Source organism: Tetragenococcus solitarius NBRC 100494 (assembly GCF_001544195.1).
GTDB lineage: Bacteria > Bacillota > Bacilli > Lactobacillales > Enterococcaceae > Tetragenococcus > Tetragenococcus solitarius.
In genome coordinates this window covers 1-57,671 of the sequence record NZ_BCPY01000004.1, presented here as the reverse complement: position 1 = coordinate 57,671, position 57,671 = coordinate 1, and the positions used below count along the sequence as shown (strand labels likewise).

General features: G+C 36.4%; 59 protein-coding genes, 1 pseudogene and 1 other annotated feature (1 of these 61 running past the window's edge). Of the genes and pseudogenes, 40 read left to right on the top strand and 20 right to left on the bottom strand.

Going from position 1 to position 57,671, the window contains the following annotated elements; translation table 11 throughout:
• From TS1_RS02410 to proC, 13 genes are all read left to right on the top strand, one after another.
• Positions 1-291, top strand: partial view of a YjjG family noncanonical pyrimidine nucleotidase gene (locus tag TS1_RS02410; protein ID WP_068707456.1) — the final stretch only. It extends 396 nt beyond the left edge of the window; only the last 291 of its 687 coding nucleotides appear in the window; the start codon falls outside the window, past its left edge; its stop codon occupies positions 289-291.
• 52 nt (positions 292-343) lie between these two features.
• Positions 344-970: a uridine kinase gene (gene udk / locus TS1_RS02405; RefSeq protein ID WP_068707454.1), complete on the top strand. Its 627-nt coding sequence runs from the start codon at positions 344-346 to the stop codon at positions 968-970.
• A gap of 583 nt (positions 971-1,553) precedes the next feature.
• Positions 1,554-2,270 (top strand): TraX family protein, encoded by a 717-nt coding sequence (locus TS1_RS02400; protein ID WP_068707452.1) that lies wholly within the window; start codon positions 1,554-1,556, stop codon positions 2,268-2,270.
• Between the two features lie 16 nt (positions 2,271-2,286).
• Positions 2,287-3,492 carry an SH3 domain-containing protein gene (locus TS1_RS02395; RefSeq protein ID WP_068707450.1) on the top strand — a complete coding sequence of 402 codons (1,206 nt, stop codon included), beginning with the start codon at positions 2,287-2,289 and terminating at the stop codon, positions 3,490-3,492.
• Positions 3,493-3,699: 207 nt separating this feature from the next.
• Positions 3,700-4,149 carry a YaiI/YqxD family protein gene (locus tag TS1_RS02390; RefSeq protein ID WP_068707448.1) on the top strand — a complete coding sequence of 150 codons (450 nt, stop codon included), beginning with the start codon at positions 3,700-3,702 and terminating at the stop codon, positions 4,147-4,149.
• 97 nt (positions 4,150-4,246) lie between these two features.
• A complete protein-coding gene (locus TS1_RS02385) occupies positions 4,247-5,311 on the top strand; it encodes a D-alanine--D-alanine ligase (RefSeq protein ID WP_068707446.1) in 1,065 nt (354 codons plus the stop codon).
• A gap of 89 nt (positions 5,312-5,400) precedes the next feature.
• Complete coding sequence (locus tag TS1_RS02380) at positions 5,401-6,744, top strand: UDP-N-acetylmuramoyl-tripeptide--D-alanyl-D-alanine ligase (RefSeq protein WP_068707443.1); 1,344 nt, start codon at positions 5,401-5,403, stop codon at positions 6,742-6,744.
• A 336-nt stretch (positions 6,745-7,080) separates the two neighbouring features.
• Positions 7,081-8,595, top strand: coding sequence for a degradosome RNA helicase CshA (cshA, locus tag TS1_RS02370; RefSeq protein WP_068707439.1), 1,515 nt, complete (start codon positions 7,081-7,083; stop codon positions 8,593-8,595).
• A 120-nt stretch (positions 8,596-8,715) separates the two neighbouring features.
• The gene (acpS, locus tag TS1_RS02365) at positions 8,716-9,069 is read left to right on the top strand and encodes a holo-ACP synthase (RefSeq protein WP_068707437.1); all 354 of its coding nucleotides are present in this window, start codon (positions 8,716-8,718) and stop codon (positions 9,067-9,069) included.
• 21 nt (positions 9,070-9,090) lie between these two features.
• Entirely contained in the window at positions 9,091-10,206 is a 1,116-nt protein-coding gene (gene alr, locus TS1_RS02360; RefSeq protein ID WP_068707435.1) for an alanine racemase, read from the top strand.
• Between the two features lie 5 nt (positions 10,207-10,211).
• The gene (locus tag TS1_RS02355) at positions 10,212-10,583 is read left to right on the top strand and encodes a type II toxin-antitoxin system PemK/MazF family toxin (protein ID WP_068707549.1); all 372 of its coding nucleotides are present in this window, start codon (positions 10,212-10,214) and stop codon (positions 10,581-10,583) included.
• Positions 10,584-10,600: 17 nt separating this feature from the next.
• Positions 10,601-10,891 (top strand): hypothetical protein, encoded by a 291-nt coding sequence (locus TS1_RS02350; protein WP_068707433.1) that lies wholly within the window; start codon positions 10,601-10,603, stop codon positions 10,889-10,891.
• Positions 10,892-10,896: 5 nt separating this feature from the next.
• Positions 10,897-11,709, top strand: a complete 813-nt coding sequence (gene proC, locus TS1_RS02345) for a pyrroline-5-carboxylate reductase (protein ID WP_083498229.1) — start codon at positions 10,897-10,899, stop codon at positions 11,707-11,709.
• 79 nt (positions 11,710-11,788) lie between these two features.
• Here the strand turns inward: proC and TS1_RS02340 are convergent, their stop codons facing one another.
• Genes TS1_RS02340 through TS1_RS02325 form a run of 4 tightly spaced genes read right to left on the bottom strand, consistent with a single transcriptional unit; the run spans position 11,789 to position 15,201 of the window.
• Positions 11,789-12,460, bottom strand: coding sequence for an ABC transporter permease (locus tag TS1_RS02340; RefSeq protein WP_068707431.1), 672 nt, complete (start codon positions 12,458-12,460; stop codon positions 11,789-11,791).
• A 6-nt stretch (positions 12,461-12,466) separates the two neighbouring features.
• Positions 12,467-13,387, bottom strand: a complete 921-nt coding sequence (locus tag TS1_RS02335; RefSeq protein WP_068707429.1) for an osmoprotectant ABC transporter substrate-binding protein — start codon at positions 13,385-13,387, stop codon at positions 12,467-12,469.
• Complete coding sequence (locus TS1_RS02330) at positions 13,384-14,025, bottom strand: ABC transporter permease (RefSeq protein ID WP_068707427.1); 642 nt, start codon at positions 14,023-14,025, stop codon at positions 13,384-13,386. Before TS1_RS02330 ends, TS1_RS02335 begins: the two co-directional genes overlap by 4 nt.
• A gap of 3 nt (positions 14,026-14,028) precedes the next feature.
• Positions 14,029-15,201 carry a betaine/proline/choline family ABC transporter ATP-binding protein gene (locus tag TS1_RS02325; protein WP_068707426.1) on the bottom strand — a complete coding sequence of 391 codons (1,173 nt, stop codon included), beginning with the start codon at positions 15,199-15,201 and terminating at the stop codon, positions 14,029-14,031.
• A 546-nt stretch (positions 15,202-15,747) separates the two neighbouring features.
• On the opposite strand from TS1_RS02325, the gene queA reads away from it, so the two are divergent.
• Complete coding sequence (queA, locus tag TS1_RS02320) at positions 15,748-16,779, top strand: tRNA preQ1(34) S-adenosylmethionine ribosyltransferase-isomerase QueA (protein ID WP_068707424.1); 1,032 nt, start codon at positions 15,748-15,750, stop codon at positions 16,777-16,779.
• Between the two features lie 305 nt (positions 16,780-17,084).
• Here the strand turns inward: queA and TS1_RS02315 are convergent, their stop codons facing one another.
• Positions 17,085-17,792: a DUF975 family protein gene (locus tag TS1_RS02315; RefSeq protein ID WP_068707422.1), complete on the bottom strand. Its 708-nt coding sequence runs from the start codon at positions 17,790-17,792 to the stop codon at positions 17,085-17,087.
• 217 nt (positions 17,793-18,009) lie between these two features.
• On the opposite strand from TS1_RS02315, the gene tgt reads away from it, so the two are divergent.
• Both tgt and yajC read left to right on the top strand, forming a co-directional pair.
• Positions 18,010-19,155 carry a tRNA guanosine(34) transglycosylase Tgt gene (tgt, locus tag TS1_RS02310; RefSeq protein ID WP_068707420.1) on the top strand — a complete coding sequence of 382 codons (1,146 nt, stop codon included), beginning with the start codon at positions 18,010-18,012 and terminating at the stop codon, positions 19,153-19,155.
• Positions 19,156-19,236: 81 nt separating this feature from the next.
• Positions 19,237-19,614: a preprotein translocase subunit YajC gene (gene yajC / locus TS1_RS02305; RefSeq protein WP_068707418.1), complete on the top strand. Its 378-nt coding sequence runs from the start codon at positions 19,237-19,239 to the stop codon at positions 19,612-19,614.
• A 193-nt stretch (positions 19,615-19,807) separates the two neighbouring features.
• Here the strand turns inward: yajC and fni are convergent, their stop codons facing one another.
• The 4 genes from fni to mvk are packed head-to-tail and all read right to left on the bottom strand — an operon-like array spanning position 19,808 to position 23,868.
• A complete protein-coding gene (fni, locus tag TS1_RS02300) occupies positions 19,808-20,866 on the bottom strand; it encodes a type 2 isopentenyl-diphosphate Delta-isomerase (protein WP_068707416.1) in 1,059 nt (352 codons plus the stop codon).
• Positions 20,863-21,954, bottom strand: coding sequence for a phosphomevalonate kinase (locus TS1_RS02295; protein WP_068707412.1), 1,092 nt, complete (start codon positions 21,952-21,954; stop codon positions 20,863-20,865). Before TS1_RS02295 ends, fni begins: the two co-directional genes overlap by 4 nt.
• Positions 21,951-22,943, bottom strand: coding sequence for a diphosphomevalonate decarboxylase (gene mvaD / locus TS1_RS02290; protein ID WP_068707410.1), 993 nt, complete (start codon positions 22,941-22,943; stop codon positions 21,951-21,953). Before mvaD ends, TS1_RS02295 begins: the two co-directional genes overlap by 4 nt.
• Positions 22,936-23,868: a mevalonate kinase gene (gene mvk, locus TS1_RS02285; RefSeq protein WP_068707408.1), complete on the bottom strand. Its 933-nt coding sequence runs from the start codon at positions 23,866-23,868 to the stop codon at positions 22,936-22,938. Before mvk ends, mvaD begins: the two co-directional genes overlap by 8 nt.
• A gap of 224 nt (positions 23,869-24,092) precedes the next feature.
• Between mvk and TS1_RS02280 the strand changes: the two genes are divergently transcribed.
• Together TS1_RS02280 and nox are read left to right on the top strand one after the other, a co-directional pair.
• On the top strand, positions 24,093-24,740 hold the full coding sequence (locus TS1_RS02280) for a deoxynucleoside kinase (RefSeq protein ID WP_068707406.1): 648 nt from the start codon (positions 24,093-24,095) through the stop codon (positions 24,738-24,740).
• Positions 24,741-24,943: 203 nt separating this feature from the next.
• Entirely contained in the window at positions 24,944-26,275 is a 1,332-nt protein-coding gene (gene nox, locus TS1_RS02275) for a H2O-forming NADH oxidase (RefSeq protein WP_068707404.1), read from the top strand.
• Positions 26,276-26,359: 84 nt separating this feature from the next.
• On the opposite strand, the gene TS1_RS02270 is transcribed toward nox, so the two are convergent.
• Together TS1_RS02270 and TS1_RS02265 are read right to left on the bottom strand one after the other, a co-directional pair.
• Positions 26,360-27,577 carry an amidohydrolase gene (locus TS1_RS02270; protein WP_068707402.1) on the bottom strand — a complete coding sequence of 406 codons (1,218 nt, stop codon included), beginning with the start codon at positions 27,575-27,577 and terminating at the stop codon, positions 26,360-26,362.
• Positions 27,574-28,824: an amidohydrolase gene (locus tag TS1_RS02265; RefSeq protein WP_068707400.1), complete on the bottom strand. Its 1,251-nt coding sequence runs from the start codon at positions 28,822-28,824 to the stop codon at positions 27,574-27,576. The genes TS1_RS02270 and TS1_RS02265 overlap by 4 nt, the downstream gene beginning before the upstream one ends.
• An 87-nt stretch (positions 28,825-28,911) precedes the next feature.
• Here TS1_RS02265 and TS1_RS02260 point away from each other — a divergent pair, with 87 nt between their 5' ends.
• Entirely contained in the window at positions 28,912-30,585 is a 1,674-nt protein-coding gene (locus TS1_RS02260) for a PucR family transcriptional regulator (protein ID WP_068707398.1), read from the top strand.
• Positions 30,586-30,636: 51 nt separating this feature from the next.
• On the opposite strand, the pseudogene TS1_RS12770 reads toward TS1_RS02260, so the two are convergent.
• Together TS1_RS12770 and TS1_RS12765 are read right to left on the bottom strand one after the other, a co-directional pair.
• A pseudogene (locus TS1_RS12770) lies at positions 30,637-31,143 on the bottom strand (ABC transporter substrate-binding protein); the annotation flags it as partial.
• 44 nt (positions 31,144-31,187) lie between these two features.
• Complete coding sequence (locus TS1_RS12765; protein ID WP_281177352.1) at positions 31,188-32,300, bottom strand: peptide ABC transporter substrate-binding protein; 1,113 nt, start codon at positions 32,298-32,300, stop codon at positions 31,188-31,190.
• Between the two features lie 253 nt (positions 32,301-32,553).
• Positions 32,554-32,693: a sequence feature (ribosomal protein L20 leader region), on the top strand.
• A gap of 42 nt (positions 32,694-32,735) precedes the next feature.
• Here TS1_RS12765 and infC point away from each other — a divergent pair.
• The 3 genes from infC (at position 32,736) to rplT (ending at position 33,940) form a co-directional block, all read left to right on the top strand.
• On the top strand, positions 32,736-33,257 hold the full coding sequence (gene infC / locus TS1_RS02250; protein WP_068707396.1) for a translation initiation factor IF-3: 522 nt from the start codon (positions 32,736-32,738) through the stop codon (positions 33,255-33,257).
• A gap of 62 nt (positions 33,258-33,319) precedes the next feature.
• Positions 33,320-33,520, top strand: a complete 201-nt coding sequence (gene rpmI, locus TS1_RS02245) for a 50S ribosomal protein L35 (RefSeq protein ID WP_068707394.1) — start codon at positions 33,320-33,322, stop codon at positions 33,518-33,520.
• Between the two features lie 60 nt (positions 33,521-33,580).
• Complete coding sequence (gene rplT, locus TS1_RS02240) at positions 33,581-33,940, top strand: 50S ribosomal protein L20 (protein WP_068707392.1); 360 nt, start codon at positions 33,581-33,583, stop codon at positions 33,938-33,940.
• A 346-nt stretch (positions 33,941-34,286) separates the two neighbouring features.
• Here the strand turns inward: rplT and TS1_RS02235 are convergent, their stop codons facing one another.
• From TS1_RS02235 to TS1_RS02230, 3 genes are all read right to left on the bottom strand, one after another.
• A complete protein-coding gene (locus tag TS1_RS02235; protein ID WP_068707390.1) occupies positions 34,287-35,342 on the bottom strand; it encodes an FUSC family protein in 1,056 nt (351 codons plus the stop codon).
• Between the two features lie 111 nt (positions 35,343-35,453).
• Positions 35,454-35,621 (bottom strand): hypothetical protein, encoded by a 168-nt coding sequence (locus TS1_RS12575; protein WP_169792354.1) that lies wholly within the window; start codon positions 35,619-35,621, stop codon positions 35,454-35,456.
• A 141-nt stretch (positions 35,622-35,762) separates the two neighbouring features.
• Positions 35,763-36,194, bottom strand: a complete 432-nt coding sequence (locus TS1_RS02230) for an acyl-CoA thioesterase (protein ID WP_068707388.1) — start codon at positions 36,192-36,194, stop codon at positions 35,763-35,765.
• A 401-nt stretch (positions 36,195-36,595) separates the two neighbouring features.
• Here TS1_RS02230 and hisS point away from each other — a divergent pair, with 401 nt between their 5' ends.
• The 13 genes from hisS to TS1_RS02165 all read left to right on the top strand — a co-directional run bounded on the left by hisS (position 36,596) and on the right by TS1_RS02165 (position 49,049).
• Positions 36,596-37,879 (top strand): histidine--tRNA ligase, encoded by a 1,284-nt coding sequence (gene hisS, locus TS1_RS02225; RefSeq protein WP_068707386.1) that lies wholly within the window; start codon positions 36,596-36,598, stop codon positions 37,877-37,879.
• 12 nt (positions 37,880-37,891) lie between these two features.
• A complete protein-coding gene (gene aspS / locus TS1_RS02220) occupies positions 37,892-39,661 on the top strand; it encodes an aspartate--tRNA ligase (protein ID WP_068707384.1) in 1,770 nt (589 codons plus the stop codon).
• A 100-nt stretch (positions 39,662-39,761) separates the two neighbouring features.
• Positions 39,762-40,637, top strand: a complete 876-nt coding sequence (locus tag TS1_RS02215) for a YitT family protein (RefSeq protein ID WP_068707382.1) — start codon at positions 39,762-39,764, stop codon at positions 40,635-40,637.
• A gap of 141 nt (positions 40,638-40,778) precedes the next feature.
• Positions 40,779-42,668, top strand: coding sequence for an acyltransferase family protein (locus TS1_RS02210; RefSeq protein ID WP_068707380.1), 1,890 nt, complete (start codon positions 40,779-40,781; stop codon positions 42,666-42,668).
• A 172-nt stretch (positions 42,669-42,840) separates the two neighbouring features.
• A complete protein-coding gene (gene comGA, locus TS1_RS02205) occupies positions 42,841-43,773 on the top strand; it encodes a competence type IV pilus ATPase ComGA (RefSeq protein ID WP_068707378.1) in 933 nt (310 codons plus the stop codon).
• Positions 43,760-44,782, top strand: coding sequence for a competence type IV pilus assembly protein ComGB (gene comGB / locus TS1_RS02200; RefSeq protein ID WP_068707376.1), 1,023 nt, complete (start codon positions 43,760-43,762; stop codon positions 44,780-44,782). The genes comGA and comGB overlap by 14 nt, the downstream gene beginning before the upstream one ends.
• The gene (gene comGC / locus TS1_RS02195; RefSeq protein WP_068707374.1) at positions 44,779-45,108 is read left to right on the top strand and encodes a competence type IV pilus major pilin ComGC; all 330 of its coding nucleotides are present in this window, start codon (positions 44,779-44,781) and stop codon (positions 45,106-45,108) included. The genes comGB and comGC overlap by 4 nt, the downstream gene beginning before the upstream one ends.
• A gap of 12 nt (positions 45,109-45,120) precedes the next feature.
• Positions 45,121-45,555, top strand: coding sequence for a competence type IV pilus minor pilin ComGD (gene comGD / locus TS1_RS02190; protein WP_068707372.1), 435 nt, complete (start codon positions 45,121-45,123; stop codon positions 45,553-45,555).
• Positions 45,527-45,850, top strand: coding sequence for a hypothetical protein (locus TS1_RS12500; RefSeq protein ID WP_068707370.1), 324 nt, complete (start codon positions 45,527-45,529; stop codon positions 45,848-45,850). Before comGD ends, TS1_RS12500 begins: the two co-directional genes overlap by 29 nt.
• On the top strand, positions 45,840-46,277 hold the full coding sequence (gene comGF / locus TS1_RS02180; protein ID WP_157061628.1) for a competence type IV pilus minor pilin ComGF: 438 nt from the start codon (positions 45,840-45,842) through the stop codon (positions 46,275-46,277). The genes TS1_RS12500 and comGF overlap by 11 nt, the downstream gene beginning before the upstream one ends.
• The gene (gene comGG, locus TS1_RS02175; protein ID WP_068707368.1) at positions 46,249-46,614 is read left to right on the top strand and encodes a competence type IV pilus minor pilin ComGG; all 366 of its coding nucleotides are present in this window, start codon (positions 46,249-46,251) and stop codon (positions 46,612-46,614) included. The genes comGF and comGG overlap by 29 nt, the downstream gene beginning before the upstream one ends.
• A gap of 174 nt (positions 46,615-46,788) precedes the next feature.
• Positions 46,789-47,802, top strand: coding sequence for a class I SAM-dependent methyltransferase (locus TS1_RS02170; RefSeq protein WP_068707366.1), 1,014 nt, complete (start codon positions 46,789-46,791; stop codon positions 47,800-47,802).
• Positions 47,803-47,858: 56 nt separating this feature from the next.
• The gene (locus TS1_RS02165; protein ID WP_068707364.1) at positions 47,859-49,049 is read left to right on the top strand and encodes an acetate/propionate family kinase; all 1,191 of its coding nucleotides are present in this window, start codon (positions 47,859-47,861) and stop codon (positions 49,047-49,049) included.
• Positions 49,050-49,214: 165 nt separating this feature from the next.
• Here TS1_RS02165 and TS1_RS02160 read toward each other — a convergent pair whose 3' ends face one another.
• On the bottom strand, positions 49,215-50,039 hold the full coding sequence (locus tag TS1_RS02160; RefSeq protein WP_068707362.1) for an NAD(P)H-hydrate dehydratase: 825 nt from the start codon (positions 50,037-50,039) through the stop codon (positions 49,215-49,217).
• Positions 50,040-50,201: 162 nt separating this feature from the next.
• Here TS1_RS02160 and pepV point away from each other — a divergent pair, with 162 nt between their 5' ends.
• Positions 50,202-51,617: a dipeptidase PepV gene (gene pepV, locus TS1_RS02155; RefSeq protein ID WP_068707360.1), complete on the top strand. Its 1,416-nt coding sequence runs from the start codon at positions 50,202-50,204 to the stop codon at positions 51,615-51,617.
• Positions 51,618-51,834: 217 nt separating this feature from the next.
• On the opposite strand, the gene TS1_RS02150 is transcribed toward pepV, so the two are convergent.
• Both TS1_RS02150 and TS1_RS02145 read right to left on the bottom strand, forming a co-directional pair.
• Entirely contained in the window at positions 51,835-52,176 is a 342-nt protein-coding gene (locus tag TS1_RS02150) for a PepSY domain-containing protein (protein ID WP_068707358.1), read from the bottom strand.
• A gap of 117 nt (positions 52,177-52,293) precedes the next feature.
• Positions 52,294-53,151, bottom strand: coding sequence for an aminoglycoside 6-adenylyltransferase (locus tag TS1_RS02145; protein WP_068707356.1), 858 nt, complete (start codon positions 53,149-53,151; stop codon positions 52,294-52,296).
• 145 nt (positions 53,152-53,296) lie between these two features.
• Between TS1_RS02145 and pepA the strand changes: the two genes are divergently transcribed.
• From pepA to ytpR, 4 genes are all read left to right on the top strand, one after another.
• Positions 53,297-54,373, top strand: coding sequence for a glutamyl aminopeptidase (gene pepA, locus TS1_RS02140; RefSeq protein ID WP_068707354.1), 1,077 nt, complete (start codon positions 53,297-53,299; stop codon positions 54,371-54,373).
• A gap of 103 nt (positions 54,374-54,476) precedes the next feature.
• Positions 54,477-54,791 carry a thioredoxin family protein gene (locus TS1_RS02135; protein ID WP_068707352.1) on the top strand — a complete coding sequence of 105 codons (315 nt, stop codon included), beginning with the start codon at positions 54,477-54,479 and terminating at the stop codon, positions 54,789-54,791.
• A 21-nt stretch (positions 54,792-54,812) separates the two neighbouring features.
• On the top strand, positions 54,813-55,268 hold the full coding sequence (locus tag TS1_RS02130) for a universal stress protein (protein WP_068707350.1): 456 nt from the start codon (positions 54,813-54,815) through the stop codon (positions 55,266-55,268).
• A gap of 60 nt (positions 55,269-55,328) precedes the next feature.
• The gene (gene ytpR / locus TS1_RS02125; protein WP_068707348.1) at positions 55,329-55,937 is read left to right on the top strand and encodes a YtpR family tRNA-binding protein; all 609 of its coding nucleotides are present in this window, start codon (positions 55,329-55,331) and stop codon (positions 55,935-55,937) included.
• 52 nt (positions 55,938-55,989) lie between these two features.
• On the opposite strand, the gene TS1_RS02120 is transcribed toward ytpR, so the two are convergent.
• On the bottom strand, positions 55,990-57,267 hold the full coding sequence (locus TS1_RS02120; protein WP_068707347.1) for a S1C family serine protease: 1,278 nt from the start codon (positions 57,265-57,267) through the stop codon (positions 55,990-55,992).
• Positions 57,268-57,671: the final 404 nt, after the last annotated feature.

Below are 57,671 nucleotides of genomic sequence, written 5' to 3'. Positions count from 1 at the left end.
ACTGATGCCGGTCTGTTCCCTTATTTTAAGGATATTTTCATTTCTGAACAGGCAGGTTTTCAAAAACCTATGGTTGAGTTTTTCGATTATGTCTTTGCCAAAGTGCCTCATCTACAAAAAGAAAAGACGGTAATCATTGGGGATTCTTTGACATCAGATATTCAAGGTGGAAAAAACGCAGGAATCGACACTATATGGTTTAACCCCGCTGCATCTACAATAGATGTTAGAATAAAGCCAACCTTTCAAATTTCACGTTTAGAAGATATTTATGATATTTTAGCTAGTTAAAGTAGGTGATTTGTACTATTTTTTTAGGATAAAAATGAAAGAAGGAAAAAGGATGGAAAAGCATAAACCGATTATTATTGGTGTGACAGGCGGGTCGGGCAGCGGGAAAACAAGTGTCAGTCATGCAATCTTAGACCGTTTCTTTAACCATTCCATCATGATGCTTGAACATGATTCTTATTATAAGGATCAAAGTCACCTGCCCTTTGAAGAAAGGCTAAAGACCAACTATGATCATCCCTTTGCTTTTGACACTGATTTATTAATCGAACATTTAAATAAGTTATTGCGTTATGAAACTGTCCAAAAGCCTGTTTATGATTACGTGGCTCATACACGTAGTAATAAAATAGAAGTGCAGGAGCCTAAAGAAGTTATTATTTTAGAAGGAATCTTAATTTTAGCCGATGAACGATTGCGTAATATGATGGATATAAAAGTTTATGTAGATACCGACGATGATATACGAATTATCCGACGTATTAAACGAGATATAGAGGAAAGAGGACGTACACTTGACTCGGTAATTAACCAGTATTTAACTGTAGTTAAACCAATGTATCATCAATTTGTGGAACCGACGAAGCGTTATGCAGATGTGGTCGTTCCTGAAGGTGGTCAAAATCATGTAGCCATTGATTTAATAAATACTAAAATTAGCACAATTTTAGGAAGTTAATTCTAGTGATTCCCGTTTTTTTATGATAAACTATATTTATGCGATGAGCCGAGAAGCCGACATTGTCGGCAACTCAAACAGCGGTATAAGAGTATTTACTCACCTGCCGGATTTGCAGGATGCCGGGCAAATGTTTTGTGAACAAACATTTCCTACTAAAATTAGTACTGGTAAAAGACGGTTGTTTAGGTTAGCCTAAACAACCGTCTTTTTTATAAAGTAAATAGGTCAGTAGAAATGGTGAACACGAACATATAAACAAAAAAACTTTTTCGCTACTTAAAAAAATCTTATTACAGACCTACTATTTATAAGGAAATGATAAGAGGAATTCTATGCTAATAAGCCAATAAATAACATTTGTAATAAAATTTAACTAAAAAGACTGTTACAAACTTAATAATTTGATAAAAATATTTAATATTAAAAAGGAAATATCGTATGTTACGTTATCTTTAAAATTAATGTTATATTAGCTCTTCTTTTAAAGGTTTATGAAAAAATTTTTTATCTGTGTAAAAGTAGCTTGAAAACAAGGGGTATTATTCGAGTCAAGAATAGGAGATAAGAAAGGAAGGTCTATTTGGAATTTACAACTAAGCCGTTGTTTATACCTTCGTTAAACTCGAACACATTAAAAATTATAGCGATAACAGCTATGATTGTTGACCATACTACTTTTTGGCTGGTTTCTAGCCATTCTATATCTTACGTTATCTTGCGAATGTTTGGTAGAGTTGCAGCGCCTATTATGTGTTACTTGATTTCAGAAGGGTATTTCCATATTTCTAATAAGAAAAGGTATTTAAAAAGGTTATTTATTTTTGCTTTAATTTCCCACTATCCTTATATTCTTTATTTTAATTTGACCTCTTTTCAAGCAACGAGCATTGTTTGGGGACTATGTATGGGAATGCTTGCTTTATCTATTAGTCAATCAAAAGTGATGCCTCTAGGCTTGAAGTTTTTATTTATATTTATTTGTTGCTTACTGTCTTGGACAGCTGATTGGAATTATATTAGTGTATTATGGATTTTATTTTTCGGTATATTTAGAAAAAACTTTAAGCTACAAATATTAAGTTTTATGTTAGTTGGGTTTATTTTTTATATTTTACCAGGTTTTTCGTTTGCGGATAATCTATCTATTTTTCGTCTTGGCATCTTATTAGCTATTCCGCTATTAACTAGTTATGACGGGACATTAGGGAAAAGATCATTTTTAATGAAGTGGTCATTTTATATTATTTATCCGGGGCATCTTCTAGTTTTATATGTTTTAAGGTATTTTATTTTTTGAAGGGGGGAGATAACATATGAAAAAAAGCAGAAAGTTAATTTTGACAATACTATTGTTACTGTTAGTGGTTACAGCTGTGAGCTTTGTTATGTTTACACAGCTAAAATCTTCCCCTATCCATCAAACGGCGAGTTCAACCGCCGTTCATGAAACTTCAAAGCCAAAAAGTCATTCAACTAATAGTCCTTCTACGGAGAAAACAACTCATGATTCAAAGCAGGAAACTGAACCAGCTGAGGAGAATCCTTACGAAGGCACTTTTGATTTACCTATTGAAAATGCAACAGGATATGCTCCCATCGATTTACCGGTAAGAAGCCAGGCTGATCCGGAGGCAAAGACACAAAAGACGCTTACGCCGGGTACGGCATTTAAAATTTTACAAGAAAAAGATGATTGGTGGGAAGTCGAATACGAAGAAGGCAAGGGTTGGCTTGAACATCGTTATGCTTTTATTAATTTACCTGATGTCTTATCTTCTGCCGTTTATAATAATACCAATACTTATTCGTCACGTTATCGTTCTTCTGGTATTGAGATTCCTGAAGTGACAAAAAAAGCACTGTACGATGGTAAAATCAATAATGAAAGATTAGGAAAAGAGGAATTTATCATCCCTGTTTTGTATACCACGGCAAAAAAGATTTATGAGGCTCAAACACAAGCTCTCGAAAATAATGAGACGTTGCTTATTTATGAGACATTTCGACCTTATGATGTCCAAGAAAAAATATATCGTCAATTGAAAAAATTGGCCGATGAAAACGAAAAAGTTAAAGAAGGCGCTGATACTGCGCCATGGGAAATGTTTTGGTTCATTAATGATGAGGTGTCGAATCATCAAATGGGGTTTGCAATCGATGTTAGCTTAGCGCAAGTTGATGCGAAAAAAACCGCTTTTTACGGGAATTATTCAGTAGATATTGTACAAGATTATACTGAATACCAGATGCCAACGCCTATTCATGAACTGAGTTCAGCGTCAGCGGTTTATACCTCTCCTGTGACCGCGGTTGACTCAGATGCTTGGAAAAAAGCGCAATTAAGGCCTGAAATGAATAAACCAGCACTTGATTTACAAGCGTATTTTGTACAAGCTGGAATGACACCGTTGGCTTCTGAATGGTGGCATTTTAATGATTTAGAAGCTAGAAAAGAGATTGAGGACCATAAAAGTAACGGGGAATTTAAGATGATTGAGGTAAAAAGTAGCGCACCTTAGAAAAACGGACGTTATCCGTACTTGGTGGATGTAATGAATTGTTATAAGCGATAAAAAAGCAGCTGTCAAAAGTGTCATTGGTAGCTGCTTTTTACTTATTTTACTGAATACAAAAGAGAAAGTAAAAAACACAACAATTAAAAAATTTCGGGTATAATAGTTTTAAGAGGGTTATTTTTATAATGAGATTAAAGGGAAGCGATAAGAGTGCGTTTAATTATTGATGGCGACGGTTCTCCGGTAAAAGAAGAGGTTATTTCCCTTGGTGAAAAGTACCAACTGTCTGTCTTAATTGTTACGAGTATTGACCATTATACACATAAACAAGAGCCAGCTTTTGTGCATTTTATTTATGTAGACAAAGGGATGGACCGAGCCGACTATGAGATTGTAAAGTTGCTTAAGTCAGGAGATATTTTGATTACACAAGACTATGGACTAGCTTCGTTAGCTCTCCCCAAGGGAGCTCGGGTATTTCACCATTCGGGTCAAGAATACAAAAAAGAGACGATTGATATTTTATTAAATAAACGCTATATGAGCGCTCAAATGCGTAAAGCGGGAAAAAAGACAAAGGGGCCTAAGTCTTTTACTAAAAAAGACCGTGAAAATTTTTTTGCAACGCTGGATAAGGTTCTAGAAGAAAGTGATGGGTAAAAGAGTGTAACAAAAAAATATGTTCGCTAGTGATTTTTTGTGCTAAAATGTATGAGAAATAAACGAAAAGTGATACTCAAGTACAGGAGGAAAAGCTTTGAAAATTATTTTATTATATGGAGGACAAAGTGCAGAACACGATGTGTCGATTCTTTCGGCTTTTTCTGTACTAAATGCAGTTTATTATAATTACTACCAAGTTCAGTTAGTTTATATTACAAGAGATGGACAATGGATCAAAGGTCCCTTGCTTAAAGAAAAACCAGAATCAGAAGAAGTACTTCATCTTCATTGGCAAGATGCAAACGACACAGATCAAGTGATTCAGCCTTGTCATATAAAAGAAGACGATGCTATTGTGTTGCCGATTCTTCATGGCCCAAATGGGGAAGACGGAACAATTCAGGGCTTTCTTGAAACGATTGATATGCCGTATGTGGGAGCGGGGGTAATGACTAGTGCAAGCAGTATGGACAAAATCATGACGAAGTATATATTGCACGCAGTCGATATCCCACAAGTTCCTTATGTTCCTGTGCTGAAAAGTCAGTGGAAAGAAAATCCGAAAAAGATTTTTGAGCAGTGCGAAGGGACCTTACTTTATCCAATGTTTGTAAAACCCGCAAATATGGGTTCTAGCGTAGGGATAACCAAAGCTAACGATCGAAAAGAACTACAAGAGGCATTGATTGAAGCTTATCGATATGACTCGCGCGTAGTCATTGAACAAAGTATTGAAGCGCGTGAAATTGAAGTTGCTATTTTAGGTAACGAGGACGTGCGGACAACTTTGCCAGGTGAAATAGTCAAAGAAGTTGCCTTCTATGACTATAATTCAAAATATATTGATAATAATATTAAAATGCAGATTCCAGCACAGATTCCTGAAGAAGTTCAACAAAAGGCGCGTGAATATGCCACAATAGCTTACACAACTTTAGGCGGTAGAGGTTTGAGTCGTTGTGATTTCTTCTTAACGAATAAAAACGAATTATTTTTAAACGAATTAAATACGATGCCTGGTTTTACCCAATTTAGTATGTACCCTTCTTTATGGGAAAAAACGGGATTACCTTACGGAGATTTGATCGAAGAACTGATTCAACTTGGCTTGAATCAGTACAATCAAAAGAAAAAATTGCGTGTAGACGTAAGCGAATAAAAAACAAAACAAGGCGTACAGATAGTTTGTAGTGCCTTGTTTTTTGTATTTATAAATGCAAAAAATGCGAAATAACCCAAGGAGAGAATATGAGTTTAACGATTAAAGAAATTGCAGAAGTTTTAGGAACAGGACAAAAGAGCGAACAAACGATTACAAATATCGAATTTGATAGCAGAAAAATCACTGATGGAGGTCTTTTTGTTCCGTTAAAAGGAAGGCGAGATGGACACGAATTTATCAGTCAAGCAAAAGAAAACGGCGCAGTAGCAACACTTTGGAGTAAAAATTTGTCTGAAGCTCCCAAAGATTTATTTGTTTTTCCTGTCGCAGATACTATCAAGGCTTTTCAGCAATTAGCGAGTTTCTATCGGCAAAAAGTTGCCCCTAAAGTGGTGGCAATTACAGGAAGTAATGGAAAAACAACGACTAAAGATATGACAGAAGCCGTTTTGGCACAAAAATATCAAACGTATAAAACGCAAGGAAACTATAATAATGATTTAGGACTTCCTTATACCATCTTACACATGCCTGAAACAACCGAAGTTTTAATACTGGAAATGGGGATGGATCATGCGGGAGATTTAACACGACTTTCTCATATTGGAAAGCCAGACGCAGCAGCGATTACTTTAATTGGCGAAGCCCACATTGAAAACTTAGGCTCAAGGCAAGGGATTGCTCAAGGTAAAATGGAAATTACAGCAGGACTAAAAAAAGAGGGAATTTTATTTATTCCTGCAGATGAACCTCTATTGCGACCACTTACTCGTCCTCTAGAACAAAAGGTGGTTACTTTTGGTTTAACAGAGGGAATGGTACAAGCTCAAGTGTTAAACGTTAGCAAAAACAGCACTGAATTTATCATCGGAAAACAGAAGTTTTTGATTCCAGTCATTGGCAGCTATAATGTAAAAAATGCTTTAGTTGCCTATAGTTTCGGTCGTTACTTTGGCTTAGACGACCAAGAGATTGCAATGGGCTTAAAAAACTTTCAGCTGACCAAAGACCGTACTCAGTGGAGTAAGGCTTATAATGGGGCGGATATTTTGAGCGATGTCTATAACGCAAATCCTACTGCAATGGGGTTGGTATTAGATAGTTTTGCTGAATTACCACTGACTGGCAGAAAAATTTTAGTGTTGGCAGATATGCTTGAACTAGGAAAAGAGTCAAAACAGATGCACATCCAGATGGCACAGCATATTGATAACCGCTTTGCAGAAGTCTATTTATTTGGTTCAGAAATGAAAAACTTGTACCTAGCTTTAAAAGATAATTATAAACAGGTTTATTATTTTAATAAAGATCATAAACAAGAATTAATAGAGGCGGTCAAAAAGGATATAAAGCCACAAGACTCTGTGCTTTTAAAAGGAAGTAATGGTATGGGATTATCCGAAGTGATTAGCGCCTTACAAGAAGAATGAAATGAGATTTGCAAACTTGCTGAAAGTTTCAAACTGTGCTATAATAGTGAATGTGCCGAAAGATGAAGTATATATTGAAATAACTGATAAACAACGCTACCTTTTTATAGGTTCGAAAATAGTAAAATTCGTCAGAATAAATTCAAATGAGGCTAAGACAAAAAAAGAACGGGTTTTGTCCTAGCCTTTTCTAATGCCTTCAAGAAGCGGTTTTTCGGTAGAAACGATACTTTTAACTTTTTATTCAGGGACAAAAGTTAAATTATCGCAGAAAAAATTTGACGCTTCATAAAAATGAGAAAATTTATTTCTCATATTTTTAAAGGGGAGAATTATTTGAAATTTAAAGAATTAAATTTGTCGCAGGATTTATTAGATGCTGTACAAAAAATCGGGTTTGAAGAAGCAACACCGATTCAAGAAGAAACCATTCCATTAGCGATGGAAGGAAAAGATGTTATTGGACAAGCGCAAACAGGAACGGGGAAAACAGCTGCCTTTGGCTTGCCAATGTTAGATAAAATTGATCCTAAGAAAAAACAGATTCAAGGATTAGTCATTTCACCAACACGTGAATTAGCGATTCAAACACAAGAAGAACTGTTCCGGTTAGGTAAAGAGAAAAAAATTCGTGTGCAAGCCGTTTATGGTGGTGCTGATATTGGACGGCAAATCCGCCAATTAAAGGATAATCCACAAATTGTTGTAGGAACGCCGGGTCGCATGCTTGACCATATTAATCGTCGAACATTGAAGCTAGCTACGGTGGAAACATTAGTGCTAGATGAAGCGGATGAAATGCTAAATATGGGCTTTTTAGAAGATATCGAAAAAATTATTGCCCAAGTCCCTGAAAAACGGCAAACTTTATTATTTTCAGCCACTATGCCTAAGGAAATCAAAAATATTGGTGTGAAATTTATGGAAGATCCGCATCATGTTCGAATCAAAGCGAAAGAAATGACGGCCGATTCGATTGATCAATATTATGTGCGGGCAAAAGACTATGAGAAATTTGATATTATGACTCGTCTTTTCGATGTCCAATTACCAGAATTAACGCTTATTTTTGGTCGTACAAAGCGTCGCGTTGATGAAATAGCCCACGGCTTGGAAGCACGTGGCTATAAAGCAGAAGGAATCCATGGTGACCTTTCTCAACAAAAACGAATGAGTGTTTTGCGTTCATTTAAAAATGGTCAATTAGATATCTTAGTTGCTACCGATGTTGCAGCTAGAGGGTTGGATATTTCTGGTGTAACCCACGTATATAATTACGATATTCCGCAAGATCCAGAAAGTTATGTTCATCGTATCGGACGGACAGGACGCGCTGGGAAAAGTGGGATATCAGTTACTTTTGTCACACCAAATGAAATGAACTATCTGCATGTAATCGAAAATTTGACGAAAAAACGTATGACGCCAATGCGTCCACCTTCTGATAAGGAAGCTTTGAAAGGCCAAATCACACAAGCAGTTGATTTGATCGATGAAAAAATGGCTGAAAATGGTTTGGATAAATACGCAAAAGATGCTGAACAATTGTTAGAGCGTTATTCAGCTCAAGATTTAGCTGCCTTGTTGTTGAAAACCTTAGCCAAAGATCCAGCTGATCTAGTACCGGTTAAAATTACACCAGAACGTCCATTGCCTAAAGGTAAGCAAAATAAAGGACGTCGTAAGAATTATTCACGGGACCGTAATAATAATGGAAATCGGCGCAAGAGCAACAAAGATTACCATAAAAAGAATAATAACAACCAAGGCAACAAAAATAGCTATTCTAAGAAAAGCCGTCGGGGAAATGAAAAGAAACAAGATTTTGTTATCCGAAATGGCAAAAGCTAAGCAAAAATGATTGAGAAATTTAAATTTCTCAATCATTTTTTTGTTTTGGCACAAATTTTCTATAGTTTTTCAAAAAAATTTGATAAAATAAGTGTAAATTCTAAGAAAAGAGTAAATAAGATGATTTATGGTATCGGGTTAGACGCTGTTGAATTAGTTCGTATTCAAACGATGATTAACAAAAAGCCAAAACTAATCAATCGTATTCTAACGAAAAAGGAAGAAGAAATATTTTCACAACTAAGTGTTAAGCGTCAGGTTGAGTTTTTAGGTGGCCGTTATGCCTGCAAAGAGGCTTTCTCAAAAGCTTGGGGAACAGGCATAGGGAAGGTTTCCTTTCAAGAAATTGAAATTTTGCCTAACTCAGTTGGAGCCCCCATGGTGACTGCTTCCCCCTTTGAAAAAGGGAAAGTATTTGTCTCCATTACTCATACAGATGAGCTGGCTTTAGCACAAATTATTTTGGAGAGATAGGATAGAAAGAAGGAAAAGGTATTGACTACTTCGTATCATCGTCCAACAAAAGCTGTGGTTGATTTGGATGCGATTCGACAAAACATAGCGCAAGAAAAAAAGCGACATGCAGACAAGGAAATTTTTGCCGTGGTTAAAGCAGATGGTTATGGACACGGAGCAATCCCTGTGGCCAAAGCTGCTTTACAAGCAGGAGTACAAGGCCTTTGCACTGCTACCCTTGATGAGGCACTGGAGCTGCGACATAGTGGGTTTACACAACCAATCCTTATTTTAGGACTTATCGCGCCAGCAGATGCAAAATTAGCGGCTGTTTATAATCTATCTGTACCCGTAGCCGAAATCAGTTGGTTAAAAGAAGCTGCTAGTTACTTAGCAAATACATCTTTAGTGCTTCGTATACATATAAAGGCTGATACTGGCATGGGACGGATCGGTTTTTTAAGCTCTGAAGAAGTGAACCAAGCGATAAAAGTGATTGAAAAAAATGAACATTTCCATTGGGAAGGAATTTTCACTCACTTTTCCACAGCTGACCAAGCGGATACACAATATTTTCAGGCGCAAAGTCAATGTTTCAATGAGATATTAGCATCATTACCTTACCAGCCTAAATATATTCATACTGCTAATAGTGCAACTGCAATGTGGCATCACGATGTCGGTAATATGGTACGTTTAGGCATAGCAATGTATGGCTTGAATCCGTCAGGAACTGCTCTTAAGCCAACTTATCCCTTACAACCAGCTCTTTCTTTAGTGTCTGAAATTGTGCAAACCAAAAAGCTGCCTAAGGGGTACGGGATTGGTTATGGGAAAACTTATGAGACAAGCCAAGAGGAATGGATTGCTACCATACCAATTGGTTACGCAGATGGGTATACTCGCAGAATGCAAGGATTTCATGTACTAATAGAAGAAGAAGCTTGTGAAGTTGTTGGTCGTGTCTGTATGGATCAAATTATGGTACGTTTACCAAGGAAAATAGCAGAAGGTACGAAAGTGACTTTAGTCGGAAAACAAGGGACAAAAGAAATTACTTTGCAAGATGTCGCTACATATGAAGGCACGATTAATTATGAAGTGGCTTGCTTAATTTCAAGACGTGTACCAAGAGAATATGTAGGAAAGAGATGATGTCTATGATAAAACGAGGAGAGATTTATTATGCAGATTTATCTCCAATTGTAGGTTCTGAACAAGGAGGTGTCCGTCCTGTTCTAGTTATTTCCAATGATTTGGGAAATTATTTTAGCCCGACTGTCATTGTCGCTGCTGTAACAGCAAAAATGGAAAAATCAAAATTACCTACACACATTGATATTGAGAAAACGCCCAAAGGGTTAGATAAAGACTCGGTAATTTTACTAGAGCAGATTCGAACGATTGATAAAACACGGCTCAAGGAAAGAGTCTGTGTATTAGAAGAGGAAACGATGGAAAAGGCCAATGAAGCATTAAAAATCAGTGTGGGCATCGACGTTGTTGTGAATGAAAAAGGGCTCAGTACATAAAAAAAGCAGGTGAAAACTTGGGTTATCTTGTTGTCACTCTCACAGTGGGTCTATTATTGTTGTTTATTTATAAAAAGATTCAACGATTTTTACTTAAAGCAAACAAGCAAATAATTCGCGGCTATTATTTACTAGTGACAAAGAAAAAGGCGGAAGATTTAGGAAAATTTTATGGGATTTTTCAGCAAGGAGAAAAAGAAATTATCCTCGAACTAGATTTTTCATTATATTTACGTTTACAAGTACCACAAAGAGGGTATTTACATGCTGAAGAAGGAAAAGTATTATCGTTTAAAACAAAGGAGTGAAGAAAGTGACACATACGATTAGTTTTTACGGAGCAGGAAACATGGCGCAGGCTATTATTGCTGGCCTTATTAGTTCAGGGTTTTATAAAAAAGAAGAAATTTATGTTTATAATCATCGCTATGAACCTACTTTGCAAAAGCTTGAAGAGGAATACGGTATTCAGCCGATTTTAAATGAGAAAGATTTATTTGAAAAAAGCGATTTAGTTATTTTAGCAGTGAAACCAGCAGTGTTAACACAAATCCTTCCTCAAGTGAAAAAGTATTTACGAGAAGAACATGTACTTGTTTCACTGGCTGCTGGCATAAGTATCAGGCAAATTACAGACTTAACAGGACCACATAAAATTATTCGAGCTATACCCAATACACCGGCAATGGTTAATCAGGCAATGTCATCTATTTCGCCCAATAATCTTACTACTAAAGAAGAAGTACAGCTTGTGCTAGAGGTCTTTAACAAATTTGGGAAAGCCAAAGTTGTTTCTGAACAGCTTATTGATGCAGTTGTAGGCGTTTCTGGTTCGGCACCGGCCTATGTTTACTTGTTTATTGAAGCGTTGGCTGATGGTGCTGTTGCGCAAGGTTTATCGCGAAATGATGCATATGAATTTGCAGCCCAAGCAGTGTTAGGGGCAGCTAAAATGGTAGAAGAAACTGGAAAACATCCAGCTGAACTAAAAGATATGGTAACTTCTCCTAAGGGAACCACCATTGCAGCTGTTCAATCTCTAGAAATGAGTAATTTTCGTGCAAGTGTGATAAAGGCAGTTGAAGCTGCTGCCCAAAAAAATCGTCAGATGAGCGAAGAAAAATAAAAATAGGACGTTACACAGTTTTCCGTAAAGAAAATATGTGTAACGTCCATTTTTTGCTTACTTGCTTTTAAAATCGTATTTAACTTTTGCTAGTACGACTGGATGGGTCTAAACGTTGTTCGATCATTCCTAATAGCCAGTCTGTTAAAATTGACATTAGAGCAGTCGGTAAAGCTCCGGCTAAAATAATCGCAGCACCATCAGTAGCATTGGTTCCGCGGACAATAATATCTCCTAGGCCACCAGCGCCTACAAAGGTACCAATCGCAGTAATTCCAATGGCCACCACTAGAGCATTTCTTAATCCCGCCATAATAACAGAAATGGCTAAAGGCAATTCAATCATAAAGAGGCGTTGCCATGCGGTCATTCCCATACCTTTTCCGACATCTAGGACGTTTTTATCTACTTGCGTCATTCCTGTATACGTATTTTTTATAATCGGTAATAAAGAATATAGAAATACGGTAATGATGACGACGTTGACACCTAGACCAAAAGCAAACATCAAGATAGACACCATAGCTAATTGAGGAACTGTTTGAATAATATTGGCAACTCGAACGACCCAGCTAGCTAAAGTGGTACGTCTTGCAATGATAATTCCGATTGGAATACCAATTATCGCAGCAAATATCACTCCATAAATTGAGATTAAGAAGTGACGAACAAATTGAGAGAAAACGTAACTTCCATTTTCTTGAAAGTAATAAATAAATTGCTGCACTAAGTTCATTTGACTCATATCCATTTTCCATCACTCCTCATCTTCAAAATAATTGTGTTGTTCTAAGAAACGTTCAGCTACAATCGATGGTTCGACTAAGTTATTGTCTGATTGATAGTTTAGTTTCTGCATGGTTTCTGTATCAATCTTTCCAGCAAGCCGACCAAGAGCATCTTTTACTTCTGGGTCTCTTTGGGCTAATTCGTCATTTATAATAGGAGATGCATCATACGGTGGGAAATATTGTCGATCATCTTCCAACATGACAAGATCATAACTTGCAATTCGGCCATCTGTTGAATAACCTAGTACGACATCCATACGGTGAGCTGCTACAGCGTCATAAACTAAACCAATTTGCATCGGATAAATGGAATCAAATTTAAATCCATACTCTTTTGTAAATCCTGGGTAGCCATCACCTTCGCGCGTCATCCACGCTCGGTCAGCTCCCACTTTTAACTCACCAGCAACATCTTTAAGATCGCTGACTGTTTTTAAGTTGTATTTTTCAGCTGTGTCTTTACGCACTAAGAAAACATAAGTATTGTCAAAACCATATGAAGCTAGCCAGTCTTGGTTGTATCTTTCTTTAAATTCTTTTTGGACAAGTTTTAACGCTTTAGCTGGATCTTTTTCTGGTGGTAAAAGTAATGTTGAAGCAACGTCTGTTCCAGTATAGCGGGTAGACGAGATATCTGCATCGCCATTCATCATTGCTTCATGATTAATGTTGGTTGTTCCTAAGTTATTGATAATAGTTGTTTGTTTATCAGTATAATGTTCAACCATATCGGCGACCATACTTGCTAAAATTTGTGATTCAGTAGTGATACCACCAGTAATTGCCACTGTATCTTCTGATTGATTGGAAGCTAAGCCAGGAAAAGAACAACCAGCCAGTAAAAGTAGTCCACCTAAAAATAAAATCAAATTTTTTATTTTTTTCATTGCTCACTTCCCCCCCTTAAGGAAATTGGAGTAAGGAATGTTTCTAATTTTTCTAACAAGTAATCCACGATTATTGCTAGTAAAATAGCAGGAACGGTACCACCAATAATAAGTTCTGGCTGATAATTATCCAGACCACTAAAAATCAAAACACCTAAACCTCCAGCGCCAATATAAGAAGCTAATGTTGCCCAAGCGATAACGTAGGTAGCGGCTAAACGTACGCCGGCCATTATCGTGGGTACCGAAATGGGTAATTCGACACTTATAATGGACTGGAAATTTGTCATACCCATGCCTTTAGCTACATCGATATAATTTGGATCGACATTTTTCATACCAATATAGGTATTACGTAAAATCGGTAACAAGGAATAAATAAAGAGCGCAATGATCGCAGGCGTTCTTCCAACACCAAGAAATGGAATCATCAAGGTAAGAAGAGCTAAGGCAGGAATTGTTTGTAAAGCACTCGCAGTGCTGATGACAATACCAGCAAAACGATCTGTCCTTGTTAGTAAAACACCTAATGGAATGGCAACTAAAGCACCTAAAAGCAGTGCAATAGATGAAATGATAATATGTTCAAATAAATTACTTGCTAACTGAGATCCATACTCTGAAAAGAAGGCTTGCATAATTTAGACCTCCTCTGTTTCTTCTGGCTTAAATGACTCGACAGCATCTCTAATCGATTGCTCTTCTCCCCATAATACATCATAGATAATATCAACCAATGAAGCTCGTGTTAAGATGCCGACAACACGTTGGTTATTATCAACAACGGGCACATATTTTAACCCGCGTTTTAAGATACGCTGTAAAGTATTACGTAAGAGCGTGTCTTCTTTTACGGAGGAAACATCTGTTTTTATGATATCGCCTACGCTAGTTGTATGATCATTTCGTCGATTAATTGTTTCGATATCGATAAATCCTTTTAAGATCTTACGATTATCTGTTACAAGTAAGGTATCCACTCGTTTTTCGCGCATTAAAGTGATTGCTTCTTGTAATGATTTTTCTGAAGTGATAGTGACGGCTGTTGTCATCACATCTTTTACTAAGGTATTATCAGGACGTGCTTGCATTAAGCGATCTTCGCCTAGTAATTCTTCTACAAATTCATTTGCAGGATGTTGTAAAATATTTTCCGGCGTATCATATTGGATGACTTTCCCTTCGCTCATAATTGCCACATGATCGGCTAATTTTAAAGCCTCGTCCATATCATGTGTTACAAAAATAATCGTTTTTTGTAGACGTTTGTTCAAATCCTTAACCAAGTCTTGTAAGGAATCACGAGTAATAGGGTCTAGAGCACCAAACGGCTCATCCATCAAAATGATGTCTTGATCTGCTGCGAGCGCTCTAATTACACCAATTCTTTGTTGTTGCCCACCAGATAATTCATTAGGGTAACGATCTAACATTTCTTCTGGCAACTCGACTAATTTAATTAAACGTTTTGCAGTCTTGTTACGTTCTTCTTGTGGCGTCTTTAGTAGCTTAGGTACAATGGTGATGTTATCCCGAATTGTCATATGTGGCATTAACCCGATATTTTGAATGACGTAGCCGATCCTGCGTCGCAATTCTACAGGATTAATATCGGTAATATCTTGACCGTCAATTAAAATTTTTCCTTTAGTAGGATCAGTCATACGATTGATCATGCGCATAGACGTTGTTTTTCCACTTCCACTTGTACCAATCAAACAAATCATTTCCCCTGTTTCAACAGTAAAAGAGATATCGTCAACGGCTTTTTTGCCGCCTTTGTAGATTTTTGATACATCTTGAAATTCAATCAAATTTTCCACCCTCAAACTTTTTTTATTTGCTACGTCTATAATATATAGTATGCATAAAAAGTGAAGAAAATACAACAGTTAATCTCAAAAAACAAACATTCAGCTGTAATAAAGGTTTTTATAAGAACAATTCACGAACAAATATCAAGAGAAAAGAACATATCGTTTATCTATTGCTTATATATTGTAAGCAAATATGCATAATTTTGATAATTCAAACAATTGTATTCTTCTTATCTTTAACAAATGAGCTATCATAAATAAAAGCGGACAACAAATTCTTTGTCAGCTGAACTCACCTCCTTTGGGATGTTTAATATCGCTTTTGATTTAATACCATTAAAGAGTGAAAGATAGGTCAATATCAGGATAAAACTTTTGAGACGAATAAATATCTTGCTCTATTTTTAAATCGTTTTGATTTTGTTATAATATAGTTTTATAGCTTTATTATAACACAACTTTTTTAGACAAGTCAGCCACCTTTGATATGATAGAAAAAAGTGCTAAAATATGTAACAGATTGTTTAGAAAAGAGTGAAAATAATGTTAACTACAGAAGATTTCGATTTTGATTTACCGGAAGAATTAATCGCACAAACGCCATTAACCGATCGAGCAAGTTCTCGCTTACTGGTATTAGACTCAAAAACTGGGAAAACTCAAGATAAACATTTTTATGACATTATTGACGAATTAAATCCTGGGGATGCTTTAGTGATGAACAATACTCGTGTTTTGCCTGCTCGTTTATATGGGGAAAAAGAAGACACAGGTGGACATTTGGAAGTGTTACTATTAAATAATCCGGAAGGAGACCTTTGGGAAACACTCGTAAAACCAGCCAAACGTGCAAAAGTAGGGACACAGATTAGTTTTGGCGATGGTCGCCTAAAAGCCGTTGTCGAAGAGGAACTGGACCATGGAGGTCGGATGATTCGTTTTAGCTATGAAGGAATCTTTTTAGAAATTTTAGAGTCTCTTGGTGAGATGCCTTTACCTCCTTACATCAAAAAGAAACTAGATGATCCAGAACGTTATCAGACGGTTTATGCCAAAGAAAACGGATCAGCCGCAGCACCAACCGCAGGTCTGCATTTTACCGAAGAACTGTTGAACAAGATTCAGGAAAAAGGGATTGAATTAGTTTATCTAACCTTACATGTCGGTTTAGGAACTTTCCGTCCTGTGAGTGTAGAAAACATTGAAGATCATGATATGCATAGTGAATTTTATCGTTTGACAAAAGATTCAGCGGATCGTTTAAATCAAGTGAAAAATAAGGGCGGAAGAATTGTGGCTGTAGGAACCACAACGATTCGTACACTGGAAACGATCGGAACGAAATTTGACGGTGAGATTAAAGCGGATAGCGGCTGGACAGATATCTTTATCACGCCCGGGTATCAGTATAAAGTTGTGGATGCTTTTTCTACTAATTTTCACCTGCCTAAGTCCACACTTGTCATGATGGTCAGTGCCTTTGCTGGTAGAGATAATATCTTAAATGCTTATAAACATGCGGTAGAAGAACGGTATCGTTTCTTTAGTTTTGGCGATGCGATGTTTATTAAATAATTTGAAACCAAACATTGCTCTTCTATATATTAAATAGAAGGGGATGTTTGGTTTTTTATTGCTGAACGAATAATGTATTCAAATTATGTTACACATTCAGCTACCGAATGAATAACGTTTTTATTTTTTAATGTTCATTCAGACGACGAATGAACATCGTTTCGGACTTATGTTATTCATTCAGTTATCGAATGAATAGCGTTTTTGCTTTATAATATTCAATCAATAAAAATAGGACAACACTTTGTAAAAAATGTTGTCCAAAAAATTGAAACTCCTCTATAAATTTTAAATGTAAAAACTCGTTAATCTTTAGGTAAATTATTATAAAAAGCGGCTTTTGTCGCATAGATGTAAGGCATTAACCACAAATATCCGATACCAAGAGTAAGAAAAGAAAGAACATGCCAGCCAATAAAACTCAAATCCAAGAAAAATAATTTTGCTTTGAAACCATCCATTAAATGGCGACTAGCGGTAATTGAATCAAGATAACGTGGCGTTTGTCCGGTTTCTTCATATGTGTCATAATAAATAAAGTAACTTTGTGAATAGGAGTAATTTTTAATAATTCCAGGGATAATAAAAAGTAATGTCCACAAAAATTTAAAAATCGCAGTTAATAGATAAATAACAAGAACTGCTAAAGCATAAGGAGCTCGGAAAGTACGAAAAACATCTTTAAATGGACGAATTATTTCTTTTTTACCACGTAGGATATCTAAAAATGTCCAACCGATAGCCACAGTGAAAAAAGCTGAGATAAGTCCCGAGATAAAGCCAGAGGATCCACTACTAGAACCATTAGAGCCTGTAGAATAATCGGTGTAGTATGGACTTGTGTCCTCTAGAATTTGCGGGTTATGACTAAAAAATAAGAGAACAGGAATCAGGATAATCGCAGCAATGGCAATCATAATTAAGACAGGAACTAAGTTCATTAACACACTTTCTTTCCAGCGGCCTTTTAACATTTGTCTAGCTTCTGCACGTAGTTCAGCATTTGATTTCATATATAAACTCCTTTTAAACGTATATGGTGATTTGATTGTTATTTTATAGTCAGTATAACAGAGCCGACCTAAAAACAAAACTAAGAAGTGCCAAGGAGTTTGGCTATTGCAAAAACTATTTTTTGCCTTTATGATAAAAGTTGGTTTGTAAAAATTTTTACCATGAAAGTTATGGGTCTTTCACTTAATCTATAAAAATAAGAAAGCAGGGCAAATAATGACAAAACCCGCCGTACAATATCGATTAATTAAAAAAGAAAAACATACGGGTGCACGCTTAGGTGAGTTGATTACTCCTCACGGTACTTTTCCTACGCCAATGTTTATGCCAGTAGGAACACTTGCTACGGTAAAAACAATGTCACCAGAAGAACTAAAAGAAATGGGCGCAGGCGTTATTTTAAGTAATACCTACCACTTATGGTTACGTCCTGGAGAAGATCTTGTAGCAGAAGCAGGCGGCCTACATAAATTTATGAATTGGGACCAACCTATTTTGACTGATTCCGGTGGCTTTCAAGTATTCTCTTTAGCAGATATGCGTAATATTGAAGAAGCTGGTGTACATTTTCGTAATCATCTTAATGGATCAAAAATGTTTTTATCACCAGAAAAGGCCATCGATATTCAAAATAAATTAGGCTCAGATATTATGATGAGTCTGGACGAATGTCCGCCTTATTATGAAAGTCACGATTATGTCAAAAATTCTATTGAGCGTACAACACGTTGGGCACAAAGAGGCTTAGAAGCTCATGTCAATCCTGAAAGACAAGCCCTTTTTGGTATCGTTCAGGGTGCTGGTTATAAAGACTTACGTGAGCAAAGTGCGAAAGACTTAGTAAGCATGGATTTTCCTGGCTACTCAATTGGGGGGCTTTCGGTCGGCGAATCTAAGGCTGAGATGAATCAGATGTTAGAATATACAACACCTTTGATTCCTGAAGACAAGCCTCGTTATTTAATGGGGGTTGGGGCAGCTGATTCTTTGATTGACGGCGCCATTCGTGGCATTGATATGTTTGATTGTGTATTGCCTACTCGGATTGCTCGTAATGGAACGTGTATGACCTCAAAAGGACGCTTGGTCGTAAAAAATGCGAAATTTGCGCGTGACTTCCGACCAATTGATGAAAAATGTGATTGCTATACTTGTCGCAATTATACACGCGCTTACGTTCGTCATTTACTAAAATGTGATGAAACTTTTGGCATACGTCTGACAACTTATCACAATCTGTATTTCTTACTGCACTTAATGGAACAAGTACGTCAAGCAATAAAAGAGGATCATCTATTGGAATTTCGTGAACATTTCTTTGAAGAATATGGATTTAATGAAAAAAATGCAAAAAATTTCTAACTTTCTAGAAAAATACTAGTGAAATATACTAGCTTCTGATACAGTATAGAGTGAAACGATAAAAGCTGAGGTGAAAAATGAATGGAAATACTTATAATGCTGGTACCTATCATTATTTTGATGTATTTTATGCAGCGTTCGCAAAAGAAGCAGCAAAAAAAACGTCAAGAAGTGTTAGATAGCATGCGTCCTGGCAACCAAGTAGTAACAATTGGTGGTTTGCATGGAGTGGTTTCAGAAATTGATGACGATAAAAAAACCGTCACTCTTGATTGTGAAGGCATTTTCTTAGAATTTGATCGTGCGTCTATTCGTACAGTAAAACCAACTTATAGTGAACAAACAGCCCAAAGTGGTTCAGTTCCTCCTACGGATAACTCACCAGAACCTTCTGAAGATATGGAAGATAGAAATGCTGATGATAGTTCGCAAGAAGACAAAGACGAATCACAAGAATAGTTTTATACAAGTAAATGAGAAAATTAAGGGGCTATGACATAAGTTCCTTTAATAATAAAATATCCGAACTATAAGAGAGATTCCTCGTCACAAATTCGCGACGATGAGAGGATCTTATCAAATATAGTTCGGATATTTTTGTCTTGACTTTACTTATATCGCAGCTTTTTTTGTTTAATAAAAAGCTGCATAATCAATCAGATTGTGCAGTTTTACGCATACTGTATTTTCTTATATCGATATCTCTTGCTTGGCACCAATTTTTAGGTTTTCCAGATAGAATGAAAGGGACTGTGGTTAAATCAGCAGTACTTAAAGCCCCATGCATAGTATAAAGTGTCCGTAATTCGTTTTTCCATTGCTCAATCAGTTCGACCGTAGCTTTAATGTCATTTGTTAGCAGATAATTTAACAATGTTGCTGAGATACCTACTGTTTTAGCACCAAAACAAAGGGACTTGAAGATGTCAAAAGCATTTCTGATACCTCCGGAGGCAATTAAATCAAAATTTTGCGATACTTCATTGGCTTCTAGGAGGGACTCCACAGTTGTTTGACCGTAATGATCCAGGTAATTAAACTCTCTTTTTTTTCTTCGTGCATTTTCAATTTGAGTAAAGCTGGTACCACTGCTGCCTGCAATGTCGATTGTTTTAACGCCAGTAGCTAATATTTGAGCAATCGTTTCACGTGTCATACCAAAGCCCACTTCTTTTACAATGACAGGCACTGGGCTATTTTTTGCGATTTTTTCTAACAAAAAAAGCCAATCGGTGAAATCACGATCTCCTTCTGGCATCAGAAGTTCTTGTGGTGTATTCAGATGAATTTGCAAAGCATCCGCTTGAAAAAGTTCGATAGCACGTTGTGCGTTTTCAAGCGATGTCCCAGCGCCTACATTTGCCAGTAAAAAACCATCAGGGAACTCTTTTCTAACAATGGTAAAAGAATCTTTTACTTCAGGATTTTTTAAGGCAGTGGAAACGGATCCTGTAGCCATCATCAGATCAGTTTCTCTAGCAACGATGGCTAGCTTCTGGTTGATTTTTTTGGTCCACTGGCTACCGCCAGTCATAGCATTGATAAAAAATGGACTAGAAAATGACTGATTAAACAATTGGGTTTTAGTAGAAACGTCATAAAAACGATTTGAAGTAAACGATTGATGAACAAGCGTTACCTCATCAAAATCGCTAGGACGTGCTTTGTGAAACGCTTTGGCAAGTGAAACGTGCTCATCTTTTCGATTCATTTTGCTCCTCCTCGATAATGGTAAACATGTAAAGGCAAAGGAATGATATCTGCTTTTTCCCATTTGCTCATTAAAGGCAGTATGCCCGTTTTTTGGTCGGCAATAACAATTCCGCAATCACCACCACCTGCGCCAGAAGACTTGGCTGCGCCCCCGCAATCTTCTGCTAAATCACATAATTGTTTTAATGCAGGTGTTTCAATAACAACATTTGTTGCTTTAGCAAGATTTTGTAACAGCTGGCGATTTTTTTTAATCATTTTTTTTATTTTTACGACGTTATTTGCCATAAAACCATCAATTAAATCTTCTACACAACGATTACTATCTGTTAAAAAATGCTCATAATCTTTTTGAGTAACACTTTTATCTTCTTTCGACTGTTTTACTTGATCGACCAAATCTGATGTAGAAGCTGGACTGCCTGTCCAACCAATCAATAAACGCATATTTTTGGGTGTCTGCAAAGGTTGGATGGAAAGTTTGGGCCAATCACTTTGTAATAAGTCGCTAATGGACCATTTTTCTTGTCTTTTTTTTACCCATTCATGATCAAAAGTTGAAAAAGCAAGCCATCCTCCAAAACAACTCGCCGCAATATCACCGCAAGAGCCATTCCCTTGGACCGCTAAATGAGCTAAAGCAGCAATTTTAAACTGCATTAATGGATCCATTTGTAAGTCATAAAATAAATTAAGGGCTTTAACAGTACCCACAGTCACAGCTCCACTTGAGCCTAATCCGTACTTGCGACCGCTAGAATTATCCAGTTCGCTAGTTACTTTCAGATGATAAAAGCTTAACAAAGTTCCTTGTTCTTTGGCATAACGCTCTGTTAGACGAATGGCAGCTAAAATATAGTGAAAGGGGTTTTCACGGTGGTCTAAGACAAGTTCGCCATTTCTTCTGGTCCAACGTATGGGTAAATCGCTATATTGCTGTGATTGGATACTGCCATTTTCAGTGGCGCTTTCAATTGTTACGTTAATAAATTGGTCAACAGCTGCAATAACGGCAAGATGGCCGGGTTCGACAACGGCATATTCACCTGCAATATATAACTTTCCTGGTGTGGATACTTCAATCATTTTGCCACTTCCATTTCTAAAGATTCAATCCCCTTTCCAGCATAAGCTATTACGAGCTGTTCAGCTGGAAAATCTTTTTGTAGTTCGTGATAAATGTCTTCTACCTCTTTTTTCCGGCAAAGAACTTTTACATTCGGTCCTGCGTCCATGGTAAAGTAACAATTTTGTCCTGCTTGGCGCATCGCTTGTACTTTGTTCATTGCCTTTAAGCTACCAGGAGACCAATAAGTAAAAGGGGGAGAAGCTGCCAAAGTAGTGGCATGCATTTTTAAACAGTTGCTTTCTGTGACTTTTCCTAAAGCATGAAAATCATTCTTAGTGATTGCATCTTTTGCTTTTTTGATATCTAGGTCTGCGCTTTTTACCCAGCTGTCATAGTAGCTGGAGGTATCTACTGTTCGCTGCATCCCATTTCTGCTAGGGACTTCTTTCGTTTTATCGTTAATCAGGATAAAAATCATTGCTAATTCATCTTCCCAATGATTAGAAGCTATTGGCACAGCAAAAGAGGTTTGGTCAGAATTTCCTTTTTCCCATTCAACAAAACCTCCATAAATACTTCTACAAGCTGAGCCAGAACCTTTTCTAGCTAAACGTGAGAGTTCTTTAGGCGAAAGGTCGAGCTTTAATGCATTGTTACATGCGCCTGCTAAGGCAGCTAGGCCGCTAGCAGAAGAAGCTAAGCCAGCAGCTGTAGGAACAAAATTTTGACTACAAACAGTAGCATATTTAAAGATTCCCGCTTGATTACGGGCTAAATCTAGAAAATGACGAACCTTTTGTGTTGCTTTTTCATCTTGTAGCTGACCATCTAAATAAAAGGTATCTTTTGTATAATCTTTAGAAAAAGATACACTTGTTTCAGTGTAAAAAGCGTCTAATGTTAAAGATAAACTATTATTCATGGGTAAAATTAGTTGCTGATCTTTTTTACCCCAATATTTAATCAGAGCGATGTTGGTAAATGCTCTAGCTTTTCCATTATGCATATTGGTAAACTCCTAATCCTTGTATCCAAGTCTCTTTTATGCCGCGTTCTTTTAAAAGACATGCTAATACTTCAGCTTGCTCTTTAGTCTTTGTCAACGCTAAAAAGCAGCCCCCGCGACCGCCTCCAGTTAATTTTGCACCAAGTGCGCCATTTTTTAAAGAAAATTGGATAAAATTATCCAATAATGGATTACTGACGGTTAGTGTCTTTAAGCAAGTTTGTGCCTGATTCATTACCTCTCCTAAATATTCTGGTTGATTGGTAATAATGGCTTCTTTGGCTTGTCCTGTTAGTAAGCCCAACTCTTGGATAATGCTGCTTGTTTCTTTTTGGAAAGTTTGTAAACGTTGTGCCACAGATTTAACGGCAGCTCGTGTTTGTCCGAGAACACCTGTATCAGCAACAAGTAAATAAGCATCAATATTCATCGGAAAATTTGCAATTTGCTTATGCTCAAAAAAAATGGGCTCATCACCACTAGCGGCAGCAGCGTCCATGCCACTTGGATTTCCATGAGCGATCTTTTCAGAAAAATCAGCAAAAAATAATAAAGTTTGTCGATCAAGAGCTTGTTTTTTCCAAGCAAAAAAAGCACGTGTGATCGCAATAGCAACAGCCGCGCTTGACCCCATTCCTCTTGCTACAGGAATTGTACTAGTGATATTTAAGTGGAAATTAGGTGTATGTAGATAAATTTGTAATTTGTAAGCAAGCTGTTTAATACTTTTTAGTTGCTCAGGCGCATTTTGTAAATCACCTATATAATAACGCGAAGTTAAAAAATTTTTTTCGGCTGCTTTTACAGTGACCTGAACCTGTGTATCGTTAAAAGGAAAAACAATTGCAGGTTTACCATACACAGCAGAATGTTCGCCGATTAAGATGATTTTCCCATTTGATTGTCCATTTCCCTGAACTACCATGTTAAACCTCTTTCTGTTTTCATTTTTTTCACTCTTTAAGTATTCTACTAAATTAATAGGCTCTCGTTAAGTATTCAAAACATTTTATAAGAAAAAAAAGTTAAATCTTAAGGTTTTTTTGTATGATATAAATAAAAAATTACGCTTGACGTTACTATATATAGTGGGTTAGAGTATTTAAGTTAGGTTAAAAACACAAGATTTAGTGAAACAGAAGGGATGTTATGAGTGTGATCGTATTAGCAGGTACAATCGGCGCAGGCAAATCTAGTTTAACAGCATTATTAGCTAATCATCTAGGTAGCCAAGCTTTTTATGAGTCGGTAGAAGAAAATGAAGTATTGCCTTTATTTTATCAAGACCCTGAACAATATGCTTTTTTGTTACAAATTTATTTTTTAAATAAACGTTTTGCTAACATCAAAAAAGCAATGCAAGAGGACAATAACGTATTAGATCGTTCGATTTATGAAGACTCTCTCTTGTTTCATTTAAATGCTGATTTGGGCAGAGCCAACGATATTGAAGTGAGTGTCTATGATGAATTATTGCACAATATGATGGAAGAATTGCCTTATGCAGCATATAAAAAACATCCGGATTTGTTGGTTCATATCAAAGTTTCTTTTGCCACCATGCTAGAACGTATAGAAAAACGCGGTCGCCCTTACGAACAGTTAGAATTTGATCCTACGCTATATAATTATTATAAAGAATTAAACCGGCGTTATGATTCCTGGTTTGAAAATTATCATCATAGTCCTAAAATCCAAATTGATGGAGATCAGCTAAATTTTGTGGAAAACCCACAAGCTGCTTATCAAGTATTGGCAATGGTGGATAAAAAATTAGCAGAAATTCGTGAGGGATAAAAATGCTTTGTGAAAGAAGTGCTATAATTGGACTTTTTTTCACAAAGTGTTTTTTAATTATATTTTTCTTTCCAATAAATTCCTTTTATGTAGTTTATCATGTGAAGTTGTTTGCAATTCTTTTGGTTGTGCAAAAATTTTTGATAGTTCTTATCTTCACAATCTTGATATATTATATATGTAAATTAAGGGAGGAAAAACAGATGACAAAAACAGTAATTATTGGAACGAACCATGCAGGTCTAGCAGCAGCCAATGCCATCTTAGATCATTCAGGACAAGAAGTCGTGATGATTGAACGTAATGAAAATTTTAGCTACCTAAGTTGTGGGACCGCTTTATGGGTAGGTCGTCAAATTGAAAGCGTGGATGGTTTGTTTTATACAAATCGTGAGGATTTTGAAGCTAAGGGTGCTAAAGTTCGCACTAAAACGACGGTTGAAAACATTGATTTTGAAGGAAAAGTCGTTCATGCTGTAACGCAACAAGGAGAAAAAGTAGAGGAAAGTTATGACAAACTTGTTTTAGCTACAGGTTCTGTTCCAATTTCTCCTAAGGTACCTGGTCGTGAATTAAAGAACATTACCTTCATGAAAAAATATGAAGAAGGCCAAAATATTGATCAGATGTTTGAACATGAAGAAATTAAAAATATCGCAGTTATCGGAGCAGGATACATTGGAGTAGAAATGGCAGAAGCTGCCAAACGGCGCGGCAAAAATGTGCTGTTATTTGACGCATTAGATCGTTGCTTGCCAAGTTATTATGATCCTTGGTTTACCGATGATATGGACAAAAATTTAGCTGAACATGGTATCGAACTACACTATGGTGAATTAGTCAAAGAATATAAGGGAACAGATAAAGTTGAACAAATTATAACTGAAAAAGGAGAATATGAGGTTGATTTAGTGATTAATGCGATCGGCTTTTCTCCGAATAACCAGCTGGCTAAAGACCATTTAGAATTATTTGCCAATGGCGCTTATCTAGTAGATCGTCACCAACAAACAAGTGACCCAGATGTTTACGCAGTTGGCGATTGTGCCACGGTTTACTCAAATGCGTTACAAGGAACAACCTATATTGCATTGGCATCAAACGCTTTACGTACAGGAAGAGTTGCTGGTGAAAATATTGTTGGCAACTCCATTGAATCTCCTGGAGTTCAAGGTTCAAATGGGATTTCAATTTTTGGTCACCATATGGTATCCACTGGCTACTCTGTTGAATCTGCTGCAAAATTTGATTTGGATGTTAAGTATACAGATATTGAAGATACACAAAAGCCTGAGTTTATGAAAGAAAATGATGATGTGAAATTGCGGATTGTTTATGAAGCAAACTCTCGTCGGATTGTAGGTGCGCAGATGTCTTCGACAACATCAGACATTTCAATGGCTATCCATATGTTTTCATTAGCTATTGAGCGTCAAGTAACCATTGATGAGTTGGGTATGCTTGATACATTCTTCTTGCCGCATTTCAATCAACCGTATAACTATATCAATAAAGCAGCTTTGGCCGCTGAATAATAGGAAATATATTTAAAAGTTCCAAGTAGAAGAGGAAAAGACCTCTTTTACTTGGAACTTTTTATTATAAAAAATTGTTAGTGGTTATTTAGATTTAGAAGAATAGAAATTGCCTTCATGCATGAGTATTCGTTTTTTGGGGATGCGCGCTGCAACTTGGGCGCTACATACAGCATCAATAAAAACAAAATTAGCGATATCATTGACTTTTGGCCATTGCTTTTGCCCGTTTTCGTTAAGCGGAGTAAGGTTGTTTGTAATTAAACTTAAGCTCTGTCTTAAGGCTTGTTCGTTGCTTTTTCCAGTGTAATCACAATAATTACGCAATTTTTCCACTACATCTCCGGAGACATAAGGACTCCAAGAATCGTAAAAGCCATCACAACCTATACCAACAAAAATACCTGACCTTTGCAAAGCCTCGATAGGTAAAAGTCTTTTGTTCATACTGATTGGAATGGTAGTAAGGATTTGCACGTTATATTGTTGCAAACGAGGATAAATATTTTCCCAAGCTTTATTTGACAAATCGCATAGACCAAAAGCGTGACTAAAAGCTGTTTTTCCTCTAAAGTCTTGCTCTTCAATCATGTCTAACCATTTATCCATTGTATAATAGCCTAATTGCCCTGGGTCATGCAGATGCATATCAACATCTACCTGAAATTCTTTGGCAATATCCATCGTGGTCTGTAAAGAATGTTCAATGTCTTGATCAATTCCTCCTGGATCTAAAGCGCCCAACATAGTGGCTCCAGAATTTAAAGCTTCACGTAGTAGACCAGGCATCTCAGGGTGAGTGAGTAGACCATGCTGCGGGAAAGCAATGATATCTGCTGTTAAATATTTTTCATATTTTTTCAGCGCTTTTTTTACACCTTCAAGGTTTTTTAAACCGATGAAAGGATCAATATTAACATGAGTGCGTATATGATCGACACCACGATCTAAATATTTTTCAATCATTGTAGAAGCTCGTTGCTCGGTGGTTTTTGCCAATTCTGTTAATTCCTCTGCTTCTAATTTTAATCGATGAGCCAAGTTCTTACTAGGTATACAGGCTTTCCAAGGCAAAGAGAGGTAAGTTTTGTCCAAGTGATTGTGCATATCTTTAAAGGCGGGTAAACATAATTTCCCTTGCATATCAACCCCTGGCTCTTCTGAGTTTTTGGTAGCAGGAGTGATTTGTTTGATTTTTTTCCCTTCGATTTTTAAATCGAATAATTCTGTTTTTGTCTGTAGCCGTTGTCGTTTGTCAAAATATTCTCCGGTTTCTAAACGCACATTTTTCAAAGTCTTCATCCGCGGTAAGCTCCTTTCAACGCAATGTCTGTTTGATAGATAATTTTGCCAGCAGAAAATACAGTTGAGATGGGACACTGGCGAGCAATCATATGAGCAGTACTTACAGCGTCTACTAAAATAAAGTTTGCTTGATCACCGATTTGTGGCCAAACTTGTTGTCCATGTTCATCTAAAGGTGTAATGCCTCCAGTCGCATATTTTAAAGATTGGCTAATTTGAAATTCATCGATATAACCGCAACGTTCAATAAATAAATTTAATTTTTGAATCGTGTCTCCTGTACCCAAAGGCGACCAGTGGTCAGTTAAACTGTCATGACCAAAAGAAACAGCGACACCGTTATCGTATAATTTTTTAACTGGAAGGGTAAGATTTTCATCACTAATGACCACTGTGGTGGTGACGTCTACCTTATTTTTGGCCATCCGCTGCATTAATTCATCTAATTCATTGTCACTAATGCCTGCTAAAGCAAAGGCATGGATAAGAGTAACTGGCTGCGAGAAGTTCTTTTGCTCAATAAAATCTAAGATGCGATGGATTTCAAAAGCTCCTAATGTATCACGATCGTGTAGATGCATATCGATGCCAACATTGTATTTTTTGGCTAAAGCAAAAGTCGTTTTTAAAACTTCGCCAATATTGCGGTCTAAAGAAGCGGGATCTACTCCGCCAATATGAGTAACGCCTAATTTTAAAGCATCCTCTAAGATGGTTAAAAATTCGGAGCCGTTACGCAGTAAACCGTGTTGAGGAAATGCAACAATCTCATAGGTAATTTGGTCTTTATAATCTTGTAAAACACGTTTGGCTAGTTGTACATGCTTGGTTTTAATTTGCGGATCTACATTCACATGAGTGCGAATATGAGTATGACCGTGAGCAATGTAATGTTGTACCATCGCATGAGCGCGCTCTTCAGCGACATCTAGTTGTTCTGGTAACAATGTCTTTTCTTCTTCTAAACGAGTGTAGATTCCATTTTCTGCTGGAATAGGTGCCTGCCAACCGTTGCCAAAATAAGTTTTATCAATATGAATATGCATTTCGCGCAAACTAGGCAGTAGTAATTGTTTTTTGGCATCTATTACGATGTCTGCTGCCTCTTGTAAATGAGGACCGATTTTAGCAAAAGTTCCATCTTCTATTAATATATCTGTAATTTTGGTGTTGGTTTTGGTTACTATTTCATTTTCTATATGATAGTTTGTTTCTAGACGAACATTTTGAATTAATTGTTTCATTTTGTCACTCCTTAAAAATTAGCTAGTTGTTTCTATCTTTTAAATCATATATACTGATACAAATTATTAAAGAAAGAAGTGTTTGCCATGAATGTTGCTGAATTTTTAAAATTACCAATGGCACATAACTTTAAAACATTGACCGGCGATGATGTAGGCTTAGATCGCATTATCACTGGTGCAAATATTTTGGATAATCCTAAAGCAGATGATTGGCTGACAGCAGGAGAACTGATTATTACATCAGGTTACTTTTTCTATGAAAACTACGCCCAGCAAGAGCGGTATTTTCAGCATTTTCAAGAATTAAATATTGCTGCAGTGTGTATTAAAACGGGACAGTTTTTTACAGAAATTCCTAGTGAACTTATCAACCTTAGTCGACAATTAGCCATCCCTTTGATTGAGATTCCTTATGGAGTTGCTTTTTCTAAAATTTTAAAAACAGTCATGAATCAGCTATCCTCTGATTTGGCAAGTGAACAACAATTTACTTTAGATATTTATTCACAATTTTTTGAATCTTCTTTAAATAACGGTGGGATCGACTATATTGCTAAAAAACTTAAAACTATCGTAGAAAATCCTGTGCTTGTAACCACATCGAATTGGGAAGTTGTCTCTTTAGCTGGTTTTGAAAATAGCTTACGTTCCACCTTAATAAAACAAGGAAAAGAGTATCATTTTCCTAGACAAGACTTACAAAATTTACCAAAAAACGTAGAACAAATACAACATCCATTTTACCGTAAGTTATATAAAAACGGCCAAGAAGTTTTATGTTGTATTATGCCAGTTTTTTTTAATCAGATTAACTATGGCTATATTGTTGTTTATTTAAAAAATCGTTCACTAGTAAATACAGATTACATTGCTTTAGAGAGCTGTACTATGTCGATTGCTCTAGAAGTAGCCCATCAAACTGAAAAAGAACGGGTCAATAATCAAGTTTATCGCGACTTTTTTGCTCGTTTGTTTGCGGGAAAAATAACCAATGTTGAGACGCTAAGATCTTTTAACATAGATATTAATGTAGAATTGGATTACTCTGTGTATATTATCTCTGTATATTTTCCTAAAATGATGGACAAGACACTTTTTGAGCAACGTAAATATGAGGAACAGAGTATGCAGATATTACTGTCGGCTTTACATCGCTATATCCAGAATAATTTTTTGGATTCAAATGTATTTAAACAAGGGAACCAATTTGTTGGTTTACTAGGTAACGCCAAAGAAACAAAGAAGAAAACGATCCGAAAAGAACAAAATAAAGTATTAAGCCGGTTGTTAAAATATTTAGAACAACAAATCAATCAAGCTTTGCACTTTTCCATTGTGGTAGGCTCTAGTCAACCGGTGCTGTCGGTTGCTAAAAGCTATTCTGAAGCGACAAATATGTTAAATACTGTAGCTGCAAAGCAAATGGGGATTCACTTTTTAAATGAATTTTATTTAGACACATTTTTATCAGAACAAATTTCTACTCAAGCTGCAGCTGAGTTTTCTGCTCATTACTTATACAAATTGATTGCTTATGATCAAAAGAACCATCTAAATTTGCTTCAAACCTTATCTAGTTATTTGGAAAACCATCAAAATATTGCGGCTACTGCAAGAACACTTTATATCCATCGAAATACTTTGATTTATCGTATCGAACGGATTGAAGCGATTTTGGGAGTGGATATTACTGAAGCAAATATTGCTTTGTCTTTGCAATTAGCTTTAAAGTTCTACCGGGAAAACGAGTTAACGTAAATCGCTACGAAAAAGAGGGTTCATTTATAACCCTCTTTTTTTGTAGCATATCTATTCTTTGTAGGCCCATTTTAAGCTGTAACTTGGTCCATATGCATGCCAGTATAGATCTTTGACATTTGGATTCACTAAAGTAGATAAACTTCGATTGTAAATTGGGGCAATAATCGCATCTTGATTAATTAAAATATCTTGGGCTTTGATGAAGTCATCAAAACGTGCTTGTACGTCAGCGGCATGGCTTGTTCTTGTAGCTTGAATTAACTTATCATATTCATCGTTGCTATAAGTGACGCCTCCTAAGTCGCTGCTAGACATAAAGATTCTCATTACAGTTAGTGGATCGCGATAATCCGTTCCCCAACCAGCCAATTCTAATTCATAATCCTTGTTTTGGTCACGGTCAACACGAACAGTAAAAGGCACTTGTTCAACATTAATTTCTAAGCCAGGTAGATTATCTTGTAATTCATATTGGAAGAACTCAGCATTTTTCTTGGCTTCTTCTGTATCGTCAGTTAAAAAGTCAAGCTGTACTTTCTCAACACCCAGTTCTTCTTTTCCTTTCTCCCAGGCTTCTTTAGCTTTTTTAGGATCATAGCTTAGATAATCATTTTTTGATCGGCGACCTCTGTAAAATCTTTTTTACCGTCAGGCGATTGAGTTTGTCCTTTTGGTATTAAATGATCTGTAGGATTGGACTCATCTTGTAATACTTTTTTAACAAAGTCTTCTTTATTAAAGGCTTGAGCAATCCCTTTACGGATATTTACATTATCTAATGCGTTCTTTTTCCCGTCACGTTCGCCGTTCATCTTCAAAAAGAAGGTGGTAAATTGTTCAACAGACTTAAATGCTGGATCATCTTTATAAGAAGGAATATATTCGCTGCTTAGTTTATCAATAACGTCCAAATCACCGGTAGTATATAGATTAAGCGCAGTGGAAGGCGTTTTCACAACAGTCATCCCTGCTTTTTCTAATTTTACTTTATCCTTATCCCAGTAAGTATCATTTTTTTCATATCCCCAATTATCACTAGAAGAACTCCAGTCGGTTAACTTAAAAGGACCATTATAAATTAAGTGGTCAGAATCAGTTGCGTATTTTTTCCCTTGTTCTTCCACATATTCTTTGTTTTGTGGATATAATACAGGATAAGCAAGTAACGATTTAAAGTAAGGTACAGGACGTTCTAAAGTGAATTCCAGCGTTTTATCATCAATGGCTTTAACTCCTAAAGTATCAATGTCGCCATCTTCTAAGTTAATTTGCCGGGCATTTTTGACAACGTCAAAGAGTACATCGGCATTAGGTGTGGCATATTTTGGATCAATAATTTTTTGAAAAGCAAAGACAAAATCGTCTGCTGTGACAGGGGTGCCGTCTGACCATTTGGCATCGTCTCTTAGAGTAAATGTGTACACTGTTTTATCTTTACTGATTTCTGGTTCTTTTGCAGCTACTCCTAACTCTAGTTCATCATCAGGTCCTAAAACGTAAAGCCCCTCAAAGACTTGACTCATGGCTAAAGTCGATGTTGTATCACCTGCCTGACTAGGTTCCATTGTTGAAATAGCTGCAGAAGAACTTAATTCGAGTTTTTGGCTAGTGTTGTTTTCTTCTGTCTTTTGACTTGCATTTTGACTTTGACAAGCTGTTAAAAAAAATAAAGCAGAAAACGCTCCTAACATAAATAACTTTTTCGTTTTCACTTTTTCTTCCCCCTTTATGTACAAATAATTCGTCTGAATTGTCAGACAATTTAAAATGTTTGTATTTACCAATTTACCACATTTGCTAAGAGAAGAAATCGTTAAAAGCTACAATAAGCAGTCTTTTTATTTAGTCATTTTATACAAAGCCCTTTCGAATTTTCTGAAAAATTTGAAATAGTAGATATTTAAGTAAATCGTAAGGAAAATATTTGACGGAGGATATCGTTTATGATAAACTGAAAAAGTTGAGAAATGGAAGTAGAAGCACCCGCTTCTCGCCTTAGTGACAAAAAGTGACTGGGCAGAATAGGATTTTTCGCTAAGTGTTATTATACCTTAGTGTAAAGTACGTGCGGGTTCTTATAGAAGAACTCGTTTTTTTATGGTGAAAATTCGATAAACCTTTCTTTCTCTTACAAAACTTGGAGGTGAATGACCATAGCAAAGGATATGATGGTTAACGACGGCATTCGTGCACGTGAGTTGCGATTGATCGATCAAAACGGAGATCAGCTTGGTGTCAAAACGAAAGCAGAAGCGATGAAGATAGCCGAACAAGCAAACTTAGATGTAGTTCTAGTGGCTCCAAAGGCTAAACCACCAGTTGCACGAATTATGGATTACGGGAAATATCGTTTCGAACAACAGAAAAAAGAACGTGAAGCTCGTAAAAAACAAAAAGTGATCAACGTAAAAGAGGTCCGCTTAAGCCCAGCGATCGATGAAAATGACTTTAATACGAAGCTACGTAATGCGCGTAAGTTCCTTCAAAAAGGGGATAAAGTAAAAGCTTCTATCCGTTTTAAGGGACGTGCCATTACCCATAAAGAACTTGGTCAAGAAGTCTTGAATCGTTTCGCTCAAGAAACAGAAGATGTTGCAACAATTGAACAAAAAGCGAAGATGGATGGACGCAGCATGTTTTTGATGCTTGCACCTAAAAATGACAAGTAAATTGACTTGCTGAATAATGAGCCAATAGTCAAATTAGATAGATTTTGAGGAGGAAATTAGTTATGCCAAAACAAAAAACACACCGCGGATTAGCAAAGCGTGTAAAACGCACTGGTAATGGCGGATTAAAAAGATATCGTGCGTTTACAAGTCACCGATTCCACGGTAAAACTAAAAAACAACGCCGCCAATTGCGCAAACCGGCAATGGTTTCAGCTAGCGATATGAAACGTATTAACCAACAATTAACGAAAATGAAATAAGGTTTTGTGCAAGTGTTGCATAACCCATTCAAATGAAAGAACAATTAGGAGGAATCAAGCATGGCACGTGTTAAAGGTGGAACAGTAACTCGTAAACGTCGTAAAAGGACGCTTAAATTAGCAAAAGGTTATTATGGAGCTAAGCATACTTTATTTAAAACAGCAAAAGAACAAGTGATGAATTCATATAATTATGCATATCGTGATCGTCGTCAGAAAAAACGCGATTTTCGTAAATTATGGATTGCACGTATTAATGCAGCAGCTCGTATGAATAATATCAGCTATTCAAAATTAATGCATGGCTTGAAAGTAGCTGGTATCGATGTAAATCGTAAAATGTTAGCAGACATCGCGGTTAATGACGCAGATGGTTTTACTGCATTAACTGAACAAGCAAAATCTGCCTTAGAAAAATAAAACATAAAAGCTTACTAGATTGTGACACATTTTTTAGTAGTTAGTTTAGTTACTAACATTTAAAAATGTTCCAATAAAGTAAGCTTTTTTTGTATCAAATTTTACTAGGGAGTACCTCGGTAATTCCTTAGGTCTCCTGTGGGCCCCACCTTATTTATGTTCCTAATAGTGATAGCAAAACAATTCTTATGTTTTATTACCGCGGCTTGTCATAAAATTTAGGAAGTGAATTAGAAAAAAATCGAAAAACTTAAAAAGAATGTTGTTGTATTATAAATAAACCAAAAATCATAAATGATCTTTTTGTCTTGCTGAAGTTTAAGTAAAGAATAATCATTAAGTTTTATTAATCGGGTTCTTTATCAAAGTTTTCGTGTAAATCAAAAGATTTATTATAGAACTTGAGCCCAGTTGTAATTAACCAAGCAGAAAAAGCACCAAGTAATGAGCCTAATGCAATTCCAACGAAACGATATTGCAATAAAGTAGGTACATTCAACTCTTTGGTTAGACTAGATAATAATAAGGCCATAGGCGTGGTAAAAAAAGCAGATAAAGCGTAGTTACTGCGCATAGCAATTTGCGAGGTTGTAAAAAGGATGACGATTAGGAAAATTGTTTGCAGAGTCGTTAAAGATGTATTAAGTAATAAAGCGGCAATTCCGATACCAATAATTGTTCCGAAGATACGTTGGACATTACGCTGCATCACTGCTCGTAGATTGTCTCCTTGTAAAATAGCGGCACAAGAAACCACCATCCAATAAGGATTTTGCAATTGTAAACCATAGCTTAAATAGACAGCGAAAAATAAGGTTGTCCCATAAAAAATGCCATCGATAAAGACATTAGGATCTTCGTGAATACGTTGATATAACTTTCCTTCTTTTATCACCATAGGAGACTCTTTTTCTGTAAAGTGAATAATAATCGCCATAATAATAGCGACCATGGCTCCTAATAAATAGTAACTAGCCAGCATAGGTACTTGTTGGACAGACACATTTATATTGGTAGCCATTGAGGAGACCAAAACGCCGAAAAAGACACCGGGCTTTTTGATGTCATAAAGCCGAAAAAAGACACGACCGGAAAAAGCGACCAAGCCCACAGCAATTGGGGCAGTCCAACTAGCTAGTGAGGTCAAAGCTCCCATTAAAAAGCTAGTTAAAATAAAAAGTGTCACAAAAATAAAGCGAAGCAACAAATTTTTTAAGGGAATATTTTCATAATACATGAGAATAAATACCCCTAAAAAACCAAAACTTGCGATCGACATATTGTGTAAGAAATAGCCAACAAATAGGATCAGTGTCATACAAAAAATCGTTCCTAAAAGCTGGACAGTATTAAATGTCGGTTTATGTAAATGTAAGAGATCTTTAAAAAATTTTCTTTTCATTATAAAACCACCTACTATAAGAATAACATAATTTTTGCAATTTTATGATTATTATGAACAAAAATGATTATTATAAGAAAAAGACTTGAGTTTTTTCTATAAGAGAAAAGCTCAAGTCTTAGTAATTTCTTCTAATTTTTTTACGCGGCCACCAATTTTATTAGCAAAGTTTTCTGATTCTTCTTTGTTATAAAATACTAATAATTTGGTAGGTGTTTTGTCTCTTGTGCGACGACCATCCTTGGTGATATAACCATGAAAGACTTTTACAACGTACATAAAATTCCCTCCTCTATTTTAGCTTAATTTTGATTATACGAACGAGGAGAGAAAAAGCAATAAAAACGCTCACATTTTATAAAAATACTAACTTTTCGCCTGATAGAGCAATTTTTTTGAATTGATTTATTAAACGAAAAACTAAGGATTAGTGGAACTATGGTCCAGGTAATTGGCAAAAATTTGATGAAACTTAGGATAACTTTTTTTTAGCTGTATAAAATCATGGCTCTGTTGCTCCAAAAAACAGTGTTTACTAGTCCCAGTTGTTACCAATTGATCCTTTTCGTTGATGACTTTGTAAGAAAAATCTAAACGGCTGCCATTATATTTTGCGACGAAAGTATCGATTCGCACTATGTCGCCGTAGTAAACCATCCCTTTATATTGACAACTTACTTCCAAAACGGGAACGATAAGTCCTGCTTTTTCCATCTCTTGATAAGAGAGCTCTAAATAATCCAATAAGTCCACACGTGCTTCTTCGAACCAGCGGATATAATTTGAATGATGAACAATTCCCATCTGATCTGTTTCATAATAATGGGGTTTGCGGTAATAACCAGAATACATTTTCCCACCTCTTTCTTATTTTAGTTTAAAATTTTTCTTATCGTTTTACAAGAAAACAAAAGGGAAAGTTTTCAGTAATAAAATTGCTAAAAAGCTTGACTTTTCAAGGATTTTCTTGTAATTTAAAGCTAATACAATAAAGCCTGAGAAGGAACAGACATTTGGCAAAAACTTTTTAGAGAAAAACTATCCTGGCTGAAAATAGTTTAAGTAACTGCTGCATGTAAAGACATTCCAGAGGCGAGCGAGCCAAAAGCCGTTCCGCTTAAACGTGCGTTATTCGTTAAAGGAAAGCACAGCTTTCAAAATTAGGTGGTACCGCGATTGATTCGCCCTTGTAAAAACAAGGGTGTTTTTTTATTTGTTTTTTGAGATAAAGAGGAATTTTAGGAGGAAAAACCATGAGTTATCAACGCCCAAAGGGTACAAATGACATTTTGCCTGGCGAATCGGAGAAATGGCAATTTATTGAAGAAACAGCACGCACATTATTTAGTCGTTATCAATATCAAGAAATTCGTACTCCCTTGTTTGAACATTATGAAGTAATTTCAAGAAGTGTGGGGGATACCACAGATATTGTTTCTAAAGAAATGTATGATTTTTATGATAAAGGGAACCGTCATATCACACTACGTCCCGAAGGAACAGCACCTATTGTACGTTCATATGTTGAACATAAACTATTTGGACCAGAGCATACAAATCCTTATAAAGTGTTTTATATTGGCCCTATGTTTCGTTATGAGCGTCCACAAAAAGGGCGCTTACGTCAATTTCATCAAATCGGTGTAGAGGCCTTTGGTTCAAACAATCCGGCAACAGATGTTGAAACGATGATTATGGCTTTGGAGTTTTTTAAACAGTTAGGAATTAAGCAATTTCATTTAGTGATCAATACCTTAGGAGACCAGAAAACAAGAAAAAACTATCGGCAGGCGTTGGTTGATTATTTTTTTGCTTATGAGAGCCAATTAAGTGAAGATTCTAAAAGGCGTTTGCAAGAAAATCCATTGCGCATCTTAGACAGCAAAGATAAAGCGGATCAAAAATTGGTAGCTGATGCGCCTTCTATTCTAGATTATTTAAGCCCAGAAGCTTTCCAACATTTTACTCAAGTCACTACTATGCTAGATGCCCTAGAAATTTCTTATGAAATTGAACCAACGATGGTGCGTGGTTTAGATTATTATACACATACTATTTTTGAAATTATGAGCGATAACCCACAATTAGGCGCTCAGTCTACGCTTTGTGCAGGAGGACGCTACGATCAGTTAGTGGAAGAACTAGGAGGGCCAGACACTCCCGGCTTTGGTTTTGCTATGGGAATTGAACGTTTATTACTCGTTCTTGAAAATGAAGCGGTGGAATTACCTGACTTGCATTCATTGGATGCTTATGTTGTTAACATCGGCGCAAACACAAATGTCGAAGCCTTGAAAGTCACACAGGCTATTCGTGATGCTGGTTTTTCCGCAGATCGAGATGTTATGGGACGTAAGGCAAAAGCCCAATTCAAATCAGCTGATAAAAAAGGAGCGCGGCTTGTTTTTACTTTGGGCGAGGATGAATTAGAGGCAGGTATGATTAATGTCAAAGCAATGGCAAGCGGAAAAGAAAAGCGTGTTCCACTGGAAGCTATTTATAGCGATTTTGCACAAATTTTTGAGGAAATGAGTTAAAGGAGAAAAAATATGGGAAATAGAACAGTTTATTGCGGCTTAGTTGATAATAAAAATTTAGAACAAACAATTACTTTACAAGGCTGGGTACAAAAAAGAAGAGATTTAGGCGGCGTGATCTTTATTGACTTACGCGACCGAGAAGGAATTGTCCAAGTGGTTTTTAACCCGAAAAACTCCCAAGAAGCTTGGAAGATTGCCGATACTTGTCGCAGCGAGTATGTATTAGAAGTTACCGGCGTTGTAAAAAAAAGGGATACAGAAGCTATCAACCCTAATATGAAAACAGGGGAATATGAAGTAATGGCTAGTGATATTACGATTCTAAATACAGCTAAAACACCCCCATTTTCAATTGAAGAAGATACAAAAGCAGGCGATGAAATTCGTTTGAAGTACCGCTACTTAGATCTGCGACGCCCCAATATGACGAATAATTTAATTTTACGCTCCAAAGTGACACAAGCGATTCGCCATTTTTTAGATGAAAATAAGTTTTTAGATATTGAAACTCCTTTTTTAGGAAAATCAACACCAGAAGGAGCACGGGATTACCTTGTACCTTCACGAGTACATCCAGGTCATTTCTACGCCTTGCCGCAATCTCCGCAAATTTTCAAACAGTTACTGATGAATGCGGGCCTTGATCGGTATTATCAAATTGTTCGTTGCTTTAGAGATGAAGACTTGCGAGGAGATCGACAACCAGAGTTTACCCAAGTGGATATTGAAGCTTCGTTTTTAACGCCAGAAGACATTCAAACTTATACTGAGCAAATGTTAGCTTCTGTCATGAAAAAAACACGAGATATTGATATTTCGCTACCGTTTCCTAAAATGACATGGGATGAAGCAATGAATCGCTTTGGCAGCGACAAGCCAGATACGCGTTTTGCTATGGAATTAATTGATCTATCAGAAGTGGTAAAAGATGTTGACTTTAAAGTCTTTCAGATGGCTTTGCAAAGTGGCGGTGTGGTCAAAGCATTGAATGCTAAAGGAGCGGCTGATAAATATTCTCGTAAAGATATGGATCATCTCGGCCAATATGCGAGCCAATTTGGCGCTAAGGGCTTGGCTTGGTTAAAAGTTGAAGAAGATGGGCTTAAAGGACCTATTGCGAAGTTCTTAACCCCAGTAGAAGATGTGCTGATTGCCAAAACAGATGCAGAAGTTGGCGACCTTATTATGTTTGGCGCAGATTCTTTTGAAGTAGTTACTGCAACCTTGGGAGCTATTCGTACGCGTCTAGCGAAAGAATTGGATTTAATTGACCCAGAGAAATTTAATTTCTTGTGGGTAGTTGATTGGCCACAATTTGAATACGACCAAGAAGAAGGACGTTATGTTTCTGCTCACCATCCGTTTACTATGCCAAAAGAAACAGATATTGAGTATTTACAAACGGATCCGTCAAAGGTTTATGCTCAAGCCTATGATGTCGTGTTAAATGGTTATGAACTAGGAGGGGGATCGTTGCGGATTCATACAAGGAAATTGCAAGAACAAGTTTTCAAAACGCTTGGTTTTTCCCAAGAAAAGATGAACGAACAGTTCGATTTCTTATTAGAAGCTCTAGATTATGGCTTCCCTCCTCATGGTGGTATAGCTTTAGGATTAGATCGTTTAGTCATGCTGATCGCTGGGGAAGATAACATTCGGGAAGTGATGGCTTTTCCTAAAAATGGAAAAGCCATGGACCCTATGACAAAAGCTCCAAGTACCGTTTCTCCGCTTCAGCTATATGAATTAAATATCGATGTAACAGATACAGAAGAATAGTATTTCTCGAATAAGGAAAAAGCTGGTAATGCATTGCTTTAATCCTTATTCGAATTTTTTGTTATAATGGAACAAATAACGAAAAAGAGGACGAAAACGAATGTGGTATTCCTTAAAAAATTTTTTTAATGCTGATTATGTAAATAGATTTTCTTTTTCTATCGTTTATGCCTTACTGGCTTCTGTAGCCTTAAATTTTTTCTATGAACCAGGAAATATTTATGCTAGTGGCGCCACAGGTATAGCACAAATTATCTCTACCCTTTTTCAACAGTTTTTACAGATTGATTTTCCAATTGCTTGGGTATTATTATTGATTAATTTGCCCTTATTCATATTGGGATGGTTTAAGATTAGCCACCGTTTTACTATTTTTACTGGGATTACGGTCGTATTTACTTCCTTATTTATGGAATTAATCCCAACAGAAGTTTTAACTACTGATCCAATTATTTGTGCTATTTTTGGTGGAGTTTTGACTGGTGCAGGGATTGGCTATGCATTTAAAAATGGGTTATCTTCTGGTGGTTTAGACTTCATTACAATCTATATTCGTAAGAAAACAGGAAGAGACGTTGGCTCGCTTTCAATTATCTTTAATGGCATGATTATGTTTGCAGCAGGGGTACTATTTGGTTGGCAATATGCTTTATATAGTGCTTTGGCGATATTTGTCAGTGGAAAAGTAACCGATGTTGTTTATACTAAACAAAAGAAAATGCAAGTGATGATTATTACTAAGTATCCAGATACTGTTATGAAAGCCTTACAGGGGCATTTACGTCGCGGAATTACTATTATAAATGAGGCGCAAGGTGCTTATACCAAAGAAAAAGAAACAGTGTTATTTACAATTGTTACTCGTTATGAAATGCCGCTATTACGTCAAGCTATGCATGAATCAGATAATGAAGCATTTGTTAGTATCGCAGAAAATGTTCAAATTTTAGGGAACTTCTATGAAGAGGAATTATGACAATTTTTCTTTGTTTTTTTGCAGGGCAACAACACATTTAAATTTTTATAAGAATTAAATTACCGATTGCTTTTACATGCTTTTTTTGATTATATAAGACATGGTGCAATGGTAGACTGAGTATAAGAAGGTACAAAAAATATGGAGAAAAGAAGAATTAAAAATAGCCGTTATATCACAGGAATCGATGGTATTCGTACACTAGCTGTTATCGGAGTCATTTTTTATCATCTCATGCCAGCTAGTTTGCCTGGTGGTTATTTAGGAGTGCCAATCCTTTTTGTCATTTCTGGTTATTTAATTACTGATTTATTGCGTCAGGAATGGCAGCAAAATGAAAAAATTGGTGTTTTAAAATTTTACATCCGGCGGTTAAAGAGGCTGTATCCGTCTTTAGTCACAGTGTTAGTGATTTCAACTGCTTACATAACGTTGTTTCAACGAAATTTATTAAATAACTTACGCGGAGCTGTTATTAGTAGTCTTTTGTACGTGAATAACTGGTGGCAAATCGATCATGGACTTTCTTATTTTGATCGTTTTGGAAATGAGTCTCCTTTTACCCATTTATGGACAATGGCAGTAGAGGGGCAGAATTATTTGATTTGGCCACTTCTTTTTATTCTTTTGATGAAACTTGTTAAACGAAAAGACCGTATTTTTTATATAATAACTATCGCGACGCTTTTATCAGCGATTGGTATGGCAGTTGGTTTTACGCCAGGAGAAGATCCTACTAGGGTGTATTATGGTACAGATACACGTATTTTTTCGATACTTATCGGCAATGCGCTTGCATTTATTTGGCCTAGTACTCGTTTGAAAAAAGAAATTCCAGACAGTGCGAAAAAAATCTTAAATACTACAGGGCTTGTTTCATTATTCTTGCTAATTATTTCGTTTATCTTTATGGACGATCGCTTTAGTTTTCCCTACTACGGCGGGATTTATCTAGTCAGCCTTATCACAGCTGTTTTGGTTGCTGTTACAGCTCATCCTGGAGCAAGTATGAATCGTTGGTTGACCAATCCAGTCTTTACTTATTTAGGCAAACGAAGTTACGGTATTTATTTATACCAATTTCCTGTAATGATCCTTTATGAAGCTAGGGTAAACGTTGCGAACAATGTTTGGTTGCATGTATTTATTGAATTAGCATTGATTCTGATATGTAGCGAATTGTCTTATCGTTTTATAGAAGAACCGCTAAGAAAATTTGACTATAAAAAAACTTGGGAAAAAATGAAAGATTGGTTTTTTACCCCACTGCTTAGCAAACAAAAAGCCGTGGGAATGGCAGGCCTTATCGTAGTTCTAATTGCTTCAATTGGTGTTATCATCGCTCCTAGCAATAGCGTAAATGCAAACCAAGCAGAGTTTCAAGCAGAAATTCAAGAAAATAAACAAGCTGCACAAAAGACTAAAAAAGCCGATAAAAAAACGGAAGATACAGAAGAAACGCAAGATACCGCAACTGATGAGAATATTCTACAAACCTATAGTAATGATACAGATCACGTGATGGAAAAATATGATTTGACGGAAAACCAAGTAAAACGTGCACGAAATACAGAAGTGACAGCTTTTGGTGATTCTGTTCTATTAGGTTCAACTAAGAATATTCAAGAAATCTTCCCTGATGCGGTTATTGATGCAGACGTAGGACGACAATTGTATGAGAGTGTCGATCTTTTACAAAAGCTAAAAGATGAAGATAATCTGAAAGAAAATGTCGTGTTAGCCTTGGGTAGCAATGGGTATGCAGATGAAGCGCAATTTGATGATCTAATGAAGGTTATCGGTAAGCGTAAAGTTTACCTAGTTAATGTTCGAGTGCCAACGCAACGCTGGCAAAATGACAATAATGCTTTATTTAAAAAGATGGCTGATAAATATAAACGTGTTACTCTGATTGACTGGTATGATTTAAGTAACCAAAATAATAATTGGTTCCGTGAGGACCAAGTTCATCCTACTGACGTGGGAAGAGTAGAGTATACTTCATTATTAGCTAAAAAAATATTAGAATAAAATCTATTTGTTAAAACCCGCTGGATTTTTCAGCGGGTTTTTTGTGTTTTGGAAATAAAAAACGTTGCTGTTTGTTTCTTTGTACTATTTATCGTTGTACTAGTAAAAAAATAGTTTTTGTAAAAAAGAACTAGGTAAAAATTGCGTACTTTATAGTGAAAGGAGGAAAAAGATGTCGATTGAAGAATTATCGGATGAATTAATTGGCTATGGAAGTACACAAAAAATGCAGGATATGTATCTGTACTTATTAAACGAACGCGCTACTATTTATTTTCGGAAAAATTCTCAAGTACAGAAATATAAGGAGGTCACACATGAAGAAGCGCAGCAACTTATTTCGCGTTTTAAGTACCTAGGTAAAATGGATGTAGGCGAAAAACGCAAAGCCCAACTTGGTGCGATCAGTTATTTATTAAAAGGAAATATGCAAAGGTTACGCTTATCAACAGTCGGCGATTACCAAGGGAATGAGAGTTTAGTTACTCGTTTTTTATATAATTTGAATCAGGAAAAACCGGCGTATTTTTTTGATGCAGATGCAAAATTAATTCAACGAAAAATTCAGGAAGAAAGAGGTTTATACCTTTTTAGTGGTCCAACAGGTTCTGGGAAAACTACGCTGATGTATCATTTAGCTCAGTATGCCAAAGGGCAAGTTATCACTATTGAAGACCCGGTAGAAATTGAAGAACCAAACTTTTTACAATTGCAAACAAATGAAAAAATTCAACAAACATATGATCAGTTAATCAAGCTGTCCCTTCGTCATCGACCTGATTTATTAATCATCGGTGAAATTCGTGACCAATTAACTGCAAAAGCAGCTATACGAGCAGCACTCACAGGTCATACTGTGTTAGCAACAGTACATGCTAAAGGAGTAGCAGAGACAAAAAGTCGCTTATTGGATTTAGTAGGTAGCCAAACAGAGCTGGGTGGTTGTTTAAATGGAATCATTTACCAACAATTGTTTTTGGACAATCAACAAAAAAGCCGAGCATTACTTGCTTATGAGTTTTTCACCGGTGAATTAGAAACAAGACAATGGTCTGAAGGATATGTACAAATTCAAAAGGAGGGGCTATTACATGAGGATACATAAACGTAAAAAGACCCTCCTTATGCGTGAACAATTTTTGGAAATGTTAATTAGTTTGCTAGAAAATGGCTTTTCATTACAAGAAAGCTTAGCTGTTATGCAGCGGAATAGACAATTTTCAGCAGATATTTTGTATTGTTTTACTGATGGGCTGGCTAAAGGAAGTAGTTTCGCCGAATGTTTTTACCAAGCGGGTTTTAGCTTGCAGGAGATGACACAAGTGCAATTAGCAGACATTCATGGAAATGTGATTATTACATTAAAAAATATTTTGAATACCATGCAGATTTTAAGAAAGCAGAAAAAAGAGTTAAGTAAAGTTGCCACATACCCTATTTTATTGCTTGTATTTGTCATTGCTCTGTTATTTGCTATGCGCTTTTTTCTTCTACCTTCACTTTTACAATCAGGAATGATCAAGACAAGCCACTGGAGTATTGGGTTAATTGCTTATGGGCCGTTTATTATGGTTGGTCTAATACTAGCAATTAGTGGTTTTGTGGGTGGCTACTTTTGGTATGCCAAACAACAGACCGCACTTCAACGCAGCACGTTTATTGCCAGCTTACCTTTTATTGGTTTTTTATACAAAATGTATCAGACAAGCTATTTCGCTTTGGAATGGAGCAAAATGTTTAAACAAGGACTAGAAGCTAGGCAAATTTTAGCTTTTATGGAAACCGTCAATCCCCAATCACTAGTTGCTAGTTTAGCTAAAGAGCTAAACCGTTCGTTGTCTCAAGGAAAAACATTGGCGAAAGAATTAGAAGACTATTCATTTCTGTTGCCAGAATTTTCTCTGATTATTTTGCAAGGAGAGGTCAAAGGAAAACTTGGAGAAGAATTACTACTTTACAGTCAATTATTAACAAAACGGATTGTTGAAAAAGTAGAAGGTTGGATTCGCTGGGTACAGCCGCTTGTATTTTTGTTTGTCGCAGTACTAATTATGGCGATTTATATTGCGATGTTTTTACCTATGTATGAGAACATTGGAGGAATTATGGAATGACAAAAGAATATCAGCAAAAGTTAAACATTATTGAAAAGATAAAAAAACAGTTGGTAATTTTTAAACATAAGACAAAACAGGGATTTACATTAATCGAAATGATGATCGTTTTGCTTATCATTAGTATTTTAGTTTTACTATTTATTCCTAATTTATCAAAACAAAAAGATACAGTTTCTAAACAAGGGGATGAAGCGATTGTTAAAACGGTGGAAACTCAAATTGAAATTTATGAAATCAACAATAATAAAAAGATTACCGACAGCCAGTTAAAAGACTTAGTGACTCCAGAGCAGTATAAGGTGTACAAAAAGTATAAAAATTAGAGGCGAACAGCGATGAAACTTTACCAGGGTTTTACCTTGATCGAATCACTATTAGTCTTGTTTGTTATTACATTGTTTGTTAGTTTGCCGTTTGTTATGGTTCAAGGTGCTAAAGAAAACTTAGAAGTGGTCCACTTTTTGGATCACTTTGAAAAAAATATTCTACTCACACAACAAGCTGCTATTACATCGAATAAAAGGACAAAAATGATTCAAAGAGATACAACAAGAGAATACTATTTTTATACTGATACGATTGAAAAACTTGATATGCCAGAAGATTTAAGAGCAAGCAGAATCAAAACGCTTTATTTTAATTCAGGAACCGGCAATAATAGCAGTTTACAAGAACTTCATTTTTATTGGGATAAAAATAAGCAGAAAATTACGTATCGATTTTTGTTTGCAAGGGGGCATTATGAAAAAAAGATTACAACCATCCGCTAAAGGGTTTATTTTGGTGGAATGTATGGTTGCTTTAGCTATCTTGACAACAACTGTTTTTCTTTTTCAAATAAGTCAGGTACAAATTTTAAAGGAAACCAAAAAAAGCCAAGAAGAACTACAGATGTTGCGTGTATTATACGAAGAAACAAAGCAACGCAGGCACTACCAAATGAAATCGGCAGATTATCAGATAATAAGAGATGGCACTTTCACGATTTCTTATCAAACAGCTCCTAAGGCACAAGCAAAAATTTCTGCAGGGCAACAGGAATGGGCGATTATACGTGAAAAATAAAGGATTTACGTTGATAGAGTGCGCGGTTGCGCTGATGGTATTAAATTTGTTTTTATTAGGTATATTAGGTGTTTTTCAGCAGAGTAAACAAGTACAGCAGGCTGTCTATGGTAGAAATGTGCAAGAATGGCATATATTTTTAATCCAATTTGAAAATAAGTTAGCGGAAGGAACTTTTTCGCGCGTAAGCAGTAATAAAATTTATTACAACAAAATAAATCCTACAACTAATAGAAAGTATGAGTGTCGTATTGAGCTGAATATGAACCGGAATGAGATAGCTATACGGGAAAAAAATGGTTATGAACCTCTTTTAACGGAAGTAAAAAACATTCACTTTCGCAAAAATAGTCAGTATATTTTGTTTACAGTCACTTTTTTGAACGGAGAACAGAGAAATGGAAAATGGACGATCGAAAAAACATGAGGGTGGTGTGTTACTGACAGCGGTTTTTACAGTGGTGATTTTGAGCGTTCTGTTATTGTTTTTGTCAGAAAACTATCGTATCCAAGCACAATTCACACGACGTACACGTGAATATTACGAAATCCAGATTATTAAAGAGTTGTTTTTGACAGATTACGAAGCGCTAGCAGAACATGAACGTTCTAAAAAAGGAGAAGTGATTTACAATCAAGGAACATTAAGCTATGAACAAAAGAATGATCAATTAGTATTCACTATTAACGTGGGCGAGCAAAAAAGAAGCTTCAAAGAAAAAATAGAAAAAGAGGCTGAAAAAAGTACAGAAAAAAGACAATAATAATACACAACAGAGCAGATTATCCTCTATAATAAAGAGGGCTGTTCTGTTTTTACTTTAATATAAGGAAAATAAAGCGCTATGGATAGAGTTGGTTGATTATTTATGATAAATCAGATAAAATTAAACAGGTAAATTTATTGTTATAGTCAAACAAAGAAAGCGAGGGAAATCATGTCTGCAGAAAATGTTGAAGAAAGTTTTCATTTGCAGCTTGAAGCCATCCAATTATTACAAAAGGACTTGGAGACCTCTTTTTTAGATGCTTACATAGAAAATATAGAAAATATCAATGACCATTATCAAGTTCGCATCATTAACGATGTTCCTAAGCAAGATACTGTCGATGAGCTCAAACGTATTTATCAAAAGTTGCAGGAGATTTCTTTAGAAAAAGAAGAACGCCGTAAACTTTCTCAGTTATTACTTTTAAAAGGGATGCAGACAGAACCACTGCAGCCAAATCATCAATTAACGCCTGATAGTATTGGTTTTTTGCTGGTCTTTTTGTTAGAACAACTATATCCTAATAAGGATACCTTGAAAACTATTGCTGATTTAGCTTGTGGGATGGGAAATCTTCTTTCTACTGTAATAACCAACCTTGAAGAAACAGGTTATGATTTGCATGGATTTGGTGTAGATAATGATGAGACCATGCTGGCAGTGGCGGCTAGTAATAGTCAGTGGATTCCAACAGACATTACTTTAATCCATCAAGACGCAGCGACTGATTTATTGATGGACCCAACTGATGCGGTTTTAAGTGATTTGCCCGTTGGATATTATCCGGTAGACGAAAATGCACAAAATTTTGTTACAGCCGCAGAAAATGAGCACAGTTTTGCTCATCATTTGCTGATTGAACAAAGTATGAAATATGTAAAAGAAAACGGCTTTGGTCTATTTTTAGTCCCTACAAACTTTTTACAAACCGATCAAAGCAAATATTTAAAGAAGTGGCTGGTGGACAAAGTCTACCTACAAGGGATTATTCAATTGCCAGAAGAACTATTTAAAAATAAGGCGGCTAGTAAAAGTATCTTAATTCTCCAACAAAAAGGGGAAAAAGCCAAGCAAGTGCCTGAAGTTTTATTAGCAAAAGTGGCCTCCTTAAAGGAACCTAAACAAGTGACGGCTTTCTTTGAAGAATTTAAAGAATGGCAATCTGCGAACTTAGCAGATTAGTGTTAAAGTGATGATAAATAATAAAATTTTAAAATAAAGGAAATGGGGATAAAAAAATGCCAAAGACAATCGCAATTAATGCAGGGAGTTCAAGTTTAAAATGGCAATTATATGAGATGCCAGCAGAAAAAGTAATTGCTAAAGGAATTGTTGAACGAATCGGCTTGAAAGATTCAATTTTTACAATTAAATATGGAGAAGATCAAAAATACGAAGAAACGATGGATATTAATGATCATGAAGTTGCGGTAAAAATGTTGCTGGATAAGCTGATTGAATTGGGAATTTTAGCGTCTTATGATGAAATCACCGGCGTTGGGCACCGTATAGTGCAAGGAGGAAAGTATTACGATCAATCAGTTATTATTGATGACGATGTCTTGCATAAGATTGAAGAATTAGCTGATTTTGCTCCATTGCACAACCCAGCTAACTTAATGGGGATTCGTGCCTTTAAAGAATTGTTGCCAGATGTAACCAATGTAGCTGTTTTTGATACAGCTTTTCATGCAAATATGCCAGAATCGAATGCTCGTTATAGTATTCCAAAAGAGTATCGTGAAAAATATGATCTTCGTAAATATGGCGCGCATGGAACAAGCCATCGCTATGTAGCTGAACGTGCAGCTGAAGTGCTAGGACGTCCAATTGAAGAATTAAAAATTATTACTTGTCATTTAGGGAATGGTGCTTCAATTACGGCAGTTGAAAATGGCCAATCAGTCGATACTTCAATGGGCTTTACCCCATTAGCAGGTGTTACGATGGGAACTCGTTCTGGTGACGTGGATCCAGCTATCTTGCAATATTTGATGCATAAATTAAATATTGATATCGATGAAATGCTGAATATTTTAAATAAAAAATCTGGTTTGCTTGGTTTAACAGGTATTTCAAGTGATATGCGAGATTTAGAAGATAAGTTGGACAATGAAGATGTTAAAATTGCTTTGGATATTTTCACTGATCGCATTCGTAAATACATCGGTAGTTATGTAACAACGATGAACGGTGTGGATGCAATTGTGTTTACTGCTGGTATCGGAGAAAATGACGCCAACGTACGTGCCGATGTTATTAATGGAATGTCTTGGTTTGGTTGTGAAATCGATCCAGATAAAAATAATGTACGCGGAGAAGAAAAAGTCATCTCAACGGATGATTCAAAGGTTAAAGTACTTTTAGTTCCGACAGATGAAGAATTAGTTATTGCACGTGATGTTGAATCATTACGCAAAAATAGTTAATTCAGTAAAAATGAAAAAGAGGTCCTAAGTTTTTCAGCTTAGGGCCTTTTTTTGCCTACCAACACTAGAAATTATAGAGCCAAAAGAATATAAGGCGACTCATATGTGTGTTTAATTTCAATACAATGAATTTTTTATTTTACTCTTGCAGTAGTTAAAAATAATTTATATTTCAAACTTCTTCATCCAATAGGGTAATGCTTGGCTGATTTTAGTAGGTAATACAACATAATTATCATGCGCTATTTGGTCTGCAATATAACTATGCAGGTAAACAGCTGCATTGATAGTATCAACTGAATGAGGGAACTGTGCTAAAAATCCTGCTATTATCCCCGCTAAAGTGTCTCCAGTACCACCGGTTGCCATACCAGGGTTACCTAGCGGATTATAAAAGCACCCTGTATTGCTGTAGATTTCTGTTCGATGACTTTTTAAAACAATTGTTGCTTCCAGCTTTTGCTGTATTGCTTGATTCATTTCTTCCGTTTGATCAGCGATTTTTATGCCGCTCAAACGTTGCCATTCCATTTGATGTGGAGTAAATATGGTCTGTTTTGGATAAGGAAGTTGTTCATTATTTTGAGCAACTAATGTAATTGCAGAACCATCAATAACTAATAGTTGGTCTTCAGTTTGTTCTTGTAAGACATAAGTTAATAATTCACGGCTTTTTTCATCTTCCCCTAATCCAGGACCCATCAATATAACATCAGCAGAAGCAAGTACTGCATCGCATACTTCTTTATCCTGCCAGTCCACAGTCATAGCTTCTGGCATTCGTGCGTGCAGAGCTTGGTGGTTTTTAGAGTCGGTCACAACCGTTGTTAAACCACTACCAGCATTTACACAAGCTTCAGTACTCATCATAATTGCGCCGCCAAATTGAGCGTTTCCCCCAACCAAAACAGTCCGACCAAACGTTCCTTTATGTGATTCTTGTGGGCGTGTTTTAATAATAGATAAGCATTGTTTGGTTAAACTTTGCATAAGAACAGCTCCTTAAAATTTATTCGTCTTATTTTTATTATAACGCAATTCATTTAGCGAAGAAAACGGATGGTTATTGGAACGGGCAATTCTATAAAGCTTTTTTATCAAGTAAATAAGTGGTATCATAAAGGAGAATCAAATTTCGAGGGGGAATTATTTATGGCAATTGATTGGCAAAAAGAAGTCGATGCAAGAAAAGACGATCTTTTAGTTGATTTGAAAGAACTATTAAAAGTAAAAAGTGAGCGGGAAGATGATAAAGCAACAGCACAAGCACCTTTTGGACCTGGCCCGCGTGATGCATTAAAACATATGCTTTCTTACGGTGAACGTGACGGTTTTACTGTCAAAAATGTAGATAATTATGCGGGACATATTGAATTTGGCGAAGGTGAAGAAACTCTGGGGATTTTCGGTCATATGGATGTCGTTCCTGCAGGGGATGACTGGCAGACAGATCCATACGATCCAGTAGTTAAAGATGGCAAATTATTTGCTCGCGGCTCTTCAGATGATAAGGGGCCAAGTATGGCAGCTTATTATGCCATGAAAATCATTAAAGAATTAGATCTACCATTATCTAAAAAGGTTCGCTTTGTGGTCGGTTCAGACGAAGAAAGTGGCTGGGGTGATATGGACCACTACTTTGAAAAAGAGGAAACGCCTGATTTTGGTTTTTCACCCGATGCAGAATTTCCCATTATTAATGGAGAAAAAGGAAATGTTTCTATCCAAGTTCACATTGGTGTAGGGAATGAAGGGAATTATACTTTGGAAAGTTTCCAAGGCGGATTGCGTGATAATATGGTTCCTACCAGTGCTTCTGCAAAAGTAAAAACGACAACTGCTGAACAAGCAGATGCAATGACAATTGCTTTTAATGAATATCTTGGTATAAACCCGATCTCGGGAACAAGTATTATGGAAGATGACACAACGATTATTTTCCAAGTCGCTGGGAAAGGCTCTCACGGAGCGAGTCCCCAATTTGGTCATAATGCGGCAACTTGGTTAGCAGCCTTTTTAGATAAATATGACTTTGCCGGCGGAGCAAAGAACTTTTTACACGTAGCGGCAGCTTATGTGCATGAAGATTTCTATGGCGAAAAATTGGATGTAGCCTTTGAAGACCCTAAGATGGGCAAACTAACGATGAACGCTGGAATTTTTGACTTTGATACTGAAAAAGAGGATGCGCTTATTAATCTAAATTTCCGCTATCCACAAGGAACAACAGTAGAAGCTTTACAAGCAGGTATCAAAGAAACTATTGGGGAATATGATGTGACGTTAACAGTAGGGGGCCATCACATGGTACCTCATTATGTGCCACAAGAAGATCCACTTGTTACAACGCTATTAGATGTATATGAAGAACACACTGGTGAAAAAGGTGAAGAACAAATTATCGGTGGCGGTACGTACGGACGTTTATTAAAACGTGGCGTTGCCTTTGGTGCGATGTTCCCAGATTCTGTGGATACGATGCACCAAGCTGACGAGTTTATGGCTTTAGATGATTTGTATAAAGCTACAGCAATTTATGCAGATGCGATTTATCGATTGGCAAAATAAAAGAGTAAATGGCTATATAATGAAAAGATTCCGAAATAGGTTGTATATTCTACCTATTTCGGAATCTTTTTTAAAAGCCGTCATCAATCATAAGAAGTAAAAATATCTGGAATATAATTGGGCTGTTACCATGAAATTGTGAGAAGCCATGTTTATTCTTTTTACTCCGTATGGACGTTTTTTATTAGCAAAAGGACTTATATTTCCTTCTCTTATTTTAATTGCTAATTCGCTGAATATCCAGTACACTACCTGTTTTAGCGTCAGCTAAAAATTCATATGTTACTAGATGGTCATCTTCTAAACGGGTAATTCCCCCGTTATAACCCTCTGTGTGAACAGCAAATTTTCGTACAGGCTGTCTTTCAAAATTAATCCAAGAACCTTCAATGGGTCCTTCTTTTAAAAAGGCTTTTTTGATATGTTGTAAAATGTCATCAGCGGATAATCGTTGTTTATTTTTGATGAATAACACAGAAGCGATACCGCTTAAAAGACCAATACCTACGCCAATTGCTATCCCGCCCTTGAAATCATTTACTTGATCTTCTTCATACATCGCTATACTCCTTTCTTTTTGCTAAATAATCTTGCCTATATTTTAACATAGAACCTGGATTGTCGTTTGTTAAAAGTTTTTAACTGAGAGCTGATTTAGTTGTTCGTGATATTAGACTCAATCTTGGCTATCTACTAACTCATAATGTCGCTGGGTGTACTTTATGACCCTTTCAGCTGTTGTTTTCGTATAGGAAAACCCAGTTGACTGAGCAAAACCTTTTGCTTCTTCATGGAAGAAAGCTTGGGTTGTCAACAACGATTGCCAACAAGCATCAATACTAGAAAAATCTAGCAAGTTTTCAAATGTCTGTTGTTTTTCAGGGAGAAAGCTGAATAAATATTTATAATTCTTACCAATATTGATTTTTCCTTTCTGTAGGACAACTTTCCAACTTAACAATCGCAATAATTCTTTCTGACAAATGGTATATAGATGGTCGCTAGCATACAGTAATTCATCGCGTGCCAGTCCTTTTACAACATAAGTGCTGACCCACCAAAACTCGTTGCAGCATTCATTAAAAGTACGCTGAGTCGCAGCAGGAAATTGGTAAGCGTTATCGGAAGATTCAGGTAGATCAGCTAATAAATGATGCGGATCAGAGAGTATTTTTACCATAGGTTCACTTGCCAGCCATTGTTGGATATAAGAGAGAGGACAAAGTGTCAGGTCGATACGATTATCATCTTCAAACAACATTAAAAAAGTAAAACACTCGCCTAATTCATTGGGCCAAAGTACCATTTCTTCGGGCGTTTGCATGATTAACCGTGGACCGAAGCTATCTAACCATTGGCGGTTTTCCAAGAGAGTTTTTTTGTCATCTACGATATAGACGATATCATAATCTTGGAACTTGTCTTTTGGAATATGTTTGTTTACCCGTGAGCCGCTCATGGCGACGGCTTTTACCTGCGGTAACCTTTGTGCTGTTGCTAAAATTAGCTGCATCATTTTCGTTTCACTACGCAAGGCCAGCACCTCCTTTTTTACTTATAGTATAACAAAATTTGTTCGTTTTTATGAGGTGGCTTTCTTATCATTGAATTTACGTTATAATTAAAAGTATAAGTAATAAATAAAGGGGGTAGGTTTTGGCTTTTGCCAAACAAACAATATGGAAGATCAAACATTTCAACGAATTAAAGAACTAACAGAGCTACAAGGAACGAGTGGTTTCGAAGAAGATATACGGGCTTATATGAAAAAAGCGATGACACCCTTAGTCGACGATATCGAACAAGATGGTCTAGGAGGAATTTTTGGTATTCGGCAGCATGAAGATACGACTGCACCACGTGTCATGGTTGCTGCACACATGGATGAAGTGGGCTTTATGGTAACGCAAATTACAGATCGCGGATTATTTGAAGTAACGCCTTTAGGTGGGTGGAACCCTTATGTGGTTTCAGCCCAACGTTTTACTTTAAAAACAGCCAAGGGAGATTATCCTTGTATTTCTTCATCGGTCCCACCCCACCTTTTACGCGGAACTGCAGGACAAAAATCTGTACAGCTTACGGATATTTTATTTGATGCCGGATTTGAATCCAAAGAAGAAGCAGAAGAATACGGCGTACGTCCTGGTGATACGCTCGTTCCAAAAGTTGAAACGACGAAAACAGCGAATGGGAAAAATATTATCGCAAAGTCTTGGGACAATCGCTACGGCTGCACAGTCGTGTTAGAGGCTTTGGAAGCATTGCAAGATGAAAAATTAAACCATACATTAATTGCTGGCGCTGATGTACAAGAAGAAGTAGGATTACGCGGAGTAAAACCGGCAGTGACTAAATTTAATCCGGATTTGTTTTTTGCGGTCGATTGTTCTGCAGCTGATGACACGAAAACGAAAAAAGGGACATTTGGCCATTTAGGGGAAGGCACGCTATTACGTATCTATGATCCAGGTTTGATTATGTTACCACGCTTAAAAGAATACTTATTAGATACAGCAGAAACCCATAATATTCCTTACCAATATTTTGTTTCAAAAGGTGGTACCGATGCCGGTAACGCCCATACTGCGAATCAAGGAATCCCAAGTTCAGTGATTGGGGTATGCGGACGTTATATCCATACGCATCAAACAATGTTTAATATCGCTGACTTTGAAGCTGCACGCCAAATGCTGATTCAAGTGTTGAAAGGTTTAGATAAAAGTACGATTGAGACGATTGTTCATGGAAAGTAAAGGTCAAAAGCTAGAAAAACATATTTCCTCTAAATAACAAATATAACGGCTTTAGTTAAAAAGTGTTATAATAGAGCTAGTATAAAAAGAAAGTTGGCGGCTTATGATTATTCCCAAAAATGTTGAAGAATTAGCTAGTTATGCAGAAAATGGGACGTATGTTTTTTGTTTTATGGCAGATTGGTGCGGTGATTGCCGTTTTATTAAGCCATACTTACCAGAAATTGAAGCGGATTTTCCTCACTTACCATTTGTCGAAGTTGACCGCGATAAGTATATAGATATTGCTAAAATGTGGGATGTTTATGGTATACCGAGTTTTGTTGTCATAAAAAATGGGGAGATAAGTGCTCGACTCGTCAATAAAAATCGGAAAACCAAAGAAGAAGTTGAAAATTTTTTAAGTAGTATAGATTAAAAATAAAAAAGGGTGAGAATAATGGATCAAACATATCAAACAATTTTAGTTGGCGTGGATGGTTCTTCCCAGGCAAATGAAGCGTTTGAAAAAGCTATAGCAGTGGCTAAAAGAAATAACGGTAGTGTGCTTGTTGCTAAAGTTATCGAACAACAAGTGCCTTCAACGATGGGATTTGCTCCTTTAGGCGAGTCGGTGCTAGCACAAGAAGAAAAAGATGCCAATGAACTTATTCAAAAATGTAAAGATTATGCTGCGTCTGTTTCTTTTGAAAATATTGAAGGCGTGGTTGTCTATGGTTCGACAAAAAAAGCTTTAACTGTTGATCTTCCTGAAAAATATGGGGTCGATTTAATTATGGTGGGGCAATCAGGTTTAAACGCCGTAGAACGTTTTATCACAGGCAGCGTAGCAAGCTATGTTATACGTCAGGCGCCATGTGATGTATTGATTATTACACCAAGTGAAGAAGAATAAAATGGTTTTTGTCTCGGTGGATAAATTCCGCGTTGAAATGAATTTTTAGGAGGAACAATTTTGATTTTTGCTTACAATCCAGCTTACGTTGGCGACACGTTGCTTATTATTACGGATGACGATAAGGGATTGCCACAAGAAGTGACACGTAAAGGAAGAGTTGCCCGTATCCAAACAGAGGATGGAAATACAGTGGGGTGGAATATTTTCGGAATTTCACAACTAACGGCACTCCATGGTACAGGGCAGGTAGAACTTTCAGATCGGCAAATTGAAATATTAAATCATGCTTTACAAGAAGCAGGTTTTACTGAAACATTATCTCAAGATCACTCACCAAAGTTTGTTGTAGGATATGTAAAAACTTGCAAAGCGCATAAAGATAGCGATCATTTGTCCATTACTGAAGTCGAAGTCGATCAGAAAGAAACTTTACAAATTGTATGTGGTGCTCCTAATATACGTGAAGGATTAAAAGTTGTGGTCGCAAAACCAGGAGCAATGATGCCAGATGGTACAATGATTTGGCCAGGAACACTACGAGGAGTTGAAAGTTTTGGTATGATTTGTTCGGCAAAAGAATTACATTTACCAAATGCTCCGCAAAAACGGGGGATTTTAGAATTACCGCAAGATACAGTTGTAGGAGACGCATTTGTTATTGAATAAAACAACAGGAAGAGGCTAAAATGGCTTCTTCCTGTTGTTTTATTTCTATCGATTACTGATTTCCATTATTTTGTTCAATAATGGATTGATCTTCTGTGAGTTTGACATTAGCAGTTTCTTTACTGTCTTGTCGATAAAAAGTAACTTTCAAATTATCGCCTACAGATTTTTTGTATAAAGCAGCTCGAAGTTCGGTAGAATCTTTTATTTTTTTACCATCAACTTCTGTGATAACGTCATATTGCTTTAATCCTGCTTTACCTGCGGGTGTACTTTTTCCTGCATTTTGGACAACTACACCATTTTCTATAGAATCTGGAATCTTCAAGATTTGTTCTCTTTGTTCAGTTGAAATGGTATTTAAATCAAGCATGGAGATACCAAGAGCTGGACGGGTAATTTTACCATTTTGTTCCAATTCGTTAATAATGTCCGTCACATCATTACTTGGAATCGCAAATCCCATTCCTTCTACGCTTACACCGGCTTCCCCAGAGCTAGCGATTTTACTGGAATTTATACCGATGACTTGACCGCCGGCGTTGATTAAAGGTCCACCAGAGTTTCCTGGATTAATGGCAGCATCTGTTTGAATTGCATTGGTGCTAACGTCATCGCCAGACTCACTTTGACTTGATACCAGCCTGTTGAGCGAAGAAATAATTCCTTGTGTCACTGAATTTGCGTAATCAGAACCTAGAGGAGAGCCGATTGCAATCGCTGGTTCGCCCACCTTCAGCTCATCCGAATCACCAAAGGTTGCAACTGTGTCAACATTATTAGCAGAAATTTTTAGCACGGCCAGGTCGGTATAAGCATCTGTACCTACTAATTCTGCTGTTTCTCTGCTTCCATCAGCCATAACCACTTCTAAGCCACTTTGTCCTGCGACCACATGATTATTTGTTACAATATAGGCATCGTTGCCATCCTTTTTATAGATGACGCCACTACCTTCGCCGGCTGCCTCTTCATCGGAATCATCGTTTTCTTGTTGCTCAGTACCAAAAATCCCACCGTTTTCTTGGGTTGAAGTACTTTGCAGATTAATAACCGAGACAACAGCATTTTGAACTTTTTCTACTGCATCACTAGTATCACTATCTGCATCCACTTTTACGTTACTTACTTTTACGTTTTGGTTGTCATCTTTTACTCCGGATGAAGATGTGGTTTCATTTGCTTGAAATGGATTGATTGAACCATTGGCGAAGTAATAAAAGCCACCAATCACAAGAAGCCCGCCAATAATCCCGCCTAAAAGACCAATTCCAAATTTTTTAATCCACCCATTTTTTTTAGAGCGGGGGGTTACATCTTTTTTTGCCATGGTCATTTACCTCCTTGGTAATTTCTATATCTCTAGTATAATATTATTTGGTAAGTCTAGTCTACTGCCAGACTTTGAAAGAATTATGAAAAACTTGGGATAAAAATTTTTCAAAAAATTGAAGAAGTAACTTCCACAGGATTTGTGTAAAATATTGAGGAAAAGTTGTGTATAATTGGCTTTTACTTTTATCCACAAGATGTGGATAAAGTGGATATTTTTGTTCAAAACATACGTTCTTATAAAAAACATTGCTATAAAAGGAATGTTTTCCACAAAAAACTGGGGATAACTCTGTGCAAACTGTGCATAACTTTGTTGAAAATAAAAAAGGGGAGTCTTTATGAACATAAAAATTATTTGCGTAGGAAAACTAAAAGAAAAATATTTAATCCTAAATAATT

Coding starts and splice junctions, on each gene's coding strand:
- udk (WP_068707454.1), top strand. CDS start 344: ATGGAAAAGCATAAACCGATTATTATTGGTGTGACAGGCGGGTCGGGC.
- TS1_RS02395 (WP_068707450.1), top strand. CDS start 2,287: ATGAAAAAAAGCAGAAAGTTAATTTTGACAATACTATTGTTACTGTTA.
- TS1_RS02380 (WP_068707443.1), top strand. CDS start 5,401: ATGAGTTTAACGATTAAAGAAATTGCAGAAGTTTTAGGAACAGGACAA.
- acpS (WP_068707437.1), top strand. CDS start 8,716: ATGATTTATGGTATCGGGTTAGACGCTGTTGAATTAGTTCGTATTCAA.
- TS1_RS02355 (WP_068707549.1), top strand. CDS start 10,212: ATGATAAAACGAGGAGAGATTTATTATGCAGATTTATCTCCAATTGTA.
- TS1_RS02340 (WP_068707431.1), bottom strand. CDS start 12,460: ATGGATATGAGTCAAATGAACTTAGTGCAGCAATTTATTTATTACTTT.
- TS1_RS02335 (WP_068707429.1), bottom strand. CDS start 13,387: ATGAAAAAAATAAAAAATTTGATTTTATTTTTAGGTGGACTACTTTTA.
- TS1_RS02330 (WP_068707427.1), bottom strand. CDS start 14,025: ATGCAAGCCTTCTTTTCAGAGTATGGATCTCAGTTAGCAAGTAATTTA.
- queA (WP_068707424.1), top strand. CDS start 15,748: ATGTTAACTACAGAAGATTTCGATTTTGATTTACCGGAAGAATTAATC.
- TS1_RS02315 (WP_068707422.1), bottom strand. CDS start 17,792: ATGAAATCAAATGCTGAACTACGTGCAGAAGCTAGACAAATGTTAAAA.
- tgt (WP_068707420.1), top strand. CDS start 18,010: ATGACAAAACCCGCCGTACAATATCGATTAATTAAAAAAGAAAAACAT.
- yajC (WP_068707418.1), top strand. CDS start 19,237: ATGGAAATACTTATAATGCTGGTACCTATCATTATTTTGATGTATTTT.
- fni (WP_068707416.1), bottom strand. CDS start 20,866: ATGAATCGAAAAGATGAGCACGTTTCACTTGCCAAAGCGTTTCACAAA.
- TS1_RS02295 (WP_068707412.1), bottom strand. CDS start 21,954: ATGATTGAAGTATCCACACCAGGAAAGTTATATATTGCAGGTGAATAT.
- mvaD (WP_068707410.1), bottom strand. CDS start 22,943: ATGCATAATGGAAAAGCTAGAGCATTTACCAACATCGCTCTGATTAAA.
- mvk (WP_068707408.1), bottom strand. CDS start 23,868: ATGGTAGTTCAGGGAAATGGACAATCAAATGGGAAAATCATCTTAATC.
- TS1_RS02280 (WP_068707406.1), top strand. CDS start 24,093: ATGAGTGTGATCGTATTAGCAGGTACAATCGGCGCAGGCAAATCTAGT.
- nox (WP_068707404.1), top strand. CDS start 24,944: ATGACAAAAACAGTAATTATTGGAACGAACCATGCAGGTCTAGCAGCA.
- TS1_RS02270 (WP_068707402.1), bottom strand. CDS start 27,577: ATGAAGACTTTGAAAAATGTGCGTTTAGAAACCGGAGAATATTTTGAC.
- TS1_RS02265 (WP_068707400.1), bottom strand. CDS start 28,824: ATGAAACAATTAATTCAAAATGTTCGTCTAGAAACAAACTATCATATA.
- TS1_RS02260 (WP_068707398.1), top strand. CDS start 28,912: ATGAATGTTGCTGAATTTTTAAAATTACCAATGGCACATAACTTTAAA.
- infC (WP_068707396.1), top strand. CDS start 32,736: ATGACCATAGCAAAGGATATGATGGTTAACGACGGCATTCGTGCACGT.
- rpmI (WP_068707394.1), top strand. CDS start 33,320: ATGCCAAAACAAAAAACACACCGCGGATTAGCAAAGCGTGTAAAACGC.
- rplT (WP_068707392.1), top strand. CDS start 33,581: ATGGCACGTGTTAAAGGTGGAACAGTAACTCGTAAACGTCGTAAAAGG.
- TS1_RS02235 (WP_068707390.1), bottom strand. CDS start 35,342: ATGAAAAGAAAATTTTTTAAAGATCTCTTACATTTACATAAACCGACA.
- TS1_RS12575 (WP_169792354.1), bottom strand. CDS start 35,621: ATGTACGTTGTAAAAGTCTTTCATGGTTATATCACCAAGGATGGTCGT.
- TS1_RS02230 (WP_068707388.1), bottom strand. CDS start 36,194: ATGTATTCTGGTTATTACCGCAAACCCCATTATTATGAAACAGATCAG.
- hisS (WP_068707386.1), top strand. CDS start 36,596: ATGAGTTATCAACGCCCAAAGGGTACAAATGACATTTTGCCTGGCGAA.
- aspS (WP_068707384.1), top strand. CDS start 37,892: ATGGGAAATAGAACAGTTTATTGCGGCTTAGTTGATAATAAAAATTTA.
- TS1_RS02215 (WP_068707382.1), top strand. CDS start 39,762: ATGTGGTATTCCTTAAAAAATTTTTTTAATGCTGATTATGTAAATAGA.
- TS1_RS02210 (WP_068707380.1), top strand. CDS start 40,779: ATGGAGAAAAGAAGAATTAAAAATAGCCGTTATATCACAGGAATCGAT.
- comGA (WP_068707378.1), top strand. CDS start 42,841: ATGTCGATTGAAGAATTATCGGATGAATTAATTGGCTATGGAAGTACA.
- comGB (WP_068707376.1), top strand. CDS start 43,760: ATGAGGATACATAAACGTAAAAAGACCCTCCTTATGCGTGAACAATTT.
- comGC (WP_068707374.1), top strand. CDS start 44,779: ATGACAAAAGAATATCAGCAAAAGTTAAACATTATTGAAAAGATAAAA.
- comGD (WP_068707372.1), top strand. CDS start 45,121: ATGAAACTTTACCAGGGTTTTACCTTGATCGAATCACTATTAGTCTTG.
- TS1_RS12500 (WP_068707370.1), top strand. CDS start 45,527: ATGAAAAAAAGATTACAACCATCCGCTAAAGGGTTTATTTTGGTGGAA.
- comGG (WP_068707368.1), top strand. CDS start 46,249: ATGGAAAATGGACGATCGAAAAAACATGAGGGTGGTGTGTTACTGACA.
- TS1_RS02170 (WP_068707366.1), top strand. CDS start 46,789: ATGTCTGCAGAAAATGTTGAAGAAAGTTTTCATTTGCAGCTTGAAGCC.
- TS1_RS02165 (WP_068707364.1), top strand. CDS start 47,859: ATGCCAAAGACAATCGCAATTAATGCAGGGAGTTCAAGTTTAAAATGG.
- TS1_RS02160 (WP_068707362.1), bottom strand. CDS start 50,039: ATGCAAAGTTTAACCAAACAATGCTTATCTATTATTAAAACACGCCCA.
- pepV (WP_068707360.1), top strand. CDS start 50,202: ATGGCAATTGATTGGCAAAAAGAAGTCGATGCAAGAAAAGACGATCTT.
- TS1_RS02150 (WP_068707358.1), bottom strand. CDS start 52,176: ATGTATGAAGAAGATCAAGTAAATGATTTCAAGGGCGGGATAGCAATT.
- pepA (WP_068707354.1), top strand. CDS start 53,297: ATGGAAGATCAAACATTTCAACGAATTAAAGAACTAACAGAGCTACAA.
- TS1_RS02135 (WP_068707352.1), top strand. CDS start 54,477: ATGATTATTCCCAAAAATGTTGAAGAATTAGCTAGTTATGCAGAAAAT.
- TS1_RS02130 (WP_068707350.1), top strand. CDS start 54,813: ATGGATCAAACATATCAAACAATTTTAGTTGGCGTGGATGGTTCTTCC.
- TS1_RS02120 (WP_068707347.1), bottom strand. CDS start 57,267: ATGGCAAAAAAAGATGTAACCCCCCGCTCTAAAAAAAATGGGTGGATT.